Genomic DNA, 57,671 nt, shown 5'->3' with positions numbered 1-57,671 from the left:
TCTAAACTGCAATTATCACTAACAATTATTTCTATATTTCGGTAGGTTTGAGCGATTGCACTAGTTAAAGCTTGTTTTAAATAATCGGGACGATTATACGTAGGAGTGATTATACTGACTAAGGGTTCTGTAGCCTTTACCATAACTAAAAAACATATATGCTGACTGCTTCCTGTCAAGTGTATGCTGATTTGGGGTAAATGATTATATACAGAGAACTACTTACACAATAGTTTTACATTTAAGAATTTTGTGTGAGGAATAGATGTAGAAGGCAGGGAAAATTTCAATTACTTGTCAATTATATTTTGGTGGTTGTGTGCAAATCCACAATAAATCCACAATTCTGTAGAGACGTAGCACTGCTACGTCTCTACAACCATGATTTTTATCTTTACACACTACTAGCCCTGACTACGTACAGAGCGTAAAAATGAGTACAATCCATTTTTAGCCATAATTCTCCCAGCTGATGCAATCACCCGTGGTGACTTGCTAAAGTTAATCCCAGACACCAAAAATAGTAAAGCTTTGCGTGCTTCTCCATTCTTCATTAATACTTCAGCAGATTCCAAAGCTAGGAATGCACTATTTTGTCTAACATATTTGGCAAGTTTATAATTAAATCCTCGCTGATGTAGATAAGCTAGATTAGCTTCTACCGTATTAAAGTTATCTTGAACAAACTGCCAGCTTTTAGCATTGGTGACGTTAGTTGAGTTAGAATGTCTGCGCCACATGGCTAATGGTTCAGCTTCATACCATATGGGATAGTTTGTCATAATTCTGACCCACATTTCCCAATCTCCACTCAAACCACAGCGCTGATCCCAACCTCCCAAAGTCTCATAAACTTCACGACGAACTACAGCTAAAGATGGGACAGAAATCCGACATACTTCGACTATTTTCTCAATCCAATCAATAGGAAGAATTCCACTTTCCGACATTTCTAAATCAGAAAATCCCTCAACATTTCCATTTTCATCAATATGAACACTGCGACAAAATGCAGCACCAATATTGGGATTTTCTGTAAATACTTGTGTCATCTTTTCGTAAAAACCTGGACGCACACAATCATCGCTGTGCAACATATGTACCAAGTAACCTGTAGATAAATCTAAACAAGTTTCAAAATTTTTTAGACTGCCTACATTTTCCGATTGACGGTAAAACTCGACCCGGTTTGATCCTAATTCTCTAACTACAGCTTCGGGATCATCTTTGGTAGAGCAATTGTCAACTACCACAATTTGCATCACATCTTTTCCAGGGTCTTGCATTAAAAGACTTGTCAAGGTTTCACGCAAATATTCAGCACAGTTATAAGTAGGAATCATCACCGACCACAGTGGGCGCTTAATTTCAGGAGAAACAGGTGATACAATCTGGTAGTTGGAAATTATTTGATTCATGTTAGTTGAACTCTAAAACTAAGTGACAAAATTGAAGTCTAGTTAGTCGAAAGTTGGACTTGCGAAGTAATTATTGACAGGGAAAAGAGAAGTATATTTAAGAATAAATATACCAAACCTAAAAAAACTATAGTATAGGTTTTACATATTGATTTTATTGAATGACATAGTTGAAGAAAAAGTGGTGTTTTACTCTAGGAGATTTCCAAATAAAAAAATATCCCAAAATTTCTTGTAGGCATCTTGCCTGCTACTAATAGAGGAACAGGCAAGACTTCGGCGTGAGCGCTCAGTCCTTCTACAGGCTCAGGAACCATCGAACGCTGCATATCCCACAATATTGGATCATCTTTTTTGTGGAGTTCTCTAGAAATAGAAGTTTTATGCAGTATGTCCTGATTCATGTTGCATTTTGTGATATTTCCAAAGCGCTCCACGTTGTTCTAAAAGTTCTTGGTAGCTACCTTGTTCGATAATTTGACCACCTTCCATCACCACGACTTTATCTGCTTTGACAATAGTAGAAAGACGATGGGCGATCGCAATCACGGTTCTACCCACTGCTAGCTTTTCAATGGATTCTTGAATCAATCGCTCTGAAACTGTGTCTAATGCTGCGGTTGCTTCATCCAGAATCAAAATTTCTGGGTTACGTAACAAAGCTCGTGCGATCGCAATCCGTTGTTTTTCCCCACCCGATAGATTCACACCCCGTTCACCTAATTTTGCATCTAATCCTCCCGGCATTTTTTCGATAAAATCCAGTGCGTTTGCTAATCGTGCTGCTTCCCTAATTTCTGCATCGCTTGCATCCATCATCCCGTAGGCAATATTTTCTCGCACTGACGCGCTGAAAATAAAGGTATCTTGACTCACAACTGCCATTTGGTTACGCAGGGAGTTAATATCTAACATTCGCAAATCAATCCCATCCACAAATATTTGACCTTCAGTGGGATCATAAAAACGGGCAATTAAATCTGCTAAAGTACTTTTTCCTGAACCCGATTTCCCCACCAAAGCCGTCATTTTGCCGCGCTCAATTGTCAGGGTGATATTTTGTAAAACTAATTTCTTATCGTTATAACCAAAGTCTACTGAAACAATATCAATTGCTCGGTTGAGTCCAGAGAAAGTAGCTTGACCATTTTCAAAGTAATTTTTATTATCACGTCTGAGTAACTCTTTGACGTTTTCTAATGAACCACTCAAAGTACTGAGGAAAGCTAATGTACCATTTGCATCTTGAATACTTGGTGTAATTCTGACCAAGACAAAGAAGAAGGTTAATAGCGAAGAGGGATCAATTGTGAATTGGGTGTAGGAGACAATAATCAGACAAATCAACACAGTCATGACTATACATTCAGCAATCGGTTTTACTAACGTCCAAGCGTAGACAACCTTAACCGAAGCGCTGAGTAAATTGTTGCTTACTTTGTGGAAGCGATCGCGCTCAAAGTTCTGAGTGCCAAATGCCTGAATTGTCCTAATTCCCGAAATCAATTCCAGCGCTGTGGCATTAAACTGACCATTAGCTTCCGAAATTCCAAAACTAGCTTCCCTTACCCGGCGGTTCAAGGTAGTTAAACCTGCTGCCAAAAGCGAAAAAACGAACAGTGAAATAACTGAAAGCTGCCACGAAATCAAAAACATCGTCACAAACTGAACAGCTACCACCATTGCTCTAGTAAAGATGAAAGCAACACCACTAAATACCTGCTTCAATCTTTCGATTTCAGTAGTCATGGTATTGACAATTTCACCAGAGCGTGAATCAGTGAAATAACTCAGTGGTAGCGCTTGTAACTGCTCAAAAATTTGCTTCCGTAAGCGATCAGCTAAAACCAACTGTGACTTCTCAGTATTCACACCTGCCAAGTAGTTGAACCCAGCACGCATCCACGTACAGAGTAAAATCATACCTGATACAAAATAAAGCCTACCACTTGGGGACGCATTTTCTCCCAGGAATACCATCACAATTTTCCCAATCAATCCCGACTCACTAACTGGTAAATCAGGCTGCGTCAAACTTTGCAAAAATGAAAGTAGCAAGCCAATACTCACACCCTCCATAATTGCCGATAAAAGTGTGAATGTAATGGCGATAACTGTAATTTTGCGAAAATATTTAAATTCTTGCAATATTAAATGGTTATCATCCCAGAACTTGGAAGCTTTAACGAGATTATGAATTGGTTTAGGAAGTTTTAGATACATAGTGTAAATACTATTGAATTAATTAGTTAATACTTATTTCGCATACAGGACTACAATCGGAATCCTACTCAAATCTTGATACTGAGAAAAAATATTTGTCATTCCTCATGTGGAAAACTTCAGACTACATAAAAGCTACGAGCATAAAACTCAAACAGGGTTCCCACATTAGTAGGCTCAAGATCGGTAAATTTAGGTAAATATAACAATATAACTAAGCATCTATGCAGTATAAAAAGTTTTAAAAGCTTTTTATGCACTCGGTTACAAATTAGTGAATCCTAGCCAATCAACCATCCGTAAAAAATATTTTATGTATCTTCCACGAGTGTAAACTAAGCAGCTAAAAAGTACAAACAAGAAAATAGTCAACTTTACCTATTTCAACAACTGTAGTTTGGAGCCAAGATTCTAGATTACGACTATCTTTAGCTTGCTACTCCACGTCTAGGCAATAACAAAACTCCACTTTTTGTGATATGTGGTAGGCAAGATTAAATCGTGATATTTGAAGATCACACAAGCATGATTAATTATTTTCAATCTTGCCATACATAATAAGTATTACTCTCTTCAAATTACAAAATTCGATCTCTTGCTTAAGTATTTGCATTATCTCGATAGTATTAATCATAACATTTGTATTTGATGTGGAAACCTACTTTAGAGGAAAATTACAATTAAGTACGTAATTTTCATACTTCTCTAGATTCACTAGGGAAATTACTAATTTTCCTAGTAAAAACTGCTGACAGTTAACTGTCAGCAGTCAAGAAGTTAAAGTAAGACGTTCATTTCAGTTAAAGAACTCCAAAAAAAAGATGATCCATCCAATATTGTGGAATAGGCAGCGTTCGATGGTTCCTGAGCCTATCGGAACGAAGTGTACCGGAGGTAAGGACTGACTTGTACTGAGCCTAGTCGGAACGAAGTGTACCGGAGGTAAAGTCGCGCTCAGTCGAACGCTGCCTACAAGAAATTTTGGGATATTTTTTTATTTGGAAGTTTCCTAACTGTCACCATAAATAGCGCTAAGTTAATACACTGAGAACGGTTAGAAAATGAATCTATAGTGCTTGACTATCTAAATGGGGTAGTAGCTTTGCTCTAGCTTTAATTTGCCAAAAACTAGCAATCCCAGGAACCTTGTTTAACTGTCTTTGCCCTTCCAAGCTCAGTCGCACAACGTCTTTGAGAGTCCAAGAACCTCTACCAATTAGATTCATATCTCCACGGATAACATTAACTAATTGTGGCAAACTATCCAAATTATACTTACGCATCAAACTACCTAAAACAGATGTACTCCATTCATCTTGTCCCTCTGGAATAGTCCGAAACTTGATTAAACGGAATAATCTTCCTTTATCTCCGACATGCCACTCATAGTTAAAAAGCGAACCTGGGAGATAAAAATACATCAACAAAGTGATCCCCAACATTATTGGCGATAGCAATCCCAATAATATTAGAGCAATTACTGAGTCGAAAGCGTACTTCAACCATTTCCAGCTATTGACATTTTTTTGAGATCGTTTATCAACCGAAGGTATACTAATATAAATAGGTTTATTAGCTTGTTTACAGGCATTTGCCCAAAAATTCAGCTTAGATTCACCCAATTTTGAGTCAATGAGAACCAAACTTACTGAAGATTTTTTTAAGCACTCCACCAATAACTCTGGTTTGTCCAAGGCAGGTAGATAGGGCTGATTTTCCCGTCCTTGAGACTTTACCAATAACTTGCCCTGCCGCCATATCAGTGTGCAATATGGCAGCTGTTCAATTGGTTCTGAGTGTATGACACTGTAGTGGTTTTCTAAAGCAGGAATTATTGAGCTTGTCATATGTATATAAAATTATAGGATTAGAGATAGTAGAATACGCACCAAAAGCCATTAACTTTTGGATTACTATTTTTCATCTCTTTGTTCTAAAATTTGCTGATATCTAAACTATTAGATTTATCGAGCGTTATGTTCTGTGTGAAATCACTTACTCTTAGATGCATTTATCAAGACACATTGAAGAAAAAAGCAACTTCTATCGACTCTAAATAAATCTAACCGGGATATTCAATTTTCTGAAATAGACTTCATTTCTTAGGATATATTACTATTGAATAATAGTAATTTATTCGTAGAACTCTTTATTTAGTCTTTAAAGACTAAGGCTGTTTTTTCGGGAATTGTTAAGTTCCGATGAACTCTTTTGAAACCGGAAAGGCTTGTGTAAAGGCATTACATCTGATAACAGTAATATTAGCATGATTCGGATTTCAGAGTTCAATACTTACTTGGAATTTTTACTTATACTTTTGAGTGGGTTTAACAATTCATCAAATTAGTACTTTAGAAACTCCGAAGGAAATGAGTATTATTTTCAAGGTAAACAGGGCTTGCTGAATAACTATAAAACATTTATCAAGGGCATTTATCAAGGGCATTTATCAAGGGTAGGGGGTTTAATACCCCGATGCTTATGCGTTCCCAGTCTTGAGTTGGGATCCGAATCTAGGCTGCTGACTTTGATGTAATTTCGACACTTTTCTTTCATACAATTTTTGTGTCATCGTATCTCTCGTTCATCAGGCAGGCTCCGCCTGGGAACCCTTACTTTGAGGCTCCGCCTCTTATCCCCACTGGAGGCTCCGCCTCTTATCCCCACTGGAGGCTCCGCCTCCAAATCTGTATTCCTTGCCAGAGACGAGGAACAAGTTACGTCAGAGATATTGCGTGAACTTTTAGCTCCAAAAAAGCACAAAGTCAACAGCTTAGTACGTCAAGGCAGTAGTAAGTAGGCAGTAGGCAGTGAGTGAGGGAAAGCCGTTTATTACTGTGCATTTCAAGCTCAAATAATGGTCTAGTTATTTACGCCATGCTTTACTAGTCTAAATCCCCATATCAAAACCCCCCTTTTTCCTTCTGCAATTTCTGGAAGTCAATAAATTCATAACTTCTAAAACCCACAGAGCAGAAGTAAGGAACTTAATAGCTCATCTGGATAATTAACAGCCATAATAAATAGCCTACCAAGGGTAAATGACTTTGATTTTACCTTTGATAGGCTGATTATTTATATTATAAAGCCGGATGTATCAGCTTTTTCCTTTGGAAATTTGGCTGTGTATTCGTTTTGGTGAAGACACTATTTTTCCATAGACTGTTGTAGAGCTAACCGGTTTTGTTTGACATACGGAATATATGTACTATTTGAATTGGAAACTCCATTGGCGACAATACCAATCAAATTGAGTTTATTCAACATAGTTGTTGCCTGAGTAATTTGTGTCCTTGTGACTCTACCGATACTTGCTACCATAACAACACTACGGCAGGCTGAACCAGCTAGTAGTGCATCCACCAATCCGATAACTGGAGGTGCATCGATTAAAACTAGATCATAATTTCCCTCGAATGTTGCCATCAATTGCTCCATGCGAGGTGAACTCAGAAGATTAGCTGGATCTAGAGGTTCTGGTCCTGCGGTCAGAATATCTATGTAAGATGATCCCGAAGATTGAACACCAATGTGTTCTGGTAAAGGAGTATCACTTACCAGTAGACTTGAAAGTCCTTGCTCGTTGGGAAGATTAAGTTGCTTATGCAGATTTGGTTCCCGTAAATTGGCATCAATTAAAAGCACTCGCTTGTGTAAACGTGCAGCACTCATTGCCAAACCTAAAGCTAAAGCTGACTTCCCTTCATCTGGTAAAGGTGAAGTCACCATTAATGATTTGAGCATTGCTACCGAGTTTAGTAACTCGATATTTTTGTAAATTAAGTCGAGTGATTCCCAGCGTGGAGGAGATTGGAGAACTTGAATTGTCCAAGGTGAGAGGACTTCGGGTTTTCCAAAGGGTAGCTTAATAATTGAGTCTTTTTCTTTGGCTGGAGGTAATTTAGGGGTGGTTCCCAATAATGGTAAGGCTGCTTGCTTTTCTAGTTCAGCAGTGGTGTGAACCGAATCATCGGATGCTTCCCGTAGAGCTGCGGTGATTCCTCCCAATATTAATCCAACAACTGCACCCAGCATCAGGTTTTGTTTCATGTCTGGTCCCATGAAACTACCTTCTTGGGCTTTTTCAACTACTTTCCAGTCAAAACCGCCTTTGTCAAGTTCTTGACGTAGTTGTTGTTCAGATTTAGAAAGATCTTCAAAACGTTGATTATTGAGTTTTACTGATGGTTGTAAGCGATTATACTCAGCTAGTAAAGCGGGGAATCGTTTTAGTTGAGTGCGAACTTGTTGTTCTCTACCTGCAAGGCTTTGATCTCTAGCACCTAAACCAATGACGCTGGTTTGGGTTTCAACTAACTGGGAAGCGAGGCTGAGGTCAATTTGACTATCATTTCCTTGTTCTCGTAGGGAAGCATTAGGATCTACTGCACCTGCATCTTGCCCTAATGTGATGCCTGCTTCTTGCTGTAATAATCGAAGTTGTTCTTGTTTTTGGTAAAGTAACTTTTTGACAACTTCAGCTTCATCAGTAAAAGTGGCGCGTTGTTTTTCCAGTTCTAATTCTGTCTTTTGGATTTCGTTGAGTAAGAATTGGTAGCGGGTAGATTGACTTAGACGAGCTGATACCAGGGCATTTTGAGGGTTACGCTTAAGTTGATCTTGCAGTGAATTGTAACGCGCTAGGGCTTCTTGATATTGGGAACGAATTGTGCGACGTTCTTGTTCAATTCCAGCTAGTGTTTGTTCGAGGTTTTTGACTTCAGTTTCGGGATCGGTGAGGTTTTGAGTTTTGCGAAATCTCAAAAGTCTAGCTTCTGAATCTGCAAGATCTTTACGAACTCTGTCTAGTTGCTCGTTGATTACGGTTAAACCTTTGCGTAATCTTTCGTTTTGTTGTTCTTGGTTGTACTCTATATAAACTCTTTGTAGTGCTTGGAGAACTCGCTGAGTTTTGACTGGATCCCGGTCGGTATATTCAACTTGAAATATTTTAGTGGCAATGTTATCTTCTTTCTCTTTAATTTGCGACAGCACTATAGAACGTTTGACCTGACTAGTATTCAGATCTTTATATTCGCTATATCTTTCCTTGAGTTCTTGAACTGCTTTCTCAACATGCTCAGTATTTCGCATCAAGTTGAGTTGGGTTGCAGTGTCTACTTGAATAGTGGGGTCGGTAAATTGATTTTGAGAATTATCTCCTCCTTCAGATTTACCTTTGTAGTTTGGTTCCACCAAAAGCTGCATGGAACTTTTGTATGTGGGAGGTGTTGTTTTAGTAATAAATGCAGAAACAGCGATGGATGAAAGGAAGACTGCTAAAAACCAAGGAAACCTACGAATTAAAACTGTAAATAATTGACCATAACCTGGGTCATTGTCAGGAGATTGGTTAAGAACCGGATTGACTGTGGTCTGAATCACTTTATACTATCCCTCAGCTAACAAATCGAGTCGATGATTGGTATAGGCTGCAAGTCTGCTCAATGACTTGCTCAACCTTACTAAAAAAAGCTTGTTCTGAAAAATTTTTGACAGCATGATTACGAATTCCTTCGTAATCCCAGGAAATTTCCCTGGCTTCTAGTAGTGCAGCCTGTAACGAATCGGGGGTTTGTCGCTTGAAGAATACACCTGTTTTTCCAGGTATTTGGGTATCTAATACTCCACCTGCACCGAAGGCAACCACTGGTGTCCCACTGGCATTTGCTTCGACTGGAACAAGTCCATAATCTTCAAGTGCTGCTACGATCACTGAGCTAGCATTAGCGAATAGCTGAGTTCGCTCTTGATCGGTGACGTGCCCCACAAACTCGATATTTTTCATGGCTTTGGATTGTAAGCGATCGCGTTCTGGACCATTGCCTGATATTAACAATCGCCATCCTAACCAATTAAAAGCTTCGACTATTATATCTAGCCGTTTATAGCTAATCATTCGTGCTGAGGCAAGGTAGTAATCTTGTTTAGTGTTGGTGAAACTAAACTTACCTGTGTCGATGGGGTAATTAATCACTATGGCTTTTTTGCCGTATGTGCTTCTGATTCGCCGTGCAACGATGCTAGAATTTGCAATATATAGATCTGGTTCCTGAGCATACCGCAGGTCTACACTTCGCATTGCCTGGAAAACTTGCTCAATTAGGGGAGCAAAGTAGCGATAATCTCCATATTCCCGTAAATATGTTTCAGTATCCCACAAAAATCTGGTGATATTGTGGCAAAAGCAGATGTGAATAGCACCTGGTTTTTTCTTGACAGCTTTAGCAAAGCTGGTGCTGCTGCTGATAATCAGGTCATAGTCTTGTAGATCAAGTGCCCGAAATGCCGGGAAATATAGTGGAGCCATTAAACGAAAGTATTTGGCTGCACCTGGTATATTTTGTAAAAATGTTGTATTTACTGCGCGATCGCCTAAATCAATGGTTTCTTGCGGATTGTATAAAGAAGTAAATATATCAGCTTCGGGATAGCGCTTACATAATAATTCAAATACACGCTCTGCTCCGCCTTTTTGAGTTAGATAATCATGGACTAGAGCAATTTTCATTTTGTTTACCCTAATTTTGTATAATTTTGGTTTTGGGTCTAATAATTTAAGTTGAAATCGGAACTTAAGATATTTTTTTAGTTTTATATGTACTCAGTATATTCGCTGAAGACGTTGATATGCAAATAACCCAAATCTGGGATTAGGCGATTCGCAACAGCAAGCGTTTATTTATCATATGGTTTGTTGAAGAGCTTTATGCTAATAATTTGATGATTTCACCAATATTTTAAACTTCAATTGTCAAATCTAAATAATTGCCACTGTTGCAAATCGTTATTTATCTGTTATCTAGCAACTGCGGCGACAGTTTTACCTACGGGAAAGTAGGCATTTTGTTCGGCACGCAACTTGTCACAAAGCCTACCTGCTGGTAGTTCTACGTCATCGTAAGTCAATACTGCGTCTTTGGATACATCGCGTTTGAGGCGACATCCTTCTGCTAAACCCATTGGTAATAGGTTCTGTGTTTGGGTGATGTCAGATTTTTCACACTGACCGTAGGTCATGTAATCCCCAATACCATCTAGTATTTCTCCGGCTTTGAGATCAATTTTGGCAGTGGTGACAACATCGACTAAAGGCGCACCTAAGGGAGTGAGAACGTAATCTGCGAACAAAACGACGCGGGCTACAGATAGGGGGACTTCAAAGTGGCAGAGGTGGTAGGGAGTGTAGAAGCTATATAGTGGACCTTCTCCTAATTTGTATAAATTTAGGTAATGGCGTTGTTTAGGGTCATCGTGGGTGGCAAATACGAATACGCCAGGACCGGGTTTTGTTCCAACTACGTAATCGACGATGCCACCCAGTTCTTTAAGTTGATCTACATCGTACATTTTGGTCATTTCGTCAACATGACCATCGAAGTCATAGCCCAACATTCCCCGTTTGGCGACTGTCATTCCTGTGGCGTTGGCAACTATTGCTTGTTCAAAGGATATCTTTGTCCCATCGGCAAAGCTTGTCACCATACTGGGGTTTTGTCCCCAACGTTTGGCGAATGCTTCTTGAGTAGTGGGATTGCGATAGGGGTCTTGTAAACCCTTGATGTTGCCGCAAAGTAGTGGAGTTAAACCAATACTTTTCACGAATCGGTACAAATTAAGTTCAACTCCTGGTTGATCCCCATCACAAGCTGTGAGGATAACTCCGGCTTTGTCTGCATAAACTTTCAGAATTGAGCCGATGGTACCATCTAGTTCGGCATTCATCATGATCACATGCTTGCGATGGTTAATTGCTTCCATCACGATATGCGCGCCAAATTCCACTGCACCTGTTACTTCCACTAGGGCATCAATACCTGCGGCACGACATAATAACATTGCATCTTCGCATACGGCATATTCACCATGTGCGATCGCATTTTCCAATTCACCCACTGTAGAGACGGTTTTTGGATTTAAAATCCCGGCTTCACTGTAAGCACGTTGGGCTTTATCCAGGTTGCGGTTAGAAACTGCCACTAGTTCCATCCCTGGAACCGAATTAATAATTTGATTAGCAATTCCTCGTCCCATAAAACCAGCACCAATCATGCCAACTTTAACGGGATTCCCTGCTTCTTGTCTGGCTTTCAACGCCTGATCAACGATAATCATTTGAATACTCCTGATTTTTTATTTTTGGATTAAGGTAGAAGCTAAACACCTGATTTTTTTTGCGACTTTCTTCAGGTATCAGCAAAGTAGCTTTGAGTTTATGAATTAATTGGTGCTGATTCAGTAATTTTTCAGAAATATAAGAGATAAATTTGCTATTCTGAGCAATAAGATTATTTGTGATTACTGCACCTTGAACCAATTCTTCATACAACTATACTCAGTGTGGGATTTAGCGAGTACCTCCCACACTCATCATTCTCAACAGTGGCCAGTTTGAATCTTTTTCAGAAATTTCTGTAACTTCTTGGGGCCATTGAATATTAAAGAATGGATCGTTATGACGTAACCCACGTTCGTAACCAGGAGTATAGAATTCACCAACCTGGTATACAACTTCTGCCCCGTCGGTTAATGCTTGGTATCCATGGGCAAACATTTCGGGAATATATAAAGCACGACGATTGTCATCAGTTAGTTCAACCCCAAAGTGCTGTAAAAATGTTGGGGATTCTGGACGCATATCAATAATTACGTCGTAAATAGCACCTTTGGTACAACGGACTAATTTTGTCTCTGCTGCGGGTGCAATTTGATAGTGCATTCCTCGCAATGTTCCCTTTTTATGGTTGAATGACAAGTTGCATTGGGCGACTGTGGGTTTGAGACCATGTGCTTCAAAATCTTGAGCGCAAAAAGATCTAGCAAAAAAACCACGATGATCGTGCTTGAGTTCTAAATCGATCACAAATGCGCCTTTAAGGTCTGTTTCTGTAAATATCATGGGCAATTCACTCCTGCGTAAATTCCTAAATGAGACGGTTGATTTCTAGTGATATTTTGTAGAGACTTAAGTGAGATTACATAACTAGTTTTGTCTCCCATTTAAGTAAAAATATGATGTCATATCACTACTTAAGTAATAGCTTACATCTGACTGGCAATGGATTTTATGTGGATTCTGCTGGTTTTATAAAGTTTCTGTAATATATTTGCAATACCAGATGCCAGTATACTCCCATACAAATCAGAATGTCTTTAAAATACAGTAAAAAAAATAAGATACCCAACTGATTGCAGAAGCCGAGTATCTTTAAGTTGCAGGGTGAAGTCTAAGCTATCAAGAAGCTAAGATACTGATGTTAGGGAACCCACTGGTTTGGGTTTAGTGAAGGTATCATCCCAATATTGGGTGCATAGTTCTGGACGTTTGGGTGGATTTGCTGTGTAGACAAAAAATAGGGTGGAACGTTCTTCTGTTCGGAGAGTTCCATGGTGCAACACGCATTTGGCATCTACGAGGATTACGGTACCAGCTTTTCCTGGACAAGATTTCCAGGCAGACTGAGGGATGATTTTTTCTAAAGTTTGGTCATCAATACCTATATATCTAGAGCGCCAAAGTTGATAATAGACTCGATAGTAGTTGAGTGTGTTTATCCGATTTAGAGGTAATGGTACATATTCAAATGGACCATGTTTTTCTTCAACATCACTCAAATAGATAATTACTTTGACCATCCGACGATCTTCAGAGTCTTTGTGCCACAAAAGAGTCCCAAATTGATCTTCGTTAGGAAAATCTTTACGTAGATGTATACCTTGAAATCTAATTGGTAAACCAATGTAGTTTTCGACAATGTTGAGTAGTCTATTTTCGTTGCCCCAGTTAGAAAACTCCGCAAAATCTGTGAGAGTATAGATTTGTGGTAGTTTTTGACCTTTGCTGCTGTGTTTTGGTGCAGCCATCGCGGACAATTGGGTATAGGCTGCTTCTAGCAAACTAGCAGATGATTTCAAGCCCAATTCATCTAAGGAGGTGATACATACACCTTCTGTTTTTAGGGTTTCGAGAATTGCGCGATCGCTTCTGCGTTCCGTAGGAATATCGCTTCTGCCATAAATTTGCCGTTCCTGTAGATCTAATTTGGGTAGATGAACTCGATGTTTTGAGATTGCTAATTTATAAACCAATTCAGATCTCAATTCAGCAAGTTTTCCGTAAAGGATTTTCAACATAATTGTGAGGTATAGTTAAGTCTTTTTATCTTTATTCAAAGATAAATGCATTGAAAATAATACATCAGTATATCAGTGATTTCTGGATATTTCTGATGTTTTAAATAAAACCATTTATCGCTGAACTATTAATCAAACTTATTACACTGTTGTTCCAATTACTGAATCAGATTTTAAAGCATTCAATTGTATAAATTGCCAAGCTGATATGCCGATTAAAGTAGTGAAAGAAAGGGTAATTTCTAGGGTATGAAGTGGCCATCTTCGCAAAGCGCCCAAAAATACTTTTAAATTCACTTCTTTAAAGTTCCGCAAAATCATTCGGCGACAGAAATATTTTGAATATCCAGTTTCTTCCAATTTAACAATTACTTCTGGTGTATGTTTGTATTGCATCAACAATGCTGCTTTTTGTTCTTTTTGCCAATAGCTAACACCAACAATGCATTCCATGTAGGTTTCTTTGGTGACGATGATTTTACCACGGGCAGCACAGTAACCTGCTAAATAAGCCAGATAAATCCAATTTTCATCTGCTTCTTGCCAAAAATCAAAGGCTTGTTTGACTAAATCAGTGCGGTAGATAGTTGCTGTGAGGAAAATTACTGCACCAATACTTTTTTCAAAACAATGCTCAAAAATAGCTTTGCTGTTGCCTTGACAATCTTCACTATCAGCATCAAACCAACGATTACCAGTAATTGTTGGTGGATGTACTGGTTCCCCAGTATTTTTGTTTCTGCCGGAAAAATTCAGGAAAAGTAAAGATAAATCATCGTGTTTTTTAATGTTGTCCATTACATAGGCAACAGCACGAGTTTGAATCGGATCATCATCGCCAATTGTCCAAACGAAATTAGTATTCGCTGTTTTTAGACAGTAACCAATGTTTCTGAGAACGCCAATATTTTGGGAATTTCGATTATAGTTAAAGGTAATATTGCTTAGTTTTGACTGCCATTTTTCTACAACTTCTTTGGTTTTATCAGTTGAGCAATTATCGGAAACCAAAATTTCGCATTCTGATTCATATCCTTGAATTGCATCTGCCAACCAATTTAATTGCTTGTCCAGCAATTCGGAACGATTGTATGTAGGAATAGCGATAGTTAGTAATTTAGTCATGATCTGCTGTTTAGATTATTGGGAAGCGATTTTTATTGTCAACTTGATACTTTTGCCAAATTGCCAATAATTATTTGGAAAAATAAATTAGATGCCCCGTTAAATCCACTTAATACAAGCATGATAATGGTGCTTTTCAGCACTGATTTTATTGTGTACTAAATAGTAACTAAATGTCAAGAAGTTATTGACAACTGGTTCATTCTTTGCTTAGAGAATTAAAGTTAGAGAATAAGTTAAGTATTTAATTAAAAATTGAAGATTTATCAATGAGTATTAAATTGCCGAGATTCTATTTTCGATCTTAAAGCCGATAGCTTTAGTGATGAAAAAAAATCTTAAAGTATGGACTTAAATCATGATCGCAATAACCACAAAAATCTACACATTACATATCCCCAAAAAAGAGACGTAGTATTACTACGTCTCTACAATAGTTATGGATAATAGGTAATTAATTTCTGGACATGTTTATTATTTTGCAGAAATTAATGTAGAAAATGGTCTATAAACTAATTCTAAATTAATTATTGTTTAACCCAGAAGAAATCTGTGTCTATTTGTTGAGTCCGAATCAGGTATTCTAACTGCTTCAAGCGAGTAAAACCTCTAGATTGGAAGGTTTCTGTTGTCATATCAATTTGGCTGAATACTTTGTATAGTTGTTCAGCACCGCGTTGAGCATTCCAATCACATTTGAATCCAGGTAATAGGGTGTTGATTTTTTCAAATGAAACGCGGTAGCTGCGGTTGTCAGAACCTTGTTCACCAAAGCTAACTTGACATCCAGGGAAAACTCCGCCAACAATTTCGGCGATTTCCTTAACACGGTAGTTGTTGGAGGTGTCACCAACGTTAAATACTTGGTTGTGAATGATGTCCCGTGGTGCTTCCAGAGTACATGCGATCGCTTTGCAGATATCAAGGGCATGGACTAAGGGTCGCCATGGTGTACCATCACTAATCATCTTGATTTCTTTGGTTGTCCAAGCTAACCCAGCTAAGTTGTTGAGAACGATATCAAACCGCATCCGAGGTGAAGCACCAAAGGCTGTAGCGTTTCTCATAAAGGTGGGAGAAAAGTCATCATCAGCAAGGGGTTTAACATCCCGTTCCACCAAGGTTTTGCATTCAGCGTATGCAGTTTGAGGATTTACTGCCGATTCTTCGGTGACATCACCATCGGTTGCTACACCATAAACACTGCAAGAAGACATATAAACAAAGCGACGAACTCCGGCTTTTTTTGCCAATTCGGCAAGTCTAACTGAGCCTTTATGGTTAATATCGTAGGTAATGGTTGGAGATAATTGACCAGCAGGATCATTGGATAGTTCTGCCATGTGAACAATGGCATCTACGCCTTCCAAGTCCTCAGCGGAAATGTTACGAATGTCTTTGTTGAGGGTTTTAGCTGTAAAGTCGGTGCCGTTGTATAACCAGCCCACCTTGTAGTAGCCAGTATCTACACCAATTACTTCATGTCCGCGTTCCAATAACAAGGGGGGTAGTAATGAGCCGAGATAGCCTTCTGTACCAGTTACCAAAATTTTCATTATCTTTCAATCCTATGCTTTGATGGTTGTTAGTAAGTGTGATTGTTCAGGGATTTCGGCTGTAATTGCTTTGCCGATTTCAATTGATGATGTGGCAGCTGGTGAGGGTGCGTTGCATACATGGGCGCAATTCTCCCCGTGGATAATCAAAAAGTCATCCACGAGTTTCCCATCGTTCATTAAGGCTTGAGCGCGCACTCCCGCATGGGTTGGTACTAAGTCCTCAGAACGAACTTCTGGTATCAGTTTTTGCAGGCTACGGGTGAAGGCAGCTTTGCTAAAGGAACGGATAATTTCTTGAATACCTTCGTCGGCATTTTTCGCTGCTAGTTTCCAAAATCCTGGATAGGTCATGACTTCAGCGAAGTCACGCAAGTCGAAATCGGTCTTTTTATAGCCCTCCCGTTTCAGACTTAATACAGCGTTAGGTCCTGCGTGGACGCTGTTATCAATCATACGCGTAAAATGGACACCGAGGAAGGGAAAATCGGGATTAGGAACCGGATAAATTAAAGTTTTGACTAGGTAGCGTTTTTCGGGGACTAGTTCGTAATATTCTCCCCGGAAAGGAACGATTTTGGCTTGGGGATCTACCTTGCCCATTCGCGCAACGCGATCGCTATGCAGTCCGGCGCAGTTAATGACAAAGCGGGTTTCAAAATTCCCTTTGGTGGTTTCAATTACTTGGTTTTTGCCACTGGGGACAATTTTGGTAACTTTGGTGTTTAAATGTAGCTCTCCACCTTGTTGTTGAATGATCTCTGCATACTTGAAGCAAACTTGTTTGTAATTTGCTATACCAGTAGATTCAACTTTGATTCCCCCCACTGACTGCACATGGGGTTCAATTTCACGGACTTCTTCGGGGGTGATTCGGCGAACGGGGATACGGTTATCAACGCCACGTTTGTAGATATTTTCTAAGCGGGGTAATTCGCTTTCATCGGTGGCAACGATGACTTTGCCGCACACTTCATGATCAATACCATGTTGTTGGCAAAACTCCACCATCGAGTTGGCACCATCACGACAGAATTTTGCCTTGAAGCTACCCGGTTTGTAGTAAATACCCGAGTGAATTACACCACTGTTATTTCCAGTTTGGTGAAATGCCCAATTACTTTCTTTTTCTAAGACAGCAATTTTTGCTTGTGGATACTTTTTCCCAAGAGCCATGCCAGTAGAAAGACCGACAATGCCTCCACCTATAATCACAAAATCATACATCTGGTATGCTCAATTCCCTGTAATGTATTTTTATTGGTAGATACGTGACATGTCACGTTTGCATAGTTAAGTTTTTAACTATTCGCCCTCACCCTGAATTAAGACTTAACGTTAACTACGATAAGTTCCGCCACCACAATTTACCAAACCTTCCAAGGAGCTTTATTCTTATTCCAGAGGTCTTCAAGGTAATTGCGATCGCGTATTGTATCCATCGGTTGCCAGAAGCCACCATGTTTAAAAGCAGATAACTGTTCTTTTTCTGCCAATTTCTCTAAAGGTTCCTGTTCCCACACTGTTGTATCGTCAGTAATGAGATCAATTACTTCTGGTTCAAGAACAAAATAGCCGCCGTTAATCCAAGCACCATCACCTTCGGGTTTTTCTCTAAAGCTGGTGATTTTGGTTTGCTCTTGTCCTAGTACAATTGCCCCAAAGCGTCCTGGTGGTTGTACGGATGTCATTGTCCCTAATGTTTTTTGCTCTTGGTGGAATTTAATCAGTTCTGTGACATTCACATCACTAACACCATCACCATAGGTAAAGCAAAAAGTTTCATTGCCAATATGCTCTCGCACCCGTTTTAATCGACCACCTGTCATAGTGGTATCACCAGTATTTACCAGGGTGACACGCCAAGGTTCAGCATTGCCAGCGTGGACATTCATCTGATTAAAACGCATGTCGAATGTTACATCCGACATATGTAAAAAGTAATTAGCAAAATATTCTTTAATTACATAGCCCTTATAACCGCAGCAGATGATGAAATCATTTATACCATGTGCCGAGTAGATTTTCATGATGTGCCACAAAATCGGCTTACCACCAACTTCTACCATCGGTTTAGGTCTAACACTTGTTTCTTCACTCAGACGGGTACCAAGTCCTCCAGCCAAAATCACTGCTTTCACGCTTTTGCCTCTAGTTTTTAGGTAGATGAATATTTGCTTTAACTTGCCTACTTAAATCAATATTTATGCAGTAGAGAACAGCCTAATTTTCTATTTTTCTAAGTATATAATCTAACCGTATTTTTACAAGAATGTGTAAAGACAAGATAAATTAACCTATACAATCTATGAAAAAATGGATAATTTAGCTGTACCTTTAGGTAGGTTATTTTTATTGCTTTATTGCCATTAAGTAATGCTCATCATTAACCTGTGATAAAACTTCAGGTAAAGGATAACAGGTGTGGCTAAATGGAAGTATTAATTTAAATTTATACCAATACAAATAATACCTATTTACTAAACCCAGTCCGATACCTTCAACTTTGCGATTACGTGCAGGATCGCAGCGATGGAAGCGATCAAAAATACGCGGGATTTAATCGCCTGCAAAGTTACTTTGAAGTTGTTCTAGTACGTGAAGGCAGAAGGAATAAAGCCCATAAAACAAGCTTTTGTCTATTTGCAATGGTTGGTTTATTTCCGCCGACCTGTACTAGGTATAGTTTATGATAATTGCAAAGTAGCTATAAAAGCTGTTTTAGCTTGGTGAGACTGATAGTTTCGCCTAATAACAGTTATATATAGGAATCCGGTTTGATTTTTGTTGGCGTAGTCTGTGCTTTGCACTTACAAAATTAGGTATTTGTAGGGTGCGTTAGCATTTCGCGTAACGCAGTATTCTCAAGGGTTTGGTGCGTTACGGTGTAGCTTTTCTTGGATGCCGCAAGGAACCCTACACACCCTACGTATCTTTAAGGGACTTCCAGAAAATAAAATATCCTGTGGTTTGGGCAGCGTTCGATGCTTCCTGAGCCTGTCGGAACGAAGTGTACCGGAGGTAAGGACTGAGCGCTCACGCCGAAGTCTTGCTCGAAAAAACAGCTAAGATGCCTGTTCCACAACAGAAAATTGGATAATTATTTAATTGGAAGTCCCTAAGCGCAAAGCGGAGGTTACACCAACAAAAATCAAATATGAGTCCTATATCTTATAATTTTGCGGGAAAATACTTGAGGTAAGATTCATCCTGAATGCAGATACAAAATAATAGTAAGACTTTTTCCAGACACCTCAAACAAATAGTTTATTGGGGGCTAAAGCAATTTATTCCATCTATATCTGGTGTTTTCATTCTTTTGATAATCTGGCACCTACTGAGTTTACGACCGGATACGTCCCTGCCTTCTCCCTTTGCAGTTGTGACTAATACTTGGGATTTAATTAAAGATCCATTTTTTAACAAAGGAGGAAATAATAAGGGATTTTTCTGGTTAATTCTCGCTAGTCTCAAAAGAGTTGCGTTTGGTTACTCTTTAGCTGTATTAGTAGGTATTCCATTCGGATTTATTATTAGTTTGAATAGTTTTTGCCGACAAGCAATTGATCCGATTATTCAACTACTGCGTCCAGTGGCTCCCCTAGCTTGGCTACCCATGGCTCAAGCTGTTTTTCTGAAACCAAATCCTTCAGCTATATTTGTGATTTTTATTACTGCTATTTGGCCCATAATTTTAAATACAGCTTTGGGCGTACAGCGTGTACCTAAAGATTATATTAATGTCTCTAAATTGATTGGGTTGTCAATTTTTGAAAATTTCTTCCAAATCTTACTACCTGCAACTTTACCCTATATTTTCACTGGACTAAGAATCGGTGTTGGTCTATCATGGCTAGCTGTTGTGGCGGCTGAAATGCTACTTTCTGATGATGGAATTGGCTTTTTTATTGTTGATGCATACAACAATGCTAACATTCATGAAATCATTTTAGCAATTATTTATTTGGGTATAGTTGGTTTGATTTTAGATAAGATTATGGTTTTTATTTCCGATAAAGTTACACCTCAAGAATAAAATACCAACTAAGTATGTCAGTGTTGAAATAAAAGTGAGATGTTCCCAACTTTAATAAAGTAGAGAGCAGTTTAAAATTATCTGGATTTTTCGGGTAAAACCAAAGTAATTAATCAAAGAGCATATTTATGTCTAGCTTTGTGGAAATCAAAGGAATAGAAAAGGAGTTTAATCTCCAAGATGGCAATAAAAATATTGTTCTCAAAGAAATTAATCTAGATATTAAACAGGGTGATTTTATATCTCTAATTGGTCATTCTGGGTGTGGCAAATCTACACTTTTGAATATAGTAGCTGGTTTGGAAAAACCTACAGAGGGTTCGGTAAAAGTTGATGGACAATTGGTTAAGCAACCATTCCGCGATCGCATGGTGGTATTTCAGAACTATTCGCTGTTACCTTGGCTAACGGCATGGGAGAATATCGCCTTATTTGTCAACAAAGCTATGCCTCGTAAATCTACCCATGAACGCAATCAAATTATTGCCTCTCATTTAGAAATGGTTGGTTTGAAAGATGCGGCAAATAAAAAACCAAGCCAACTTTCAGGAGGGATGAAACAACGAGTTGCACTAGCGCGGGCTTTAGCCATTCAACCAAAGTTACTTCTATTGGATGAACCATTTGGAGCATTAGATGCATTGACGCGTGGTTCTTTGCAAATTGAATTGATGCGGATCTGTAACATCTGCCATATCACAACGATTATGGTGACTCATGATATAGATGAAGCTCTATTACTTTCTGATCAGGTAGTTATGCTAAATAATGGTCCGGCTGCAACTATTGGTCAAGTTTTGGATGTACCCTTGGAACACCCTCGCTCTATCGATATGATGAATGACCCCAAATATCATGTACTCCGTCATGAAATGATGCAGTTCTTGCAAAATCAGGAACGAGCTAAATATTCACAAGTTTAAATTGCATTGCACTTAGAGTATTCTAAATAAAAAAATGCCCAATTGTCATACAACTGTATTCAGGGAAACCACCGAATATTTTGAATTGATAAACTCAAAATTGAGATTTCGGCTTCAGTAATCTACATCCTTAAATTAGCTGATATGGCAAAACTTGATAGACGAAAATTTATTGCAGCGGTAGGTGCAACTGCATTGGCTCATACGATAATTAACCGTTCTAGTTCTAGCGTGACAACTAGCGACTCAAATCACAATGTTCATGTTGCGGTGAGGGATACTCCAGAAGTAACAACCGCAACACTGGGATTCGTTCCGGTGATGAGTTCTTGCCCTCTAATTATTGCCAAAGCTAAGGGCTTTTTTGCCAAATATGGGATGCCGGATGTCCAAGTGAAAAAGCAGCCTTCATGGGCTGTAATCAGAGATAAACTGATGTTAGGTGCTGCTAATGAAGGTTTGGATGGTTCCCATATTTTATTTCCCATGGCGTATTTGATGGCTACAGGGGAAATTAGTTATGGCAGAAAAATACCAATGTATATTCTGGCACGAATGAATCTAAATGGGCAGGGAATATCTGTTGCCAATACTTACAAAGATTTACATCTAGGTATAGATAGCTCACCCCTAAAGTCAATTTTTGCTCAGAAGACTCTGACGGAGGAAACTGTACGTTGTGCAGTTCCTTATCGCCGGGTGACAGGCGATTTTTTTATGCGCTGGTGGTTAGCTTATGGTGGTATTGATCCAGATAAAGATACATCGATAATTGTAGTGCCACCCCCGCAAATGGTGGCGAGTATGCGAAGCGGAAGTATGGAAGCTTTCTGTGTGGTTGATCCTTGGCATCATCGATTAATCAAGCAAGGAATTGGTTATTCTACGGTGACAAGTGGGGAATTATGGAACAATCACCCAGAAAAAGCTCTAGCAGTGCGTTCCCAATGGGTTGATAAATATCCCCAGGCTGCAAAAGCGCTGTTAGCTGCTGTGATGGAAGCTCAAATTTGGTGCGATCGCGCTGAGAATAAAGAGGAGCTTTTTGAGATAGTATCACAACGAGAGTGGATTGGTGTGAAGACCGATTTAGTACGCGATCGCTTACTGGGTAAAATCGACTATGGTGATGGACGTGTGGTGGAAAATAGTCCCCATGCCATTAAATACTGGCGTGAAAATGCTTCCTACCCTTTCAAAAGTCATGATTTATGGTTTTTAACCGAGGATATGCGCTGGGGTAATCGTTCCCCTGATTTTCCCACTCAACCCTTAATTGATGCAGTTAATCGTGAGGATTTGTGGCGAGAAGCTGCTAAATTCATTGGTGAAGAAGCAGCAATTCCCCCCAGTACATCCCGTGGTGTGGAAAAGTTTTTTAATGGCTTGGAGTTTGATCCTGAAAATCCCCAAGCTTATCTCAATGCACCCAAAATTAGGGTATTTAGGTGAAGTACCCCATCTTGCCTTTCGCTGAAAATGGGGCTTCCAATTTCAACTAGCACAAGGACGGTTTTATTCGTCTACGGAGTTTCCCGTCTCATTCGCAATTGCCTCCACCAGCCGTCTAGCTTTTGGTCTTACACCGCGTCCACAGGCAGCAATCCCACTTCCTGAGATTGTTTGATTATTTTGTCGGCAGATTTACCTTGGAATTACAGCAATAGCTTACCAGCTGGGTTTATGTCTCTTCCCCAATCTTAGCCGAGTACCGTAGCCTCTTAGTCTTCTGGGTGGGTCGCAACCACTGTAATCTTACCATTTTTCTACAATCAAATCAAATATTTTAGATGAGCCAGCAATCTTAGGGCATCCGCCCCCAGAAACGTGGCGTGCTGGATGGAGCATCTGTTGCTATCCATCCCCAGGCTATAGAGCCGTGGGGAATTCCCCAAGTTTGGTTAAATAAAATCAGATTCTTCCTCAATTTTTACCAGATTTGTGGCAGGGCGATCGCTACTCCAAGCCCACCATGCACAACCACATTGACAATGGTAAAATTCTTGCCATTTACGACTACGATTGTCGGTGAGTACGGGTGAACGCCTGTTGATCCAAACTTCTAAAGCTTCTAAACTACTTGCGTGACAAGTTGGACAACAAAAATCAAAAGCATGAATAGACTTTGTTGTCCATTCTGGTGGGTTGGGGGCAAAAGCATCCATAGTTAAAGAAAGGGGACAGGGAACGGGGAACAGGCAACAGAAAGAAAATTTGTGTAATTAATTCTGTTGAGCTACTTATCTGAGGGACAAAATACTGAATGTAGAAGAGAACTTTTGATTTGTATGATTCTACAAACTTGATAAATTACTAGTTTCAATATATCTAAATTTAATTATGGATCCGAATTTAGAAGTCAACCGCCTGTTAGATATTATGCCTGCTTCAGGGCGTATGTGGACAAAAATTGTCAGCAAACCAGAGCAAGCAAAGGTCATTGACGCGTCATTTCCTTTACCTTGGCATCAATCACGACCCATTTATATTAATTTTGACCTCTGGAAGGGTTTAAGTAAATCTCAACGGGATTTAGTGTTATTACGAACAGTTAGCTGGTTGATTGGGATTAAATGGTTTAAGCCAGATATTTATCAAGGTGTATTAGCTGCTGGGTTGGTGGCTAGTGTTGTGGAAATCAGCCAGGGTGATGTGGTGGGAATTGCTGCGGCTTTGAGTTTGACTGGATTGGCAATGACGCGGATTTGGCGGATTAATAATTCCCAAGAGACAGAAATTAATGCGGATAACGGTGCCATTAAAGTTGCACAGCGCCGGGGGTATTCAGCAACGGAAGCTGCGGAACATTTATTATCTGCAATCGAGGTTGTAGCTCAAATTGAGGGACGTACAGGTTTAGATTTTATTGAGTTAATGCGCTGTCAAAACCTGCGTGCGATCGCTTGTTTGTCTCCGGTGGGTATTCCCGAAAAATAGTCAATGAGGGCAGTAGGCGGGTTTTTGGAAGAAGCTTGAACACGAAAGCAAAAACTTTTCCCCTTAAAATAGGAGGTTTGTACCGGGTTTGCTTTGCTCAAGCTGGGGAGTATCAAAACTTCCTAAAGCTGGATGTAAATTTGGGAAAATATGACTTTACTGTACAGTAATGCAGTAATTACAAATTTTCATGGACATTAAAACACCAGACTGGGTAAAGCACGCCGTCTTCTATCAGATTTTCCCAGACCGCTTTGCAATTGGGAAGCGGACACCGCAGGAATCGCGCAGAAGAATAATTGAAAATGGCAATTGGGAAGATTGGGATGCTATACCAACCCAACAAGGCTATAAAGGGGGAGATTTGTGGGGAGTGATAGAAAAACTCGACTACATTGAGTCCTTGGGAATTAACGCCATTTACTTTACACCCATCTTTCAATCAGCTTGTAATCACCGCTACCACACCCATGACTATTATCAAGTAGATCCAATTTTAGGGGGAAACAAAGCATTTCGGGTATTTCTAGATGCAGCACACAGTAGAAATATCAAAGTTGTCCTTGATGGTGTGTTTAACCATTGCAGTCGCGGCTTTTTCGGCTTCAACGATATTTTAGAAAATGGACCTCATTCACCCTGGTTAAATTGGTTTAAAATTGAAGGCTGGCCCCTTGCACCATACACCGGAGACTTCCCTGCTAACTACGGCAGTTGGGTAGGAAATCGAGCGTTACCAGTTTTCAACCACGATAACCCTGAAGTTCGGGAATATATCATGGAAATAGCTGAGTATTGGTTAGAATTCGGTATTGATGGTTGGCGCTTAGATGTCCCATTTGAAATTAGAACACCAGGATTCTGGCAAGAATTCCGTCAGAGAGTCAAAGCACTAAATCCCGAAGCCTATATAGTGGGGGAAGTTTGGGGAGACTCCCGTAAATGGTTAGATGGTACTCAATTTGATGGTGTGATGAACTACCTATTTACCGGACCAACCATAGCTTTTACAGCAGGCGATCGCGTAATCTTAGAACAGGTAAAAGATCGTGATTATCAACCATATCCTGCCCTTTCTGCGGCACAATACGCTCTTCAAATTCAACATTTACTCCAACTGTACCCTAGAGAAATCCAGCTTACCCAACTCAACCTCCTGGCAAGTCACGACACAGCAAGGTTAATCACGATTGCCTCCGCAGATATTCAAAGTGTCGAACTAGCAACGTTACTCTTAATGACTTTTCCTGGTGCCCCCAGCATCTACTATGGTGATGAAGTAGGTTTAGAAGGTGCGATTGATCCAGATTCACGCCGTGGTTTTCCTGTAGAATCAGCATGGAACCATGAATTGCTTGATACTCATCGTCAACTTATTGCTATCCGTTACAAATATCCATGTTTGCGAACCGGGGATTATAAGGTTTTACATACTGAAGGCGAGGTGTATATTTTTAGTCGTACCTTAGAAAAAGAAGAACTAATTATCGCCGTCAATTCTGGAACTAGATCAGCCGAGGCAACCTTAGATACAACAAACTTTTACAATCAGCCAAATCAATTAATATATGGTGAAGCTGAAATTAAACATCATAATACAGATAATTCTCAGCAAATTATCTTAAATATTCCTGCCCGTACAGGTTGTATTTTGGTAAATACAGCAGATTTCAGTTAAATTCATGCGAATTTAAAAATTTAAATTCCAGATTCTCAACTTCTTGAAGAAATCGGGGGTCTAATACCAACAAAAACCCCTGCTTAAATATCTCCTTGATTTGGAGAAGGATTAAGCAGGGGTTTGATGAATTGACATTAATCAACGATCAAAACTTAAGCAAATGCGGCTGTTTGTACGTCGTTGTTAGCTAAAAGTTCTTGCAACTCTTCTGCATCAACGGTTTCTTTGTCAACCAACATATCTGCAAGTTGATCTAAGACGTGACGGTTTTTCAACAACACATCTTTGGCACGATCATAGGCAATATCTACCAACTTCCGCACTTCTTCATCAATGGCAGTTGCAGTTTCTTCTGAAAAATCTCTTTCTGCCATGATGTCACGACCAAGGAACATGTTACCTTGTTGGCGACCCAATGCTACAGGACCAAGGCGATCGCTCATTCCAAAGCGTGTCACCATTTGACGAGCAACTCGTGCAACCTGTTGTAAATCTCCAGATGCACCTGTGGTGACTTCTTCATCTCCAAAGATTAATTCTTCGGCAATACGTCCACCTAAAGCTACAGCCATTTGGTTTTCCAAATAGGAACGGCTATATAAACCGCTGTCCATGCGATCTTCTGAGGGGGTAAACCAGGTTAAACCACCTGCACGACCGCGAGGAATGATGCTAATTTTTTGTACGGGGTCATAATCAGGCATCAAAGCACCAACTAGAGCATGTCCCGCTTCATGGTAAGCTACCAATTGTTTGCGGCGTTCGCTCATTACCCGATCTTTCTTCTCTGGACCAGCCAACACACGGTCAATTGCGTCGTTGATTTCATCCATGGAAATTTCGGTGAGGTTGCGACGTGCTGCTAAAATAGCGGCTTCGTTGAGCAAGTTAGACAAATCTGCACCTGTGAAACCAGGGGAACGACGGGCAATCCGCTCAATATCAACGTCTTTGGCTAAGGTTTTGCCACGAGCGTGAACTTTGAGGATTTCTACGCGTCCACCGTAATCAGGACGATCTACCACAACTTGACGGTCAAAACGTCCGGGACGTAGTAACGCAGCATCCAAGACATCAGGACGGTTGGTAGCAGCAATAATGATGATACCTGTGTTACCCTCAAAGCCGTCCATTTCAGTTAGTAACTGGTTCAGGGTTTGTTCCCGTTCATCGTTACCACCACCTAAACCAGCACCCCGTTGACGACCGACTGCATCAATTTCATCGATGAAGACGATACAGGGAGCATTGGTTTTTGCTTGTTCAAATAGGTCGCGGACGCGGGAAGCACCCACACCAACGAACATTTCTACAAATTCAGAACCGGAGATGGAGAAGAATGGTACACCAGCTTCACCAGCAACTGCGCGCGCTAATAGGGTTTTACCTGTTCCTGGAGGTCCAACTAAAAGTACACCTTTAGGAATTTTGGCACCGATGGCTGTGAATCGGTCAGCATTTTTAAGGAAGTCTACAACTTCGTTTAATTCTAATTTTGCTTGATCAATCCCCGCGACATCACCGAAGGTGACTTGGGTTTGGGGTTCCATTTGCACACGCGCTTTGGATTTACCAAAGTTCATCGCTTGACTACCGGGACCACTTTGGGCGCGACGTAGTAAGAAGAACAAACCGACTAATAGCAATACTGGGAAAAATAAACTGCTGAGTGCTTTGAACCAGAAACCTTCATCGGTTTGAGGTAGCACGCTAATATCAATATCTTTTTCAGCAAGTGTATTAATTAGCGTAGGGTCTTCTACTAGAGTTACCAAAACTTGCTCACCAGCTTGAGACTTGACTACAGCCGTCTGGCGGTCTGCACTCAGCTTAACTTGGGCAACATTATTTTTGTCAACTTCTTCTAGGAATCGGCTGTAGCGCCATGTTTCCCTACTTTGGGGTTGCTTATCAAAGAAAGCTGTTCCTAGCGCAATTACTACTATGAAAAGTAGTGCATACAACCCAGCGTTTCTCCATCTTTTATTATTCACCTAGGTCAGTCCTCCTATAATTTTTTGCGCCTACATGCTAAGGCATACACCAAGGGTGGATACAGAGCATCTCTAGTTTTGAAGAAAAAGCATTATTAAGAATTATGTTAACTTATCTTAAGGTATATCAGAATGCCTTTGCTTAAATCTGAGAAAAAAACTTTTGGTTATTAGTTTGAGATGTTGGCACTTAAGGATCGTATTGTAGCGATCTGAAAGGGTGGATGAGGACGGTTTCCACTACAAAGAAGCAGAGGGGCAGGGTGCAGGGGGAAAAGAGTTCGATGTGTGAGAAAGTTTTAAAGTGAAAAAAGTTGCCTTAATTGCTGTAAACAAGGGTGTTGAGGGTTATATGTAAGTTTGCTAGTACCATTGATAACAGTATGAATAGGAACGATTTCTACCACACAATTGCTGTAAGCGATCGCATTAAAGCTAGAAACCAGTTCTGGTGTCCATGGTTCTTGAGAAACTGGTTGCTTTTGGTTTTCTAGTTTGTTGAGGATATGCGATCGCATAACCCCCGGTAGTATCTTCTTATCTAGTGGTGGTGTCCACAAACAGTCATCTTTCCATCCCCACAAACTACCTGTGGTTGTCTCTAACCAGTTATTTGCTGTATCTTGAAATATCCCCTCTTGGGAGTCGTTAGTTTTTGCTAACCAACAGGCTAAATAATTTCCTGTTTTATGCTGTGGTAGCGAGCGATATATATCTGGTGATATTAAGCTAGCAGTGATTCCCTGAGTTTGTTTCGCTGCTAAATTTGGCGGGAAATTTCTCCCCGTAACCCACTCTCGTCCATCTGGAAAAATCGTGATCCGCAAAATGGGGAAATCATGCAGCATCATTTCTGCACCTTCACGGATATGTTTCCAGTTTGGTTGTTGCCAGCCAAATATTTTTAAGGAATTATTTAGTCTTGATACATGTAAATTCCAATTTGTCAAGTCATGCTCTAAATAATTCTCATAAACTCTCAGAGTCGTAAAAACTGTAGCACCATACAGCAAACCTGGGTCATCAATGGCAATTTCCAAGTTTGGCGAGTTAATAACCTTACCGTTGTACCAATAAGTAATCTTAGTGTTTCCTAACTTAGATTTTTTTATGTTGTGTCATCTTCCAAAATCAATTATTTCATCAATTCAGCAATTTCAGCAATCAAGTTCATGAATCTTTTTGAGGAAACTTAATTTGATTTTGTCCCTCTGCTGTCCTCATAACTGTTCCTCCTAATCTTTCAATTGCCTTAATTGCCCTTTTTTGAGTTTCCGGATCGACACCATTTTGTAGTACCATCACCCATGCAGATATTTGAGCAGCTTTACTCTGGGGATTTTTGCTTAAAAAGTTAGATGTTCTTTCAGAAATATATGCGGATTCTTGACTTTCTTTGTCTGGGTGTTTTTTTGCCCAATCTGCCGCTGATTTGAAGGAATTTTTTGCTGATTTTGAGTCACCTAAAAATAGTAATTCATCAATTGCTTTGTAGCGCCAAACATAAAAAGAATTTTTGGGATCCCAGGGAGAAAGATGTTTTAAACCTTGTTTAGTAAGATTGACTGAATTTTCTGGTAAACCTGCATACATTGAGGTGCTAGTTGACAAAGCAAGATATGCAATCACAAATCGAGGATCGTGCTTAAGAATCACTTCAAAATATTCAGGACTAAGACTATAACCCGTTTTAGATCTAGCTTCTTCGTCACCAAAGTATTGAGCAAAACCTAAATAAGCCCAATTAGCAATAACATTATCAAAGCCAAATGTTGGAGCTTGCTTGAGTATTTTGAGATTTGCCTGTTCCAATTGTAAATCTTTTTTCAGGGCTGCAACGGAAACTGATTGTTTGTTATCTCCAAATGTTTGCATTCGTTGAAATTGTAGTATTGTCACTCCGCAAATGCAAAAAAAACTAACCAAAGATGAAACAACAGTTTGACGAGAGGGAATAAAAATCATATTAAATTCATCATCAAAAATATTGATAACAAATATATTGTTCCCAAAATATCGACAAAATTAACAGGCTAATTAATTTTGAGAAAATCTTCAAGTGATTTTTGGATCTGTGGTTGTTTCATATAGACTCGTGCAGCTTCAATTAAGTTATTGATATTTTCATCACTGACATCATCAATATCATCACTTAGAGGTTTCCCAATCAGTTGTCTGTCAAGCTTGAATTGTAAACGTAAATGGCGCTGATGAATCATTTGATTGCTGACGTAATCAAAAATATCTGATGATCCATCAAATAGTATACCCACTAACGGCTGTGCCCACTGAATCAAACCCCAACTCCGCGCTTTTTCATAGGGTATCACGCGAGTGCGATCGCCTGTACCGATGGAGAGGACTGTAATATCTTCCAACCTATGACCCAATTTTAGCGCTTCTGCGATCGCGCAAGTGGAGGGATTATTTGCTGCGACTCCACCATCAATAGCAGAATAAATCGATTCAACTGTATAACTTGAGGTTTTATTCGGTATTTTATCCCATCCTGGAGAAACTGTTGCCCGTCTATTTTCTCCAACATATTCCTTGATTGTGCGTACTTGACTACTACCTACACCATCGGTAATTGTGATTTTCATATTTTGATATACATTATTAGCTGAGGAAGCATTTTCGTCTAACTCAATTACCTCTGTATATCCATCCTGAATTTTACCTTTTACTTGTCTAATTAGGCGATGAGCAGGAAAATAACTAGGAGCAGATGCAGAACAAACACATACTTCCCACAAGGGGACATTTCCGTAATCTTGTTCATAGCACCAGCTTTTAAAAATTATTGGTTCCCGCTCTATGGTGTCGTAGGAAACTATTAATAATAATGGGTAATTAATGTCAAATAGTTTAGCTTCTTGAAAAGTTGCTTTGAGAACTTGAATTAAGCCAGTATCTGAGTATTTTGGAGCAGAAAATCCATACTGCAAAAGTAGAGGTATTCTTTGTGTTGTCCAACGTGTCTGGTAGGGGAAAATTATTTTGCTTTGTTCCTTATACAGTTCTACAATTTTTTGGCTATTAGCTCCTGCGGCAATTGCAGCAGCTAAAATTGAACCTGTAGAAGTTCCGGCAACTAAGTTAAAATACTGATTTAGTGGTTGGCTAATTTTTTTTTCAATTTCTGTCAACATCAATGCTGAAACCAGACCTCTAATTCCTCCACCATCTAAACTTAAAATTCGGAAAACCATAATCAGTAATTTGGATGTTAATTAATCCATATTTTATTTTAAATTATTTCGCACGGGAAATCTAACCTAATTAGATAATTAGTCGGAAAACTGTTATTTACAAACATATTAAAAATAAAATTTATCTCATTTGATACTAAATAAAAAGATATTATATCATTGCAAACACATTATTATAATTCCAAACACTGATGATATATCGGCATCAGTTCATGTATGTACAATAGCGAAATATTCAAATATTAAAATAACCCAATTAAATCCGCCTTAGCCGACTCCAACTGTCACGATTAGGTAGAGTCAGATGTATTTGTTAAAATTCTGAGATCAACATATCTGACCATAACCTTCTATAACCTGATTTGGAGGTTTCTAATTGGCAAAATTAAAAGTTGGTATTAATGGGTTTGGTCGTATCGGTCGCTTGGTATTCCGCGCTGGTATGAACAACCCCAATATTGAGTTTGTCGGTATTAATGACTTGGTACCCCCCGATAACCTCGCTTATTTACTCAAATACGATTCAACCCACGGTCCCTACAAGGGTACTATCGAAGCTAAGGAAGATGGCTTTGTAGTAGATGGTAAATTTATCCCCTGCATGTCAGTTCGCAACCCAGCGGAGTTACCCTGGGGTAAATTAGGTGCAGACTACATAGTTGAATCTACTGGTTTTTTTACTGATTTTGAAGGGGCATCAAACCACCTCAAAGCTGGTGCAAAAAGGGTAATTATCTCGGCACCCACCAAAGAACCAGAAAAGGTTCGCACCTTACTCATGGGTGTCAACCATAACTTATTTGATCCTAGTAAAGACTTAATTGTCTCCAATGCTAGTTGCACTACTAATTGTCTAGCACCTATTGCTAAGGTAATTAATGATAACTTTGGTTTAGCCGAAGGTTTAATGACCACAGTTCATGCTACAACAGCAACGCAGCCAACGGTGGATGGTCCAAGTAAAAAAGACTGGCGAGGTGGACGTGGTGCAGCACAAAACATCATACCTTCATCTACAGGTGCTGCTAAAGCTGTAGCATTGGTACTACCAGAATTAAAGGGTAAACTAACAGGTATGGCTTTTCGGGTACCTACACCTGATGTGTCAGTTGTTGATTTGACGTTTAAAACTGATAAAGCCACCAGTTACAAAGATATTTGTGCGGCGATGAAATCCGCCGCCGCTGGAGCTTTGAGTGGTGTTTTGGGATACACTGAAGATGAAGTAGTCTCAACAGATTTTCAGGGTGATACCCGTTCGAGTATTTTTGACGCAGGCGCGGGAATTGAGTTGAACTCGAACTTTTTCAAAATTGTGGCATGGTATGACAACGAATGGGGTTACTCAAATCGGGTGATTGATTTGATGTTATCGATGGCACAAAAAGACAACATTTAAAATTTGGGATTGGCAAGACGTTAAGTTAGCAGTTATGAGCGGAGTTAAGTCCCCCTGATAACTGCTAACTCCTATCTTGTTTCCAAGCCATATTTGACAATCAACAGACAATTTCTTTCGTCTGAAGTCCGTTCATAAACAACCCGATCAACTAATCGTCGCAATAGGAACCAACCATATCCTCCCACCTGTAGAGTACCTGGTTCTGGTTCTGCGATCGCATCCGGGTTGAAAGGTTTACCACGATCCCAAATTCTAATCTCTAATCGATCATCCCAGAGGGAAAGATCAATATCGATAGCTGTTTCTGGTGGTAAAGTATGATGAGCATGGCGAACGGCATTGGTGAAACCTTCTGCCAGCGCTAAATTAAGACGATATAATTGACTGTCTGATCGACCAAGATGCGAGATATACTTTGAGCAAAATTGCTCAAACCATTCTTGCACAACGTTTAAAAGCTTAAGTTCGCTCTTTACCATCAGATGGTCTCGCTGCACCATGCTAAGCATTGACCTTGACTTAAATACTAAAGGGATGAAAAGTTGCTACTACCTTTATAACTTAATTAGTTTGAGGTTTTGGATCAGTATTTTACCTTAAAATGTAAAATTATGATGTATTTTTAATTACAAAAACTAATGCCTGTACAGTTTTAAAAGCACTAACTCGTAGCACTTTTAAAACTTACAGGCACTAAAATGACCGCTAAACAAGCATAAAATACTGGTTATAGTCTACAAACTAGAACAGCCCTAAGCTGAAAGATTTGTCGATGGGCAAAGTTGCACCAATACCCAACCAGAGAGTAACCAAAGTACCAATCATGAATACAGTAGTTGCTACCGGACGACGGAAGGGGTTTTGGAACTTATTGATGTTCTCAATGAAGGGAACAAGAATCAATCCCAATGGGACTGAAGCCATTGCCAATACTCCTAACAATTTGTTAGGAACAGAGCGCAAAATTTGAAATACAGGGTATAAATACCACTCAGGCAAAATTTCTAAAGGAGTTGCGAAGGGATTTGCGGGTTCTCCAGTCATTGCAGGGTCTAAAACTGCTAAAGCTGCGATACAAGCAAATGAACCCATAATTACAACAGGGAAAATGTAAAGTAGGTCATTGGGCCATGCAGGTTCACCATAGTAATTGTGACCCATGCCTTTAGCCAATTTAGCTCTTAGTTGAGGATCGCTCAGATCGGGTTTTTTAATTGTTGCCATTTTTGAAGGTGCTCTCTTGGTGAATTAAAGCATTTGTTATAGCTGTTAGGTTCAGTTACCCTAACGCTGGTGCTGTTGACTCGTGAACTTGAGGATATCCAGCTTTGAGCGTTATCTTTTGAAGTTTGGTGCTGATGTTTCCTATGTGTCAAAAGTATCTGACTAATGATAAGTTTAAAACAAACAGCAGGCTTTGTAACTGAACTTTTGTAGCGGTTCCTTGACTACTTACAATTACAATGGTCCAGAAATGCCTTGTTTGCGGATCATTAAGAAGTGCAAGAGCATGAAAACTGCAATCAGCCAAGGTAATACGAAGGTGTGAGCGCTATAGTAGCGGGTAAGAGTTGATTGTCCAACACTAGAACCACCACGAAGTAAATCAGCGATGAGGGTACCAACTACGGGAATAGCTTCGGGTACACCACTTACGATTTTTACAGCCCAGTAACCAACTTGGTCCCAAGGCAATGAGTAACCTGTTACGCCGAAGGATACAGTGATCACAGCAAGAAGAACTCCAGTTACCCAGGTTAATTCGCGGGGTTTTTTGAAACCACCAGTTAAATAAACGCGGAAAACGTGGAGAATCATCATCAAGACCATCATGCTGGCAGACCAGCGGTGAATGGAGCGAATCAACCAGCCAAAGTTAACCTCATTCATGAGGTACTGTACTGAAGAGTAAGCTTCAGCAACTGTTGGCTTATAGTAGAAAGTCATGGCAAACCCAGTTGCAAACTGGATCAAGAAGCAAGTCAAGGTGATACCACCTAAACAGTAAAAAATATTAACGTGAGGAGGGACGTACTTGGTAGAAACGTCATCAGCGATCGCTTGAATTTCCAAGCGCTCCTCAAACCAGTCGTACACGTTTGACATACAATCTCAAGTTCCTAAAAATCAATTGCGGTTGTAGAATTGCGGCTCATTGGTTTTTCAATTAGCCGTCAGAGTAGTGATCGTTCTCAGAAACTTAACACTCTGCAAAAAATATGTATTGCGTTCGCTCTGTTCTCAACCATGCAGGATGATAGATACAAAGACGATTTTAACGTTTAGTGAGGAGCATGTGCTGGTAAAAATTGCTTATTCTGACAATTCAACAATGCATCACTTCTATAAAAAAAGTAACATAGTCGAGAGATAGATTTCATCAATGATCAAGTAACTGGGCAAACTTTAGGCAATTTTGGGTTGAAAGTGAAACTGAGAATGTGGTTCATGCACAAACAGGCTGTTGGAGTTATATCGCTGTTAATGGCGTTTTGGATTGGGTTTTGCGGTTTCGCAGCGCCAGCTTTGGCGCTGACTGAGGAGCAAAAGCTGGTTTCCGAGGTATGGAGAATTGTCAATCGGAATTATCTTGATGAGACATTCAACCATCAAAATTGGGCAGAAGTTAGGCAAAAGGTTTTAGGCAAGCCCATCAAAGATCAACAAGGAGCGTATGTTGCTGTGCAAACTATGCTCAAAACCCTTGATGATCCATTTACCCGTTTTTTAGATCCCGAACAGTATCGCAGTCTACAGGTCAATACCTCTGGAGAGTTAACTGGGGTGGGTTTACAAATTGCCCTAGATGCACAAACTGGTCAATTGCAAGTTGTTGCCCCCATTGCTGGTTCTCCGGCGGAGAAAGCAGGGATTCAACCACGCGATCGCATTCTCCAAATAGAGGGGATTTCCACCGCCAAATTGACCCTAGATGAAGCCGCAGCCAAGATGCGGGGTGCAAGTGGTAGTTCTGTCACTTTGTTAATTGAGGGCGAAGACAAGAGCCAGCGGGAGGTCAAATTAACACGCGATCGCATTGCCCTAAATCCGGTTGTGGTTGAACTAAAAAAATCTCCCCAAGGTAAACCTATTGGTTATATCCGTCTCACCCAATTTAATGCCAATGCTCCCATGGAGTTGGCACATGCCATATCTAATCTGGAAAAACAAGGCGCAAATGCCTATATTCTTGATTTACGCAACAATCCGGGTGGCTTACTGCAAGCTGGGGTGGAAATCGCCCGTCAATGGCTTGATTCTGGCATCATCGTCTACACCGTAAATCGTCAAGGCATTCAAGGTAATTATGAAGCATTTAGTTCTGCCCTCACCCAAGATCCCCTAGTCATCTTGGTTAATCAAGGAACAGCCAGCGCTAGCGAAATTCTCGCAGGTGCCTTACAAGATAACCACCGCGCTACCTTGGTAGGGGAAACCACCTTTGGCAAGGGTTTGATTCAATCTTTATTTGAACTGTCTGATGGCTCTGGTTTAGCGGTCACAATCGCTAAATATGAAACTCCAAATCACCGCGATATTAATAAATTGGGGATTAAGCCAGATCAGGTAGTGGCATCTGAAGGATTGACACGCGACAAGATTGCCACTAAGGATGACCCTCAATATCAAGCAGCAGTTAATTTGCTTACACAAAAATCAGTTGTTGTGGGAGGGGTTTAAATACAGTTGATAGTATTGTTTTAGACGTAGAGACGTGACATGTCACGTCTTTCCACTGTTTTGTTGCCCACAAAAAATAGGGTCTTTGACATCACTAAGGTTTTTACATCATTACAGATGTACTCAATAAAGCATCATAGTTGAATTGTTTTAAATATTTATACGCAGAATCAATGGCGTATTCACCTCGGAGAAAGCCTGTATTTCCTCCAGGGCAAATATATCTGAGTGTATCTAAATCAAAACGATTCGCAAGTAGTTTAATGCTATCAATCTGCCGTCGCCAGTGGAAAGTCTTCGCAGTTCGCAAAGGTACAGGTTCACCCTGAGTGTTGGGAAGTAAATGTCTACCAGTAAACAGAACACCATCTCCATTGCCATAATATAAGCAAGAAGAACCAGGAGAATGCCCAGGTGTCCAAATTATCTGGATTTGTGAATCCAACGTAAATTCTTGAAAAAAAGTAGTAACATTTAGTTCTGGTAATAAATAAGCTTCCTGTTCTTGAATCAGAATCTTACAACCGAATCGCTGTTGAATTTCCCCAGTTTTTCCAATGGCACCACGATGAGTCAAAAATATCCAACTAATTCCTCCGTTTAAGTTGATAAACTCTTGATTAATTTCGTTGATGGCAGGGCAATCGATCAAAATATTGCCTTCGTTTCTTACAATAAAGTAAGAAGTTCCTCCCAGTGTGTCCCGATTAGGCGGAAATGCAAAAATCTGATTCAGTACAACCCGTGGCTGTTTGTTGACAAAACTTGGCTCTGGCTCGGCATTTAAGGCAAACATATGAAAACTTAGCTCAAATAGTGGTGGATAATTATACTTAGACCAAATCTATCTTGAATTCAAATATCTATTGCCAATACTGGATTAATTTTTGATGGCGAATAGTAAAATTGAAAAGCTAACAAGTCATATTTTTGTGTCTATTTTCCCAGCAATTAACTTATCTGCGGGAAAAAGTACAAGTTCTGCCTCAAAATTAGTTTTGGTGGTGCTAAGGCTATAGGCAAGACGTTTTTAAGGCAAGTAAAGATAAAATGGAAGTCTGGATTCTCCTATTTTTGGGATTAATTACCTATCTGATGGTGCAACGGATCGTCACTAGCCTAACCAAAACACCCGTATGGTTGCTGTGGTTAGTGTTGATGATACCTCCAACTATTTGGGTACTTTCGATAGTTGTAGGAAAACAACAAGCACCACCGCAGGCTCTGATTATCTCTTCTGTGGCAATTAGTACTTTATTGTATTTGGTTCTGTTTATGTGGGGTCGTCGTTACCCTTCCTCAGACTCTTCGGGAAAAACCCCAACCCAAACTGAACTACCAACAGCAGAATCACCGCAAATTATACATCCGATTCCAGAACCAGTTGTAGTCCGCCCAATTGAAATCGGGGAAGAAGTTCAACTTAGAGATTGTTTCCCTTGGTCGGTATATTTTCTGCAAAATATCGAATATAAACCACAAGCTGTGATTTGTCGGGGACAATTACGGATGGATGCGGCTGAAGCTTATGAACGGATTAAAGAAAATATCCAGGAAAAATTTAGCGATCGCTTTGTGCTAATTTTCCAAGAAGGCTTTAATGGTAAACCTTTTTTTGTCCTTGTTCCTAACCCTCAATTAGCTAAAAATAATCCCCACGCTCAAGATAAATTAACACGTCCGGGATTAGCCCTGATCATGCTATTTACAACCCTACTGACAACAACTTTTGTCGGTATGCAAGTTGCTGGCTTTAAAATTGAACAACTCCAATCTCAGCCGACAATTTTCTTCCAAGGATTGCCCTATGCTTTGACATTGATGACAATTTTAGGGTTGCACGAACTGGGACACTACTTCACCTCACGTCGGTATAAAATTCGCTCAACACTGCCTTATTTTATTCCCATGCCCTTATTTTTAGGGACTTTTGGGGCATTTATTCAGATGCGAAGTCCAATTCCCAACCGTAAAGCCTTATTCGATGTAGGCATTGCGGGACCATTTACGGGTTTTGTCGCAACTTTGCCACTACTAATTTGGGGATTAGCCCATTCGCAAATTGTTTCTAACACTACACAACTGGGCTTATTGAGCGGTCAATCCTTAAATGCCCTAAATCCTCAATATTCAATCTTAGTGGCAATCATCGCCAAAATGGTTTTAGGTGCCAAACTAACAGCAGATTCTGCTATCTCTTTGCATCCAGTTGCTGTTGCTGGTGTATTTGGTTTAATTATCACCGCTTTAAATCTCATGCCTGTGGGACAATTGGACGGAGGTCACATCATTCACGCCATGTTTGGTCAGCGTAATGCCCTGGTGATTGGTCAAATTGCCCGTTTATTGTTGTTAGTGATCTCGTTGATACAGCCAGAGTTTTTTCTCTGGGCAATTATTGTATTATTCATCCCCCTCATCGATGAACCCGCTTTGAATGATGTCACAGAACTTGATAACAAGCGGGATTTTTGGGGTTTAGCTGCTATGGCATTACTGGTATTGATCATTTTGCCATTGCCAGATGCGCTAGCGCGAATGTTGAATATTTAGAAAATAAAACAAACTAAGAGAGACGCGACATGTCTCGTCTCTACAGATTGCCTTTATTTCTCTAAAATCTGCCGTCTATTCTGATTGCTAATTTTTCAATTTTCCTAAATGCCGGAACGTCACACACTATCTACAGCAAATGTTCAGTTATCTTATTTGCGTTGGAATCATCCCCAGGAGCCATTGTTACTATTGCATGGGATGGCTGACCATGGACTGGTTTGGTCGGCTTTGGGCGAGTATCTAGGGTCAGATTATGATATTATTGCCCCCGATATGCGCGGTCATGGGGATAGTAGTAAACCAGAAAACGACTATAGCTTTGAAAGTGCGATCGCTGACTTGGAAAACTTGATGGATTCCGTAGGTTGGTCGTCTGCTCATATTGTCGCCCATTCTTGGTCAGGTAAACTCGCCACAATTTGGGCAACCCAAAACCCTCAACGCATCAAAAGTCTGGTTTTGGTAGATCCGATTTTTATTTGGAAGATACCAAGTATTTTCAAACTGACTTTTCCCCTGCTGTACAGAGTATTGCCCTTTCTCCAAGGAATGGGACCTTTTAGCAGTTATGAAGCCGCAGAAGCTAAAGCCAAAACTTCAAATCAATACCAAGATTGGACAGATTTACAACAAAAAGTGTTCGCAGGTGGAATTGAGCAAAAAAGTGATGGGAGTTACGGCAGTAAGTTCACCATAGCAGCACGCGATCGCATCTTTGAAGAAGTGATGCGTGTACCTGGTTTAACTACACCAATTTACATACCCACCCTATTTATTCAGCCAGAAAAAGGTGTAAATCGTCTGGAATGGCAACTCAAACCATACAAAACCTACCTCAAACACCTCGAAATATCTCAAGTTCCCGGAAATCATTGGGCATTTTTAACAAAACCAGAGATATTTAACCAAACCGTCAAGAATTTTTTACAGCAAAATCACTCTTGAATTCAAAAAATTCAAAAGTGAACTAACCAGTATCTAACTTTCAAAACATAACCTGAAAACCGTAGAGACGAGATATGTCGCGTCACTCTTTAATATTTGTATTTCCTTAACCTAATGTATCGAAAACTTTGAACAGTGGTAAATACATCGAAAGCAAAATAGTTCCCACCATTCCACCTAAAACCACAATCATCACTGGTTCTAAGATACTTGTTAAAGCCTTCACAGCTTGTTCAACCTCATCCTCATAAAAATCTGCAATTTTCATCAACATTGCATCTATTTCACCAGTTTCTTCTCCAATACTAATCATTTGTAATGCCATTGGTGGAAAAACTTTTTCTTTCTGCAATGCAAAACTAATCATACCCCCTTGTTGAACTTCAAAACGTGCCGCATCAATGGCATTTGCAACAACTTGATTTCCTGAAGTATCACGAACAATTTCCAAAGACGTTAAAATCGGTACTCCCGAACGCGTTAAAGAACCAAAAGTTCTACTAAAACGAGCAACTGAAGATTTTTGAATTAAATCTCCAAACAAAGGTGTTTTTAGAGACAAACGGTCAATCGTTTGTCTTCCCATGGGAGTTTTATAGTATTGTTTATAGGCAATTACAAAAGCAATAAATCCAAGAATTACAACTATTATTTGTGGACCCCTTAATATTCCGCTAAGAGTAACCATGAATTGGGTTAAAGGTGGTAAAGTGTTGCCAATTTCTTCAAAAATCTTGGCAAAAATAGGAATTAAGAAAATAGTCATTCCCAGAAAAATTGATACAGCAATAAAACCCACCACCATGGGGTAAGACATAGCAGATTTAATTTGGTTTTGTAGTCTTGCTGTATCTTCTAGTAGTTTAGCCAACCGGTTTAAAACTTCATCTAATACACCACCAACTTCACCCGCTTGAATCATGCTCACATACAAACCATCAAAGCAAGCTGGGTGCTTTCGCATCGAATCAGAAAGATTTAAACCATTTTGAACATCTAAACTAATCTCCATCAAAGCTTTTTTTAACTTGGGATTTCCACATTGTTCTCCTAATACTCCCAAGCTTCTAACTATTGGTACACCTGCATTCACCAATGCGGCAAACTGCCGTGAAAAAACAGCTTTATCTTTAACAGTGACTGTAGCGAAACGAGTTTCAAAATCAAGAAGTTGCTTTAAATCTAAGCTGTTTTCCTTCTTCAGTTCCTGAATGCTAAAACCTTGCTGTCTCAAGTTAGTCCGAGCTTGATTAATAGATTCTGCTATCACCTTTTCAGTTCGGGATTTTCCCTGTGTATCTCTAATTTTTGCAACAAAGGTAGGCATAATAGGAATTTAAATTTACGTTTAATTAATTGATATTTTGAGAAAAAGATTTATCGGGGATGAATATTACTAAATGATAATATATCTAGCCCGATATTTTCTAGATAGAGACGCTGGCACAACGTCTCCTGAACATGAGATTAAAACAATTAATGTGCTCTTGTTGCACCAGCAGCTTTTGCAGCTGCTGGAGGAACACCACCAATTAGACGTTGAACTTCATCTGGTTTGGAAGTTTTGGACATTGCAGCTTCAAAGGAAATAGTACCGGCTTTATATAAGTCAGCTAATATTGTTTCCAAAGTTTTCATTCCTAACTTACCTCCAGTCTGAATTGCCGAGTAAATTTGGGATGTTTTACCTTCACGAATTAAGTTAGAAATAGCAGGAGTTACAACCATAATTTCCTGTGCCATAATTCGACCAAATTCACCAGGCTTAGGGCTTTTCTTCGGAACTAAAGTTTGGCTAAATACTGCAACTAGTGAGTTAGATAACTGTACCCTGACTTGAGTTTGTCTTTCGTGGGGAAACACATCAATAATCCGGTCAACAGTTTGTGATGCTGAACTAGTGTGAAGTGTACCAAATACTAAGTGCCCAGTTTCTGCTGCCGAAATTGCCAAAGAAATTGTTTCCAAATCCCGCATTTCACCCACCAGAATAATATCTGGATCTTCTCGCAAAGCTGCTTTTAAGGCATTGGCAAAACTCTTGGTATCTTCATTCAATTGACGTTGGTGAATCAGACTTTTAACAGGTTCGTAAACAAACTCAATGGGGTCTTCAACTGTGAGGATATGTTCTGCACGGGTGCGATTAATCAAGTCAATCATTGCTGCCAAGGTAGTGGTTTTACCAGAACCAGTTGGACCTGTAACTAAGATTAAACCTCTAGGTTTTTCTGACATTTCCCGAACAACATCAGGTAGACCCAATTTATCAAAGTTGGGGATTTTGGAACTCAAAGCACGTAAACAACAAGCATAGGTACCACGCTCTTTATAGACATTGACACGAAAACGTGCTAGCCCTTTGACACCATAGGAGCAATCTAATTCCCAAGTCTGTTCCAAAGTTTTGCGCTGACCATTATTCAACATACTAAAAATCAGCCTTTGACACTGGTCAGGGGTCAAAGGATCGGAACCGATGGGGGTGAGTTTACCACTAATACGGAAATAGGGAGGTAAACCAGCAGATAGGTGCATATCTGAACCACCCATTTCAATCATCTGCTCCATCAAATCTTCGATCATCATCTCCATAGTTTTGCTCCTGATTTGCTTTGTTTCGATTCAGATATTCCTAACTAGTCCTGAAAACGCGGTGTCATACAGTAAGGACAATCCAGCCATTCTGGTTTGAGTTCTGCACTACAGGTTCGACAAGTGAGGCTACTTTTACGTCTTGCCTTCAGTTCTGCTTCTAAACCAGTATCTGTATAGGTCACCCGCTCAACTTCTTCCAAAGTTGTTTGTCCTTGACGTACCAAATCTAGGCTGTAAGAAAGTAGAGTTTTCATCCCATCTTCAACCGCAACTTCCTTGATGCGTTCGGTGGGTGCTTCCTCATTAATTAGAGTTTGCAGACGTTCAGTTACCCGCATCACCTCATAAACACCGCAGCGTCCTTTGTAACCAACACCCCCGCAAGTTGGGCAAAGTGAATTATTTGCCTTAGCCTGTTGAATTTGCTCGTTAGTGAGGGAATTTGCTTTATAAAAAGTCAGATCTACATCTTGAGAAGCAGATAGACCATAGCGTGCCAATTCTTCAGTAGAAGGATTGTAAGCAATACGACAATCTGTACAGACACGACGAACAAGACGTTGTGCCAAAACACCAAGTAGGGAGCTAGAGACCATAAATGGTTCAACACCCATTTCACCCAAACGTGCGATCGCACCTGGTGCATCATTGGTATGTAGCGTTGTTAAAACTAAGTGTCCGGTTAATGCCGCTTCGATGGCAGTTTTTGCGGTTTCCCGATCTCGCGTTTCCCCCACCAGTAGCACATCCGGATCTTGGCGTAAGAATGCCCGTAATGCCGTAGCAAAATCTAGCCCTTTTTCCCTTATTACCTGTACCTGAGTAATCCCCGGTAAACTGTACTCAATTGGATCCTCTACAGTACTAATATTGATTCCAGGGTCATTACGTTCCGCTAATGCCGAATATAGCGATGTGGTTTTACCTGAACCAGTCGGTCCTGTCACCAAAATCAATCCAAAGGGACGACTGACCATATCCTGAACAATCCCCAAAGTTTCCGGGTCAGTAATTAATTTATCTAACCCTAATTGAGTTGAGGAGTTATCCAAAATCCGTAACACAACCTTCTCGCCGTAGCGGCTAGGTAGTGTATTTACCCGGAAATCCACCTTGCGTCCTTCAAAAACCCGGCGGATGCGACCATCTTGGGGTAAACGTCGTTCAGCAATATCTAAATTGGAGATGATTTTAAATCGAGCCGTAACCGCAGGAATAATTTTTTTGGGTAATGGGTCAAAAGCCTCTCGCAACACACCATCTCGACGAAAGCGGATGCGAAGATTCTCTTCTTGCGGTTCAATATGAATATCCGAAACTTTCTCAGATAAGGCTTTAGCTAAAATTCGGTTCACCAAGCTAATAATTGGAGCATCTTCAGCCCCTTTCATTGCTGAACCTAAATCAACATCCATATCATCTGGAGCCTCTGCCAAATCAAGATCGGCAAGATTTTCCAAGTCCTGGTTAATATCTGTAAATTTTTCTTTCTCTAAATGCTTTTGTTTAACCGCAAGTTCATCTAAATATTGATTGATGATTTGTTGGTAATCTTCTTGAGTAATTACCATCCGTTGCAAAGCTAAATTTTGCGGTCGCAAAATTCGGTTGAGGTCATCTGATGCTTCCAAATTATCAGGATCCACCATTGCCACAAGTACCGATGGTGGATTTTGAGCATCATTACGCGACAAAGGCAATAAACGATGACGACGACAAATATCTACTGGGATGAGAGTCTCAATCAAATTTCCCACTTGTGAATCTCCCACCGGACTAACTTCCGGATCGAGATATTCCACACCGTAGAGTATTTTTAGTTCAAACAGCTGCTGCTTCTTATAAAGTCTGAGCAATTCAGGTGAGAGTTGTCGTCCAGAAATTGACTCCAATACTTCAGTTAGGGGTCTTCCAGACTTGCGGCTTTCGATTAGCGCTTGCCGCATTTGTTCAGTATCGACAAAGCCAACTTGTACTAGCTTATTGCCAAAGGGAGAAAATTCTGCTCTGGTAGCTAGGGCAGTGCTGCGTCGTTGTTGTGACGAGTAAGTCATATGATGAGTAAAGGATAGCCGAAACCTCTGATATCAAGTATTCCCATGCTGCTATTAAGAATTGTCATACCAATAGAGAAAATATCAATCAGTCACTAATTGAATTAAAAGTTTTCGGAAAGCCGCCCTTATATTAATAAACTAAGGTGTTCAGCATTTGTCACAATAGATGACGGTGACATCACCTTCAGATAAAATTCGATGCTGAGATAGACCTGCTGCCAAGTGCAACGACAAGGAACCTCCTGTGACTGCGTGAATGCAATCGCGCTAAAGTGATAACTTGGCTCATTGCTGAGTGCAACAGAGCTAATGCTCGAATTTTGCTGGGGCGATAGGTACAAGAACATCGACGAAGATTAGGAAAATAAATCATACTAATCAGCAATCAGGAGAAGATTAGAGGTAAAGCAACTAATGAATACTGACTCTCTAGACCAAATCAATGCTAATGAGCCTAGTAGTGAGGCAAATGAAACAACAGCCAATGTATCTACAACTATGCCCAACTCCGATAGTGGTGTAGAGCAAGCAACTACTGTTTCTAATTCACAATTGGATCAGCAAATAGAATCTCTCAAAAACCAGGTGGAAGAACGTAGTAATCAATACATGCGGATTGCCGCCGATTTTGAGAACTATCGTAAGCGCACTCAGAAGGAGAAAGAAGACCTGGAAGTGCAAATTAGACGCAATACCATTATGGAATTGCTGCCAATAGTGGATAACTTTGAGCGAGCGCGCGCCCAAATTAAACCCCAAAATGATGGAGAAATGGGCATTCACAAAAGTTATCAAGGTGTCTACAAACAACTGGTAGATTCCTTAAAACGTTTGGGTGTTTCCCCTATGCGTCCCGAAGGTGAGATGTTTGATCCAAACCTTCACGAAGCAGTAATGCGCGAACCTACGGATGAATATCCGGAGGGAACAGTGTTAGAAGAGTTAGTACGCGGATATAATTTGGGCGATCGCGTGCTGCGTCATGCAATGGTCAAAGTAGCTGCACCAAAGGAAGATGTACCTGCTTCCGAAGACAGTCAGCCCGGTTCAACCGAGGGTTAAATTTTCCTTACCAGGAAAATGATTGTTCGTGGCATTGTGTAATTTTTATTCGCCATCTCAGACAGCAACCACAGGCATATTGCCTGTGGATCGTTGTTTCTACTACTTTTGACCAATCGTGCCTGAGCCTTAGGCTCTAAGCCAGCACTGCGTACCTCAACTTGGATAGTCCGTGCCAATTTAAATTGGAAATTTTTGATTAGAAATTTCTGTAAGTTTCTAACATATTAACTCTGTAAAAATACTGATTATTATGGGAAAAGTTATTGGAATTGACTTGGGCACTACCAATAGTTGCGTCGCAGTTTTGGAAGGTGGTCAACCAATTGTGATCGCCAACTCCGAAGGTGGTAGAACAACTCCAAGTATTGTTGGGTTTGGTAAAGGTGGTGAGCGCTTGGTGGGACAGTTGGCAAAACGCCAAGCTGTAACAAATGCCGAAAACACTATTTTTAGTATCAAAAGATTTATTGGTCGCCGCTGGGAAGACACTCAAGCCGAACGCGATCGCGTACCATATGAATCGGTTAAGGGTCGTGATGATACCGTAGATGTGCAAATTCGTGGACGGAATTACACCCCCCAAGAAATTTCGGCAATGGTACTGCAAAAGCTCAAACAGGATGCTGAAAATTTCCTTGGCGAACCTGTTACCCAAGCCGTAATTACCGTACCTGCCTATTTTACCGATGCCCAACGCCAAGCAACTAAGGATGCTGGCACCATTGCGGGGATGGAAGTTCTGCGAATCATCAATGAACCTACAGCCGCAGCTTTGGCATTTGGTTTAGATAAACAGGATCAAGAACAACTAATTCTCGTTTTTGACCTTGGTGGTGGTACATTCGACGTGTCCATTCTCCAATTGGGTGATGGCGTATTTGAAGTTAAAGCCACCTGTGGTAACAACCACTTAGGTGGAGATGATTTCGATAATGCCATCGTGGAATGGATGATTGAAACTTTCCGTCAACAGGAAAGTATTGATTTAGTTACCGATAAAATGGCATTGCAACGTCTGCGGGAAGCAGCTGAAAAAGCCAAAATTGAACTTTCTACCATGGGTAGTACCTCCATAAATCTGCCCTTTATCACAGCAGATACCACAGGTCCCAAACACCTGGAAATGGAGTTAAGTCGCTCGAAATTTGAAGAAGTCGCTAGCAGTTTAATTACCGCCATAGTAGAACCAATGGCGCAAGCACTTAAAGATGCTGACCTCAAACCTGAAGATATTGACAAAATCATCTTGGTTGGTGGCTCTACGCGTATTCCTGCCGTCCAAAACGCCTTAATCAAATTTTTTAAAGGTAAAGCCCCAGATCGCTCTATTAACCCTGATGAAGCTGTGGCATTAGGTGCAGCTATTCAAGCAGGGGTATTGGGTGGTGAGGTGGATAATCTGCTACTACTAGATGTCACCCCCCTATCTTTAGGGATTGAAACCTTGGGTGAGGTTTTTACCAAAATAATTGAGCGGAACACAACTATTCCCACCAGTAAATCTCAAGTTTTCTCCACTGCCATCGATGGACAAACTTCGGTAGAAATTCATGTCCTCCAAGGTGAGCGGGCAATGGCACGGGATAATAAAAGTCTAGGAAAGTTTCTCCTCACTGGAATTCCTCCTGCTGCCCGTGGTGTCCCTCAAATTGAAGTTGCCTTTGAGATTGATGTTAACGGTATTCTCCAAGTCTCGGCACAAGATAAAGGAACAGGCAGAGAGCAAAGCGTCCGTATTACTAATACTGGTGGCTTAAGCTTGAATGAAGTTGAAAAAATGCGTCAGGAAGCAGAAAAATTTGCTGAGGAAGATAAAAAACGCATTGAATTAGTGGGATTGAGAAATCAGGCTGATAATTTGCTGCTTAGTTATGATTCAACCCTTAGAGATAACGCTAATTTAATTGGTGAACAAATTAAACTACAAGCCGATGAAAAAGCGTCTGCACTGAAAGCTGTGATGGGTGATACCCACATTTCAGTAATTGAATTCCAGCAACATTTAGATAATTTTCAACAAACCTTATTTAGTATTGGGGCTGAAGTTTATAATCGTGCCAATACTCAACCAGGTGAAGTCATTGATTTTAGCAGTAGTTCACTGAACTCGGAAATAGGCGAAATCAATCATCCAAGTATTCCAGCACAATTTAACTTTGATTTTGAGGAGGAAGGTAGCTTGCAAGGTGATTATGAAGTGATTGATTAGATAGAATTGACCAAATTGGTAATTGCGTAGCTTGCTTCTCACGATAGCGGGTATTGCGAATTGGTTTGACAGGTGGGGGTATGGGTATTAATGCCCCACCTCAAGATCAACGACTAAATCAAAGGTTTCGTCTACTAGTACCACTCGGCGTAAGTTCGCATACTATTATGAACACCAACCCGCCAACGGTTATAAACCGTTGTCTAATAGTACAAGTCCTCTTTTAGAGGACTGAATTTAAATCGTGAATGGTAGGTTTATTTACGCCGAACTGTACTAGTCTGTCAAGATAAAAATTATGGTTGTAGAGACATCGCACTTATAGGGCGGTGATTCTTGGCAGGTATATTCTACCAGAAAACCTAACTAGAAGGACGGGGCTTGTATCCCATTGTTTTCGGTCAAAATATAATTGACAAACTATTACGATCTGAATCGTCTGAACCGTAATTTGATGAAAAATTAACGTGGAGCTTTAGAGGGGAAGCACTCTACGTCTTTATTGAGAAACTAGGAGCGGTTTTCCACACCTAATGATGCGGCTAGCCGTCATAGAAAAAAGGCGGAGATTTGACCTGCTCCGTAGCACAATTGTAAAAGAGATGGTGACTTAGTAGTAATTTGTAAGAGATAAAAGGTAAAATCTATTTTTAATAAAACTTAACTGTTGCTTTTTGCCGATACTAGCGGCAAGTCTACCTCTCAAGGTCGGTAATTGTTCCTAAAAAAAGCAATTGCCTTAGCATCTACTGCTCTCTACCCTCTAACTTTCACCTTTGCGATATGGCTCGTGATTATTATGAAATTCTGGGTGTCTCTCGTGACGCCGACAAGGAAGAAATTAAAAGTGCTTACCGCCGTCTAGCCCGAAAGTATCACCCAGATGTGAACAAAGAGGCAGGGGCAGAGGAACGCTTTAAAGAGATTAATCGTGCCTATGAGGTACTTTCCGAGCCAGAGATTAGGCAGCGCTATGACCGTTTTGGTGAAGCTGGTGTGTCAGGTGCTGCTAGTGCTGGCGGCGGCTTCCAAGATATGGGCGACATGGGTGGCTTTGCCGATATTTTTGAAAGTATTTTTAGCGGCTTTGCAGGTTCTCCCGGAGCCGGCTCTACCCAACGACGACGCAGTGGTCCGGTGCGCGGAGACGATCTGCAGTTGGACTTGAAGCTTGATTTCCGTGAAGCTGTATTTGGTGGTGACAAACAAATCCGCATTGCCCATTTAGAAACCTGCGAAGTTTGTAGCGGTTCTGGTGCTAAACCGGGAACTCGTCCCCGGACTTGTTCCACTTGCGGTGGTACAGGTCAAGTTCGCCGCGTAACCCGAACTCCCTTTGGTAGTTTCACTCAAGTTTCCACCTGTCCCACCTGTAACGGTAATGGCATGGTGGTGGAAGAGAAATGTGATGCTTGTGGTGGTAAGGGTACTAATCAGGTTGCCAAGCAATTAAAAATCACGATTCCGGCTGGAGTATATGACGGTTTGCGCTTGCGGATTCCTGGGGAAGGTGATGCAGGTCAGCGCAGTGGTCCAGCGGGGGATTTGTATGTACAGCTATCTGTAAATCAAGATAGTGAGTTTCGGCGCGAAGATTTAAATATTCTTTCCAGCATTACCGTTAGTTATCTTCAGGCAGTATTGGGTTGCCGCTTGCAGGTGAATACTGTTGATGGTTTGGAAGAATTGACGATTCCAGCAGGAACTCAACCAAATACTGTTTTGCGCTTGGAAAATCGAGGTGTTCCCCGCTTGGGTAATCCTGTGAGTCGAGGCGACCATTTAATTACTGTGTTAATTGATATCCCGACAAAAGTTACTCCTGAAGAGAGAGAACTACTGGAAAAACTCGCTAAAATTAAGGGAGATCGCACTGGCAAAGGTGGTCTTGAAGGTTTTTTGGGAAATTTTTTCCAACAACGATGAATGTATCTTCCCCCCCGACTCCCGATGCTCAATTGGATTTACGCGGTACACCCTGTCCGCTAAATTTCGTGAGAACTAAGTTAAGTTTAGAGAAAATGCCTCCAGGTAGTTTGCTGGAGGTTTGGTTGGATGTTGGTGAACCGATTGAACAGGTTCCCGATAGTTTGACTATGGCGGGTTACAAGGTTGAACAAATCAGCGATCGCGTTGACTATTTTTCCCTGTTTGTTCGTCGTCCGGAACAGACTTCATGACAGTAGGAGAATTAGTTGGTACGGTGCTAGCTGTACAAGCCAATTATTATCGGGTGCAGTTTGATGTTGAAGGTCATAAGTTAGGGGTACAGAGTGCAAATGATACAGTTGCCACGACTTTGCTCTGTACCCGTCGCACCCGCTTAAAGAAAATTGGTCAACAGGTGATGGTAGGCGATCGCGTGATTGTTGAAGAGCCTGATTGGACGGGAAATAGTGGGGCAATTGCCGAAGTTTTACCACGTAGTAGTACTTTGGATCGACCTGCGATCGCTAATGTTAACCAAATCCTCTTAGTTTTCGCAGTGGCTGATCCTCCTTTGGAACCATACCAACTCAGCCGCTTTTTAACTAAGGCGGAATCTACTTACGTAGATGTAAAGCTATGTTTTAATAAGTGTGATTTGATTTCCAGTGATGAACAGTCGGAAATAGCTGAAAGAATCGGAAATTGGGGCTATAAACCAATATTTTTTAGTGTATATAAAAGTATAAATTTGCTGAGTTTGGCAGAATGCTTGAATGGTAAAACTACCGTCCTTGCTGGTGCTTCTGGTGTTGGTAAATCCAGTTTAATTAATACGTTGATTCCCAATGCTCATCTCCGTGTTGGTGAGGTTTCTGGGAAGCTATCGAGGGGACGACATACAACCCGCCATGTAGAGTTATTTGAACTGCCTAATGGTGGATTATTGGCTGATACTCCAGGTTTTAATCAACCGGATTTAGATTGTCTTCCTGAAGAATTAATTCACTATTTTCCTGAAGCGAGGGTAAGGTTAGCATCGGGAAATTGTCGCTTTGGTGATTGTTTACATCGTGATGAACCTGATTGTGTTGTGCGTGGTGATTGGGAACGTTACGAGCATTATTTAGAGTTTGTCGAAGAAGCGATGCTGCGTCAAACTCATTTGCATCAACAAACTGATCCGGAATCGACTTTGAAGGTGAAAAACACCGGTAAAGGTGAAAGTCGCTATGAACCTAAGTTAGATAGTAAGAAATATCGTCAGAAGTCTCGCCGAACTCAGTTGCAGGAGTTGCAGCAAATATACGATGAGGGGGAGGAGGATTAAGAGTTTTTTAACGCAGAGTAAGTTTGATTTCTGCAAGCCGCACACTCGTGACTTCAAGTCATGAGTTAGGCTCTCCATATTTCTATATTTAAATGATTGCATATTATGATAAAATTATTGTAAGCAATTATTTAAAATCAAAATGCAGAAAGCGTTTAAAATTGCACTTATTCCTAGCCACAACCAAGAAGTCTTAATTAACAAGACGATAGGTTGTGCTAGATTTGTGTACAACCGTTTTCTGGCATTAAGGAAAGAGTTATATGCAACTGAGCAGAAAACCTTAAACTACAATACTTGTAGCCAAGAGTTAACTATTCTCAAGAAAGAGATTGAATGGTTAAAGGAAGTAGATAAATTTGCTCTGCAAAACTCGCTCAAAAATTTAGAGGCAGCGTACAAAAACTTTTTCACTGACTTGAAGAAGTCTAAAAAGAAGAAAGGTGTCGGCTTCCCCAAATTCAAAAAGAAGTACGGTTGCAAGCAATCTTACAAGACGAATCTTACCAATGGAAACATTCAAATTATAGAGAATCGTTTAAAACTCCCCAAATTAGGATGGATAAAGTTTTATAAATCACAAGAGATTACTGGAAAGCTTGTCAACGTTACCGTTACTCGGACTTCTTCTGGTAAATATATTGCTAGTATCCTCTGTGAAACTGAGATAGAAAAATATCCGATTGGCACCCAAAATATTGGTTTAGACTTGGGGATTAAATCTTATCTGGTTACTAGCGAAGGTGAAGTTATAGAAAATCCTAAATATTATCGACTTCAATTAAAGAAGTTACGCAAAGCAAATAAAAAGTTATCCCGTAGTACAAAAGGTAGTAGCAATAGAGTCAAAGCGAAAATCAAGCTGGCTCGAATCTACGAACGGATTACCAATTTGAGAGATGACTTTCTGCACAAGTTGTCAACTCGCCTAATCAAGGAAAACAGTATTATCTGTATTGAAGATTTACGAGTTGCTAACATGGTTAAAAACCACAAGTTGGCAATGAGTATTTCAGATGCTAGCTGGTCTAAATTTGTTGTCATGCTTGAATATAAAGCTATTTGGCATGACAGGATTGTGCAAAAAGTTGGTACATTTTACCCCTCATCTCAGACTTGCAACTGTTGTGGTTTTGTAAACCCACTAGTTAAGGATTTAAAGTTGCGTGAATGGAATTGTCCTAGTTGCAATACTCATAATTTGAGAGATAAAAACGCAGCACTTAATATATTAAGTGAGGGTTTGAGATTATTAACCGCCGTCGGTATGCCGGAGGTTGTAAAAAACGCCTGTGGAGAACTTGTAAGTCCTGAATTATTTCAGGCAGAGATCGTTGAAGCAGGAATCGCGTGACTTCCAGTCATGCGAGGTTCAAGATTAAGCACTAATAATTCTATTTAGGGCATCAATTATTGATGGTATGTCATCGCTTTCAGATGATTTTACGATTTCTATGGCTTTATCAATGATGCGACTAGGACTAGCAACAATGCGTCCTAGAAATGCAACTTTTCTATCAAGTGAAATAATTGTTGATTGCTGCTGTTCTGGGGTTTGTCGTGCGAGAATTTGCGCGTGATTCCAAGCTTCTTGACGTGCTTCTTTGATACTAAAACTGACGATTGCTTCGTCGGTAATACCGCCAACTTTGTCTAATATTTCTAAAAGTGGAGAAAATTGATTGACAACTTCCTGAATAGGATTGAGTAAATCGGCAATGATATTATTTATTTTCTCAAAATCACCTGCGAAACCTTGTAATTTCTCACCTGGACAAATTTCTGCTGCTACAATTCCTAAATCTAAATTAATGTGAGCATTCACACCTAATAAAAGGTGCTGAATAATAATAAAATCGGGTTGTAAAGCGGCTTCAAATGCTACTTTCCAGCTTTTCGTGGGTTTATCACCATTTTTGTAGGTGTCAATCGCGGTAAAATAACGGTTAGCAAATTTAGCTGCAAATCGATTCATGCGATCGCACTCATCAAAATAACCGCTTTCCATCCCCATTTTAATCTTCAGCGTCACCTGACGATATAACGCCGCAAATAAACCAATGCGATCGCCTGTATGATATTGATCGCGCTTTGCTTTTGCCTCAGCAATAATCAAATCTAATGTCTTGATTACCTCATCAATATTTGTTGCTAGCATGTTTGTATTTTTCACTACCTAGTGTTTCTTTAGCAAGAATACACTCATCTGGTAATTTTATTACTAACGAAAAGCTTTGATTCAATGCCAATTAAGGCATGATTCCATAAATACCTGAGGAATTTGTGGTGTTGCACCCCAATGTAGATGGATATAGGATGCGTGAAGATTGGGAAGTAAGTTGTACCCTTCATTACCGGTAAATTCTTCAGTGTCAACGCGGGAAGTATGAAATAATGCTGGTTCAGGATGGGAAATTAATCGGGAACGATGAAATTCATGTCCGTAAACTGTGGTTTCTGCGTCGAATAAAAAGCTATTTCCTAAAGTTGTTGCTTGACGATAACCTAATGTTAAACGCTGATCCATAATTGCGGTTGTGGGGAGAACTCCCACCATTGGGTATGCTGTATCTGTAAAATCAATTACTTTGTCGCAAAGGTACATTAAGCCACCACATTCGGCTATAGTTGGCATTCCTGAGAGAATTGCTGATTTGATAGCAGTGAGTACACTAGTGTTTTTTGATAGTTCCTCTGCAAACATTTCCGGGAAACCACCACCAAAATACATTCCTTGGATATTTGGGGGTAAATCTTGGTTATTTAAAGGACTCCAGAAAACTAACTCAGCACCGAGTTTTTGGAGTAAATCGAGATTATCTTGATAGTAAAAATTAAAAGCGCGATCGCGTGCAACGGCAATTCGAGTTTTTGATGGTAAATTTTGATCTGAATTTGGCGATATACTTGTGTTCTGTTGACTTCTGCCTTCTGCCTCCTGCCTCCTGCCTTCTTTCAGCAATTCCCAATTGAAGCAACTATCACCCAAATCTGCAAGTTTGGAAATCACAGCATCCAATTCTGGTAACTCATCGGTGGGAATTAAACCTAGGTGTCTATCAGGGATAGTGATATCGTTTTCTCGTTGCAAAACGCCCAATATTGGTAGATTTAGAGGTTCTAGTGAAGTTTTTAATAATTCTAGATGACGAGAACTTCCCACCCGATTTAGAACTAATCCCGCGATGTTGATACGTGGATCTAAGGTAGAATAGCCGAGTGCGATCGCTGCTGCTGATCCAGATAAGCGACTGCAATCCATCACCAAAATTACAGGTAAGTTTAATAACCTGGCAATATGTGCCGTACTGCCAAAATAATTAGGAATATTTTGGGATGTGTCCCCAATATTTAAGTTAATTCCATCAAATAACCCCATTACTCCTTCCACGACAGCGCAATCAGCCTTTTGGAAGTGTTGAGCAAAACACTCTTGGATATAGCTTTCGGAAGTTAAAACTGGATCTAAATTTCGGCAAGGTAAACCCGTGACATATTGATGAAACATCGGATCAATATAGTCGGGACCAACTTTAAAGGATTGGACTCGTTTACCTTGACGACATAAAGAAGCAAGTAAAGCAAGTGTAACCGTTGTTTTACCTACACCACTGCGTTCTCCAGCAATTACAAAAACCATAAATCAGTTATCAGTGAGCAGTTAACAGTTATCAGTTATCAGTGAACAGTCAGGTTATCAGTTATCAGTGAACAGTCAGGTTATCAGTCATGAACCGAACCGCTTTCTACTAATTTAATAATTGTAGGAACTTGTGTACGTTTTTCAGCACCTACTTATTTATTGGCTATTCTTGTTTTTTTAGGAAGGAACATTTAGTTCTCCTGCAAGCTGATTACTGTTCACTGATAACTGATTTACCTGTTCCATTTTTTAATCGATTTTTGTGCCGACTCCCAAGCTTTAGTACCTTCTGGAACCAGTGTTGCGGCTCGAATTGCATCTCCAGTTTCACCATTTGCAGCGCGACGATTGGCAATTTCTAAAATTTGGTTACTCCATTTATTTATGGCTTTTTGAGCGACATCATAACCTGGTTCACCTTTGGGAACCTTTTTAGCAACTTCGATTGCTCGGTTATAGCTTGATGCTTGTCCTGGTTTAATTAAAGTAGCGGCAGCTTGAACCACAGTTTGATTACTGAGATTTTGTTTTGCTTGTTGCTTCCATTGACTGACTGCTGCTTGAACTTGGGAATATTGGGGCTGTTTTTTTTCCATTAAGTTTGCAGCCGCGATCGCGTTATTATATTGACGCTTCTTGGCACGATTTTCGGCAATTTCAAAAATCATGTGATTCCAAACTTGGATATTTTCCTGTGCTTGGGTGTAACGTGGTTCACCAGGCTTAATTTTGCGTGCGGATGCGATCGCTGAATTCAAATCACTGGCAAGATTAGGATTTAGTGATTGTTTGGATAATTCACTCAGTGCTTGACTGCGTTTTTGGGGTACCGTTGCAGATGTTGCCACAACTGGTGCCGGATTTGGGGAAACTTGGGGTTTAGTATCTGCTGAAGGATTTGGAGAAATTTGAGGTTTAGCTGTCACCGATGGCAAAGTTGGAGAAACTTGAGGTTTGGCAGCTACCGATGGGAAAGTTGAAGTAACTTTGGGTTTAACTTCCGCTGAAGGGGTTTGAACAGCAATTGGCGGACTTTGATTTTGTGTAGAATTAAACTCAGTATCATCAACACTGCCGTTATTATCTACAGGTAACGTTTGTTCAACCTGAAATTGAGGTTGCGATCGCGGACGGAATAAAAAGGCGATTAAACAACCAACCAACAATGTGGAACTAACACCCCACATCAGTAAGTGCCAAAAGCCCACACTTGGCTTACTTTTAGTAACTTTTGATGCGGTGGAACCGTAAGTAACCGGATTCGGAACAGGAGGTAAGTTACTAACTTGGGGTTTGGGCAAAGCTGGTGGTAACGAAGGTGGTGTTTCTCCCGCAGTCTCAGTCAAGGAACTAGCTACTGCTTTTTGTTCCTGCGGCTGTCTAAAATTAGTATAATTATATTCATTATTATAGTTTATCTCAGGGTTATTACTTAATTGTGAATAGTTGCTAGCATAATTATTAGAATTATTATTTGGAGAATTATTACTGGAATTCTTTGCAGAATTACGCTCCAATGGTGGAGCAGCCATTGCAGAGGCAAATATCTCCTCCGAAAGCACAATTGCTGCCGCATCCATATCATGATCCATTTCTGAATTTCCCAAAATTACCTCCTGATTTGATGTCATGACTGTGACTGGATTCTGTGTTGGTCGCCAATAGTATTGACATAATTCGGGAGTACGAACGCTTAAATAAGCTTCCAACTCACCCAAAGTATTGCCGCGACCAGAGCGTAAACCTTCTAAAAGCGCAGTGGTAAAAAATCCGTGATTGAGTTCACTACTTTCGTAGGAAAACTGTTCTGGTTGGCAAGAAAAAATTAACGGGATTTGCAACTCCTGAGCAAGTTCGATAATTTCTTGCCCGACAAATGTCTCAGTTTGCATCCCAAAAGCCCGATTAATATCGAGCAAAATTAACGGTTTGACCCGCGAAAGCCGTAAATTATGCATGAGCGCAGCCATATCAATCCCTGTGTCTTCCACATGTTCAGGATCGCCCTCTGCTGGCATCAAATAATCTTTACCTTTGTAATTGACTCCATAACCGCTGAAATACAACCATACTCGGTCTTGCGATCGCCAACAAGCCGCAGCCAAATCTTCCAGGAGGAGAAGAATATTTTCCTTCGTTGGCTGAGTTGGTCGATCGCCAATGGGTGCCGAAGTATCAGTCATCAACATACATTGCTGTCGTGAAAAACCACCCTCAGTCGCTAAAAAATCCCATAGCGCCTCAGCATCTGCTTGAGCGCAAGCTAGAGGTTGGAAATGCTGATATTGATTAATGCCTATAGCGACCGCCCAGTTTTTTGCCATCGCACCTGCGTCAAATTTGGTTTGTAATAATTGAAGATTTTAGTTGGCTTTGCGGGAATAACAAGGCTAACCTATGAAATCAGTAAACAGTTAACTGTTACTTGTACTTAGACACACTGAGTCGATAAAACTGCTCAATGTATCACCTGTCGTAACGAAGTGTACCGCAGGTAATCAGAGTCTCCCACGTCTGAAAGTGGTGGGTTTTAGTCGGGGTGGTCAGGTCCGCTGCTTGCCCTATATCGGCTGTACTCAGCCATAGTGTTAAATCCCCTTTCTCTTACCGTGATAACTGTTAAAGCCTCGACTCCGCTTGGCTCTAGCTGATAACTGTTAACTGATTGAGAAGTAACACTCGTTCACCATTAAGCATAAGTATCGCCGAATCTTTTCTAAAATCGTTTACTCCACATATGCCATCAATTCGTAATCATATCCGGATAGTTAACGCCATCTTCTTATTAGGAACAGCTGTTCCTCTGTGGCTGATAACTGAAGTTTTTTCACCCAAAATTGTACAAGCTTATACAGCTAGAGCCGACCTAATTGTTGACACCTTAGCGGATGAAAACTACGAAACTCTACTCAGGAGAGCAGAAGCAGTGGCTCGTGCCGCAGCCCAGCGTAGTTTTGATCAAGATCTATTGGCTACAGAAGTTTCCGTAATTGTCGCTGGACAAAACGCTGGCGCGATCG

General features: G+C 40.3%; 45 protein-coding genes (2 of these 45 running past the window's edge). 16 read left to right on the top strand and 29 right to left on the bottom strand.

The annotated features are described in order from the left end of the window. From CAL6303_RS08900 to rfbF, 14 genes are all read right to left on the bottom strand, one after another. Nucleotides 1-143: the 5' portion of a glycosyltransferase family 2 protein gene (locus CAL6303_RS08900; protein WP_015197513.1), read on the bottom strand. 823 nt of this gene lie to the left of the window's left edge; 143 of the gene's 966 nt are visible here — the first part of the coding sequence; it begins with the start codon at nucleotides 141-143; its stop codon lies beyond the left edge, outside the window. A gap of 261 nt (nucleotides 144-404) precedes the next feature. Next, a complete protein-coding gene (locus CAL6303_RS08895) occupies nucleotides 405-1,418 on the bottom strand; it encodes a glycosyltransferase family 2 protein (RefSeq protein WP_015197512.1) in 1,014 nt (337 codons plus the stop codon). Nucleotides 1,419-1,612: 194 nt separating this feature from the next. Further along, on the bottom strand, nucleotides 1,613-1,822 hold the full coding sequence (locus CAL6303_RS08890; protein WP_015197511.1) for a hypothetical protein: 210 nt from the start codon (nucleotides 1,820-1,822) through the stop codon (nucleotides 1,613-1,615). Then, on the bottom strand, nucleotides 1,800-3,641 hold the full coding sequence (hepA, locus tag CAL6303_RS08885) for a heterocyst formation ABC transporter subunit HepA (protein ID WP_015197510.1): 1,842 nt from the start codon (nucleotides 3,639-3,641) through the stop codon (nucleotides 1,800-1,802). The genes CAL6303_RS08890 and hepA overlap by 23 nt, the downstream gene beginning before the upstream one ends. A 1,067-nt stretch (nucleotides 3,642-4,708) precedes the next feature. After that, nucleotides 4,709-5,488 carry a heterocyst development glycosyltransferase HepC gene (gene hepC, locus CAL6303_RS08880; protein WP_015197509.1) on the bottom strand — a complete coding sequence of 260 codons (780 nt, stop codon included), beginning with the start codon at nucleotides 5,486-5,488 and terminating at the stop codon, nucleotides 4,709-4,711. Nucleotides 5,489-6,788: 1,300 nt separating this feature from the next. Continuing rightward, nucleotides 6,789-9,026, bottom strand: coding sequence for a GumC family protein (locus tag CAL6303_RS08875; protein WP_015197508.1), 2,238 nt, complete (start codon nucleotides 9,024-9,026; stop codon nucleotides 6,789-6,791). Nucleotides 9,027-9,039: 13 nt separating this feature from the next. Further along, nucleotides 9,040-10,152 carry a glycosyltransferase gene (locus CAL6303_RS08870; RefSeq protein ID WP_015197507.1) on the bottom strand — a complete coding sequence of 371 codons (1,113 nt, stop codon included), beginning with the start codon at nucleotides 10,150-10,152 and terminating at the stop codon, nucleotides 9,040-9,042. 287 nt (nucleotides 10,153-10,439) lie between these two features. Next, the gene (locus CAL6303_RS08865; RefSeq protein WP_015197506.1) at nucleotides 10,440-11,756 is read right to left on the bottom strand and encodes an NAD(P)H-dependent oxidoreductase; all 1,317 of its coding nucleotides are present in this window, start codon (nucleotides 11,754-11,756) and stop codon (nucleotides 10,440-10,442) included. Between the two features lie 232 nt (nucleotides 11,757-11,988). Next, the gene (gene rfbC / locus CAL6303_RS08855; RefSeq protein WP_015197505.1) at nucleotides 11,989-12,540 is read right to left on the bottom strand and encodes a dTDP-4-dehydrorhamnose 3,5-epimerase; all 552 of its coding nucleotides are present in this window, start codon (nucleotides 12,538-12,540) and stop codon (nucleotides 11,989-11,991) included. 344 nt (nucleotides 12,541-12,884) lie between these two features. Beyond that, complete coding sequence (locus CAL6303_RS08850) at nucleotides 12,885-13,775, bottom strand: hypothetical protein (protein ID WP_015197504.1); 891 nt, start codon at nucleotides 13,773-13,775, stop codon at nucleotides 12,885-12,887. A 141-nt stretch (nucleotides 13,776-13,916) separates the two neighbouring features. Beyond that, nucleotides 13,917-14,900, bottom strand: a complete 984-nt coding sequence (locus tag CAL6303_RS08845) for a glycosyltransferase family 2 protein (RefSeq protein ID WP_015197503.1) — start codon at nucleotides 14,898-14,900, stop codon at nucleotides 13,917-13,919. A gap of 527 nt (nucleotides 14,901-15,427) precedes the next feature. After that, nucleotides 15,428-16,456: an NAD-dependent epimerase/dehydratase family protein gene (locus CAL6303_RS08840; RefSeq protein ID WP_015197502.1), complete on the bottom strand. Its 1,029-nt coding sequence runs from the start codon at nucleotides 16,454-16,456 to the stop codon at nucleotides 15,428-15,430. Between the two features lie 12 nt (nucleotides 16,457-16,468). Beyond that, nucleotides 16,469-17,683 (bottom strand): L-2-hydroxyglutarate oxidase, encoded by a 1,215-nt coding sequence (gene lhgO, locus CAL6303_RS08835; protein ID WP_015197501.1) that lies wholly within the window; start codon nucleotides 17,681-17,683, stop codon nucleotides 16,469-16,471. A 140-nt stretch (nucleotides 17,684-17,823) separates the two neighbouring features. Beyond that, on the bottom strand, nucleotides 17,824-18,597 hold the full coding sequence (gene rfbF / locus CAL6303_RS08830) for a glucose-1-phosphate cytidylyltransferase (protein WP_015197500.1): 774 nt from the start codon (nucleotides 18,595-18,597) through the stop codon (nucleotides 17,824-17,826). 1,073 nt (nucleotides 18,598-19,670) lie between these two features. On the opposite strand from rfbF, the gene ntrB reads away from it, so the two are divergent. From ntrB to CAL6303_RS08815, 3 genes are all read left to right on the top strand, one after another. Next, nucleotides 19,671-20,492: a nitrate ABC transporter permease gene (gene ntrB / locus CAL6303_RS08825; RefSeq protein WP_015197499.1), complete on the top strand. Its 822-nt coding sequence runs from the start codon at nucleotides 19,671-19,673 to the stop codon at nucleotides 20,490-20,492. A 128-nt stretch (nucleotides 20,493-20,620) separates the two neighbouring features. Continuing rightward, on the top strand, nucleotides 20,621-21,415 hold the full coding sequence (locus tag CAL6303_RS08820) for an ABC transporter ATP-binding protein (RefSeq protein ID WP_015197498.1): 795 nt from the start codon (nucleotides 20,621-20,623) through the stop codon (nucleotides 21,413-21,415). Between the two features lie 144 nt (nucleotides 21,416-21,559). Continuing rightward, the gene (locus CAL6303_RS08815) at nucleotides 21,560-22,867 is read left to right on the top strand and encodes a CmpA/NrtA family ABC transporter substrate-binding protein (RefSeq protein ID WP_015197497.1); all 1,308 of its coding nucleotides are present in this window, start codon (nucleotides 21,560-21,562) and stop codon (nucleotides 22,865-22,867) included. 449 nt (nucleotides 22,868-23,316) lie between these two features. Here CAL6303_RS08815 and CAL6303_RS08810 read toward each other — a convergent pair whose 3' ends face one another. After that, nucleotides 23,317-23,580 carry a hypothetical protein gene (locus CAL6303_RS08810; protein WP_015197496.1) on the bottom strand — a complete coding sequence of 88 codons (264 nt, stop codon included), beginning with the start codon at nucleotides 23,578-23,580 and terminating at the stop codon, nucleotides 23,317-23,319. Between the two features lie 175 nt (nucleotides 23,581-23,755). On the opposite strand from CAL6303_RS08810, the gene CAL6303_RS08805 reads away from it, so the two are divergent. After that, a complete protein-coding gene (locus tag CAL6303_RS08805; RefSeq protein WP_015197495.1) occupies nucleotides 23,756-24,352 on the top strand; it encodes a DUF3318 domain-containing protein in 597 nt (198 codons plus the stop codon). A 190-nt stretch (nucleotides 24,353-24,542) separates the two neighbouring features. Beyond that, nucleotides 24,543-26,030, top strand: coding sequence for a glycoside hydrolase family 13 protein (locus CAL6303_RS08800; protein WP_015197494.1), 1,488 nt, complete (start codon nucleotides 24,543-24,545; stop codon nucleotides 26,028-26,030). Nucleotides 26,031-26,185: 155 nt separating this feature from the next. Here the strand turns inward: CAL6303_RS08800 and ftsH3 are convergent, their stop codons facing one another. From ftsH3 to CAL6303_RS08780, 4 genes are all read right to left on the bottom strand, one after another. After that, a complete protein-coding gene (gene ftsH3 / locus CAL6303_RS08795; RefSeq protein WP_015197493.1) occupies nucleotides 26,186-28,027 on the bottom strand; it encodes an ATP-dependent zinc metalloprotease FtsH3 in 1,842 nt (613 codons plus the stop codon). A 299-nt stretch (nucleotides 28,028-28,326) separates the two neighbouring features. Then, on the bottom strand, nucleotides 28,327-29,067 hold the full coding sequence (locus CAL6303_RS08790; RefSeq protein ID WP_321572297.1) for an aminotransferase class IV: 741 nt from the start codon (nucleotides 29,065-29,067) through the stop codon (nucleotides 28,327-28,329). Nucleotides 29,068-29,197: 130 nt separating this feature from the next. Next, nucleotides 29,198-29,992, bottom strand: a complete 795-nt coding sequence (locus CAL6303_RS08785) for a hypothetical protein (protein WP_015197491.1) — start codon at nucleotides 29,990-29,992, stop codon at nucleotides 29,198-29,200. Nucleotides 29,993-30,060: 68 nt separating this feature from the next. Beyond that, a complete protein-coding gene (locus CAL6303_RS08780; RefSeq protein ID WP_015197490.1) occupies nucleotides 30,061-31,239 on the bottom strand; it encodes a patatin-like phospholipase family protein in 1,179 nt (392 codons plus the stop codon). Nucleotides 31,240-31,615: 376 nt separating this feature from the next. On the opposite strand from CAL6303_RS08780, the gene gap reads away from it, so the two are divergent. After that, on the top strand, nucleotides 31,616-32,638 hold the full coding sequence (gene gap, locus CAL6303_RS08775; RefSeq protein ID WP_015197489.1) for a type I glyceraldehyde-3-phosphate dehydrogenase: 1,023 nt from the start codon (nucleotides 31,616-31,618) through the stop codon (nucleotides 32,636-32,638). A gap of 71 nt (nucleotides 32,639-32,709) precedes the next feature. On the opposite strand, the gene CAL6303_RS08770 is transcribed toward gap, so the two are convergent. From CAL6303_RS08770 to petB, 3 genes are all read right to left on the bottom strand, one after another. Then, a complete protein-coding gene (locus CAL6303_RS08770) occupies nucleotides 32,710-33,150 on the bottom strand; it encodes an ATP-binding protein (protein ID WP_041739303.1) in 441 nt (146 codons plus the stop codon). Between the two features lie 232 nt (nucleotides 33,151-33,382). Further along, nucleotides 33,383-33,865: a cytochrome b6-f complex subunit IV gene (gene petD / locus CAL6303_RS08765; RefSeq protein ID WP_015197487.1), complete on the bottom strand. Its 483-nt coding sequence runs from the start codon at nucleotides 33,863-33,865 to the stop codon at nucleotides 33,383-33,385. Between the two features lie 234 nt (nucleotides 33,866-34,099). After that, nucleotides 34,100-34,747: a cytochrome b6 gene (gene petB, locus CAL6303_RS08760; protein WP_015197486.1), complete on the bottom strand. Its 648-nt coding sequence runs from the start codon at nucleotides 34,745-34,747 to the stop codon at nucleotides 34,100-34,102. A 333-nt stretch (nucleotides 34,748-35,080) separates the two neighbouring features. Between petB and ctpA the strand changes: the two genes are divergently transcribed. Continuing rightward, nucleotides 35,081-36,322 carry a carboxyl-terminal processing protease CtpA gene (gene ctpA / locus CAL6303_RS08755; RefSeq protein WP_041739300.1) on the top strand — a complete coding sequence of 414 codons (1,242 nt, stop codon included), beginning with the start codon at nucleotides 35,081-35,083 and terminating at the stop codon, nucleotides 36,320-36,322. A gap of 103 nt (nucleotides 36,323-36,425) precedes the next feature. Here the strand turns inward: ctpA and CAL6303_RS08750 are convergent, their stop codons facing one another. Further along, nucleotides 36,426-37,118, bottom strand: coding sequence for an MBL fold metallo-hydrolase (locus tag CAL6303_RS08750; RefSeq protein ID WP_015197484.1), 693 nt, complete (start codon nucleotides 37,116-37,118; stop codon nucleotides 36,426-36,428). 254 nt (nucleotides 37,119-37,372) lie between these two features. Between CAL6303_RS08750 and CAL6303_RS08745 the strand changes: the two genes are divergently transcribed. Both CAL6303_RS08745 and CAL6303_RS08740 read left to right on the top strand, forming a co-directional pair. Further along, complete coding sequence (locus CAL6303_RS08745) at nucleotides 37,373-38,875, top strand: site-2 protease family protein (RefSeq protein WP_015197483.1); 1,503 nt, start codon at nucleotides 37,373-37,375, stop codon at nucleotides 38,873-38,875. A 108-nt stretch (nucleotides 38,876-38,983) separates the two neighbouring features. Continuing rightward, nucleotides 38,984-39,823 (top strand): alpha/beta fold hydrolase, encoded by an 840-nt coding sequence (locus CAL6303_RS08740; protein ID WP_015197482.1) that lies wholly within the window; start codon nucleotides 38,984-38,986, stop codon nucleotides 39,821-39,823. A gap of 106 nt (nucleotides 39,824-39,929) precedes the next feature. On the opposite strand, the gene CAL6303_RS08735 is transcribed toward CAL6303_RS08740, so the two are convergent. The 3 genes from CAL6303_RS08735 to CAL6303_RS08725 form a co-directional block, all read right to left on the bottom strand. After that, nucleotides 39,930-41,150, bottom strand: coding sequence for a type II secretion system F family protein (locus CAL6303_RS08735; protein ID WP_015197481.1), 1,221 nt, complete (start codon nucleotides 41,148-41,150; stop codon nucleotides 39,930-39,932). A 149-nt stretch (nucleotides 41,151-41,299) separates the two neighbouring features. Next, on the bottom strand, nucleotides 41,300-42,418 hold the full coding sequence (locus tag CAL6303_RS08730; protein WP_015197480.1) for a type IV pilus twitching motility protein PilT: 1,119 nt from the start codon (nucleotides 42,416-42,418) through the stop codon (nucleotides 41,300-41,302). A gap of 44 nt (nucleotides 42,419-42,462) precedes the next feature. Next, a complete protein-coding gene (locus CAL6303_RS08725) occupies nucleotides 42,463-44,475 on the bottom strand; it encodes a GspE/PulE family protein (RefSeq protein ID WP_015197479.1) in 2,013 nt (670 codons plus the stop codon). A gap of 417 nt (nucleotides 44,476-44,892) precedes the next feature. Here CAL6303_RS08725 and grpE point away from each other — a divergent pair, with 417 nt between their 5' ends. The 6 genes from grpE (at nucleotide 44,893) to tnpB (ending at nucleotide 52,362) form a co-directional block, all read left to right on the top strand. Continuing rightward, a complete protein-coding gene (grpE, locus tag CAL6303_RS08720) occupies nucleotides 44,893-45,540 on the top strand; it encodes a nucleotide exchange factor GrpE (RefSeq protein ID WP_015197478.1) in 648 nt (215 codons plus the stop codon). A gap of 253 nt (nucleotides 45,541-45,793) precedes the next feature. Continuing rightward, nucleotides 45,794-47,752, top strand: a complete 1,959-nt coding sequence (gene dnaK / locus CAL6303_RS08715) for a molecular chaperone DnaK (RefSeq protein ID WP_015197477.1) — start codon at nucleotides 45,794-45,796, stop codon at nucleotides 47,750-47,752. 783 nt (nucleotides 47,753-48,535) lie between these two features. Continuing rightward, the gene (dnaJ, locus tag CAL6303_RS08710) at nucleotides 48,536-49,678 is read left to right on the top strand and encodes a molecular chaperone DnaJ (protein ID WP_015197476.1); all 1,143 of its coding nucleotides are present in this window, start codon (nucleotides 48,536-48,538) and stop codon (nucleotides 49,676-49,678) included. After that, the gene (locus CAL6303_RS08705) at nucleotides 49,675-49,932 is read left to right on the top strand and encodes a sulfurtransferase TusA family protein (RefSeq protein ID WP_015197475.1); all 258 of its coding nucleotides are present in this window, start codon (nucleotides 49,675-49,677) and stop codon (nucleotides 49,930-49,932) included. Before dnaJ ends, CAL6303_RS08705 begins: the two co-directional genes overlap by 4 nt. Next, a complete protein-coding gene (gene rsgA / locus CAL6303_RS08700) occupies nucleotides 49,929-51,008 on the top strand; it encodes a small ribosomal subunit biogenesis GTPase RsgA (protein WP_015197474.1) in 1,080 nt (359 codons plus the stop codon). Before CAL6303_RS08705 ends, rsgA begins: the two co-directional genes overlap by 4 nt. A 142-nt stretch (nucleotides 51,009-51,150) precedes the next feature. Next, entirely contained in the window at nucleotides 51,151-52,362 is a 1,212-nt protein-coding gene (tnpB, locus tag CAL6303_RS08695) for an IS200/IS605 family element RNA-guided endonuclease TnpB (protein ID WP_015197473.1), read from the top strand. A gap of 24 nt (nucleotides 52,363-52,386) precedes the next feature. Here the strand turns inward: tnpB and CAL6303_RS08690 are convergent, their stop codons facing one another. From CAL6303_RS08690 to CAL6303_RS08680, 3 genes are all read right to left on the bottom strand, one after another. After that, on the bottom strand, nucleotides 52,387-53,166 hold the full coding sequence (locus CAL6303_RS08690) for a DUF5995 family protein (protein WP_015197472.1): 780 nt from the start codon (nucleotides 53,164-53,166) through the stop codon (nucleotides 52,387-52,389). Nucleotides 53,167-53,247: 81 nt separating this feature from the next. Then, the gene (locus CAL6303_RS08685; protein ID WP_015197471.1) at nucleotides 53,248-54,648 is read right to left on the bottom strand and encodes a cobyrinate a,c-diamide synthase; all 1,401 of its coding nucleotides are present in this window, start codon (nucleotides 54,646-54,648) and stop codon (nucleotides 53,248-53,250) included. Nucleotides 54,649-54,884: 236 nt separating this feature from the next. Next, a complete protein-coding gene (locus tag CAL6303_RS08680; RefSeq protein ID WP_015197470.1) occupies nucleotides 54,885-56,975 on the bottom strand; it encodes a caspase family protein in 2,091 nt (696 codons plus the stop codon). A gap of 413 nt (nucleotides 56,976-57,388) precedes the next feature. On the opposite strand from CAL6303_RS08680, the gene CAL6303_RS08675 reads away from it, so the two are divergent. Next, nucleotides 57,389-57,671: the 5' portion of a hypothetical protein gene (locus tag CAL6303_RS08675; protein WP_015197469.1), read on the top strand. 131 nt of this gene lie beyond the right edge of the window; the window shows 283 of its 414 coding nt (coding positions 1-283); its start codon is at nucleotides 57,389-57,391; the stop codon falls past the right edge of the window.

This window comes from Calothrix sp. PCC 6303, assembly GCF_000317435.1.
In the GTDB taxonomy this organism is placed as follows: domain Bacteria; phylum Cyanobacteriota; class Cyanobacteriia; order Cyanobacteriales; family Nostocaceae; genus PCC-6303.
This window is presented reverse-complemented; position numbering and strand designations above follow the sequence as displayed.

Bases quoted from the DNA above. Each gene is read 5' to 3' on its own strand.
- lhgO (WP_015197501.1), bottom strand. From the start codon at position 17,683: ATGTATGATTTTGTGATTATAGGTGGAGGCATTGTCGGTCTTTCTACT.
- CAL6303_RS08750 (WP_015197484.1), bottom strand. From the start codon at position 37,118: ATGTTTGCCTTAAATGCCGAGCCAGAGCCAAGTTTTGTCAACAAACAG.
- ctpA (WP_041739300.1), top strand. From the start codon at position 35,081: ATGTGGTTCATGCACAAACAGGCTGTTGGAGTTATATCGCTGTTAATG.
- dnaK (WP_015197477.1), top strand. From the start codon at position 45,794: ATGGGAAAAGTTATTGGAATTGACTTGGGCACTACCAATAGTTGCGTC.
- hepC (WP_015197509.1), bottom strand. From the start codon at position 5,488: ATGACAAGCTCAATAATTCCTGCTTTAGAAAACCACTACAGTGTCATA.
- CAL6303_RS08685 (WP_015197471.1), bottom strand. From the start codon at position 54,648: ATGGTTTTTGTAATTGCTGGAGAACGCAGTGGTGTAGGTAAAACAACG.
- hepA (WP_015197510.1), bottom strand. From the start codon at position 3,641: ATGTATCTAAAACTTCCTAAACCAATTCATAATCTCGTTAAAGCTTCC.
- CAL6303_RS08705 (WP_015197475.1), top strand. From the start codon at position 49,675: ATGAATGTATCTTCCCCCCCGACTCCCGATGCTCAATTGGATTTACGC.
- CAL6303_RS08840 (WP_015197502.1), bottom strand. From the start codon at position 16,456: ATGAAAATTTTGGTAACTGGTACAGAAGGCTATCTCGGCTCATTACTA.
- dnaJ (WP_015197476.1), top strand. From the start codon at position 48,536: ATGGCTCGTGATTATTATGAAATTCTGGGTGTCTCTCGTGACGCCGAC.
- CAL6303_RS08725 (WP_015197479.1), bottom strand. From the start codon at position 44,475: ATGACTTACTCGTCACAACAACGACGCAGCACTGCCCTAGCTACCAGA.
- CAL6303_RS08785 (WP_015197491.1), bottom strand. From the start codon at position 29,992: ATGATTTTTATTCCCTCTCGTCAAACTGTTGTTTCATCTTTGGTTAGT.
- CAL6303_RS08845 (WP_015197503.1), bottom strand. From the start codon at position 14,900: ATGACTAAATTACTAACTATCGCTATTCCTACATACAATCGTTCCGAA.
- CAL6303_RS08810 (WP_015197496.1), bottom strand. From the start codon at position 23,580: ATGGATGCTTTTGCCCCCAACCCACCAGAATGGACAACAAAGTCTATT.
- grpE (WP_015197478.1), top strand. From the start codon at position 44,893: ATGAATACTGACTCTCTAGACCAAATCAATGCTAATGAGCCTAGTAGT.
- petD (WP_015197487.1), bottom strand. From the start codon at position 33,865: ATGGCAACAATTAAAAAACCCGATCTGAGCGATCCTCAACTAAGAGCT.
- rsgA (WP_015197474.1), top strand. From the start codon at position 49,929: ATGACAGTAGGAGAATTAGTTGGTACGGTGCTAGCTGTACAAGCCAAT.
- CAL6303_RS08745 (WP_015197483.1), top strand. From the start codon at position 37,373: ATGGAAGTCTGGATTCTCCTATTTTTGGGATTAATTACCTATCTGATG.
- CAL6303_RS08850 (WP_015197504.1), bottom strand. From the start codon at position 13,775: ATGTTGAAAATCCTTTACGGAAAACTTGCTGAATTGAGATCTGAATTG.
- CAL6303_RS08820 (WP_015197498.1), top strand. From the start codon at position 20,621: ATGTCTAGCTTTGTGGAAATCAAAGGAATAGAAAAGGAGTTTAATCTC.
- tnpB (WP_015197473.1), top strand. From the start codon at position 51,151: ATGCAGAAAGCGTTTAAAATTGCACTTATTCCTAGCCACAACCAAGAA.
- CAL6303_RS08865 (WP_015197506.1), bottom strand. From the start codon at position 11,756: ATGATTATCGTTGATCAGGCGTTGAAAGCCAGACAAGAAGCAGGGAAT.
- CAL6303_RS08805 (WP_015197495.1), top strand. From the start codon at position 23,756: ATGGATCCGAATTTAGAAGTCAACCGCCTGTTAGATATTATGCCTGCT.
- ntrB (WP_015197499.1), top strand. From the start codon at position 19,671: ATGCAGATACAAAATAATAGTAAGACTTTTTCCAGACACCTCAAACAA.
- CAL6303_RS08770 (WP_041739303.1), bottom strand. From the start codon at position 33,150: ATGCTTAGCATGGTGCAGCGAGACCATCTGATGGTAAAGAGCGAACTT.
- CAL6303_RS08800 (WP_015197494.1), top strand. From the start codon at position 24,543: ATGGACATTAAAACACCAGACTGGGTAAAGCACGCCGTCTTCTATCAG.
- CAL6303_RS08895 (WP_015197512.1), bottom strand. From the start codon at position 1,418: ATGAATCAAATAATTTCCAACTACCAGATTGTATCACCTGTTTCTCCT.
- CAL6303_RS08735 (WP_015197481.1), bottom strand. From the start codon at position 41,150: ATGCCTACCTTTGTTGCAAAAATTAGAGATACACAGGGAAAATCCCGA.
- CAL6303_RS08680 (WP_015197470.1), bottom strand. From the start codon at position 56,975: ATGGCAAAAAACTGGGCGGTCGCTATAGGCATTAATCAATATCAGCAT.
- CAL6303_RS08740 (WP_015197482.1), top strand. From the start codon at position 38,984: ATGCCGGAACGTCACACACTATCTACAGCAAATGTTCAGTTATCTTAT.
- CAL6303_RS08890 (WP_015197511.1), bottom strand. From the start codon at position 1,822: ATGAATCAGGACATACTGCATAAAACTTCTATTTCTAGAGAACTCCAC.
- CAL6303_RS08780 (WP_015197490.1), bottom strand. From the start codon at position 31,239: ATGGTTTTCCGAATTTTAAGTTTAGATGGTGGAGGAATTAGAGGTCTG.
- petB (WP_015197486.1), bottom strand. From the start codon at position 34,747: ATGTCAAACGTGTACGACTGGTTTGAGGAGCGCTTGGAAATTCAAGCG.
- CAL6303_RS08870 (WP_015197507.1), bottom strand. From the start codon at position 10,152: ATGAAAATTGCTCTAGTCCATGATTATCTAACTCAAAAAGGCGGAGCA.
- CAL6303_RS08690 (WP_015197472.1), bottom strand. From the start codon at position 53,166: ATGCTAGCAACAAATATTGATGAGGTAATCAAGACATTAGATTTGATT.
- CAL6303_RS08730 (WP_015197480.1), bottom strand. From the start codon at position 42,418: ATGGAGATGATGATCGAAGATTTGATGGAGCAGATGATTGAAATGGGT.
- CAL6303_RS08815 (WP_015197497.1), top strand. From the start codon at position 21,560: ATGGCAAAACTTGATAGACGAAAATTTATTGCAGCGGTAGGTGCAACT.
- rfbC (WP_015197505.1), bottom strand. From the start codon at position 12,540: ATGATATTTACAGAAACAGACCTTAAAGGCGCATTTGTGATCGATTTA.